Source organism: Streptomyces sp. NRRL WC-3626 (genome assembly GCF_000718785.1).
In the GTDB taxonomy this organism is placed as follows: Bacteria; Actinomycetota; Actinomycetes; order Streptomycetales; family Streptomycetaceae; genus Streptomyces; species Streptomyces edwardsiae.
In genome coordinates, this window is sequence record NZ_JOCA01000024.1 from 1 (window position 1) to 55,381 (window position 55,381).

Below are 55,381 nucleotides of genomic sequence, written 5' to 3' on the forward strand. Positions count from 1 at the left end.
CCCGCCACCGCCCCCACCCCCGCCGGCCGCCCGTCCCGCGCCGCCCGCCCCGCCCGCGCCGACGCCCACCCCGCCGCCGCGCCCCCGACCCGTGCCGCCCCCGCCGCCGGCCCCGAAACCGTCGGCCACCCCGAAGCCGCGTCCGTCCGTGACGCCGGTGCACTACCCGCGCTACCGCGCGGCTCCGGTCCGGCACCCTTCCGGCGGCGCCACGAAACCGCTCACCTTCGTCCTGCTCATCACGATGCCCGCGGTGGTCGCGATCGCCGCGCTGCGGCCGCGCTGACGCCCGTACCGACCCGACCCTTCTGGAGGCACCTCTTGCCGGAATGGCTTGTTCTCACCCTCGCGATGCTCGCCGCCTGTGTCGTGGTGGTGGTCATCACCCTCGTACGGCACCGCAGGGCGGCCGACGACGAGGATCCCAGCGAGACCCCGGACGTCATCGAGTACATGACGATGTGGATCGGCGTGGTGTACGCCATCGTCCTGGGCCTCGCCATCGCGGGCGTCTGGGAGGGACGCAGCGCCGCCCAGGAGACCGTCCAGGCGGAGGCGGTGGCACTGCACGAGGTCTCGGAACGGGTCCGTGTGTACCCCGTCGAGGTCCGTGACCGTATCCGGGACGATGTCAACGCCTATGTCGGACACGTCGTCACCACCGAGTGGCGGGCCATGGCCGACGACGGGCAGGTCACCGAACGCGGCACCGAACTCCTCGACCGCGTCCGCCGGGACGTCACCGACTACGAGCCGCGTACGGACTTCGAGGCGCAGGCCTACCAGCCGCTCGTGGACCAGGTGGCCGCCGCCGACCAGGCGCGCAGCGCCCGCGCCGAGTCGACCGGGGAGACCATGCCGGGCGTGGTCTGGTTCGGGCTGCTCTCCGGGGCCGTCATCACCATCGGGATGATCTTCGCGCTGCAGATCCGGCGTACAGCCCGCGAGATGGTCCTGGCCGGGATGTTCTCCGCGCTGATCGCCTTCCTGCTCTTCCTCATCTGGGACTTCGACGCCCCCTACAGCCGGGGTCTCGCCGCCTCCGCGGACCCGTTCTTGCGGCTCTTCCCACACATCGGGGGCTGAGCGCCGTCCGCCGCGGGCAGAGCCGCGCCCCGGATCCCGGGGGATCCGGGGCGAGCGGCTCACGAACGGGTGCGGAACGGCGGCCCGGAGGGGACAGCGCTTCAGATCCGCTTCTCGGCGCGGCGGCGCATCCAGAAGACGCCGCTGCCGACGACCGCGGCGGTCACCAGCGCCCCGCCGATGGCCATGTCGGTCGGGGTCGCCCCGCTGGTGCTGCTGCCGCCGATACCGCCGCGCACCCCGCCGATGACGGTGAAGGCGGCCGGCCGGGTCAGGCTCCGGCCGGAGCAGTGGACCGTGATGTCGTAGGGACCGGGACGGGCCTCCGCGTCGATGGTCGCGGTGCCCTTCGAGGTGTCGTTGGCGCCGCTGATCGGCGTCAGGTTCGTCCGGGGGAAGGCGTTGGAAGTGGCGGTGCCACCGTTGGGGCAGCCGTCGACCGTGATGGTCAGTTGGCCGCCGCGGGCGATGACGCTGGGCAGGGCGACGATGTTGGACGGGTTGGGAACCCGGCCGCCGTCCGCGACCGCCACCGGGGCGGCGATCCCGAGGACGGCGACCGCGGCGCCGGCGGCCGCCAGGGCACGTGACTTGCGCATGTGATCCTCCGCGGAAGACGCCCCGGGTCCCGTTCCCGGTAGATCGGCGAGAAAGCGCCTCCCGGAAAGACCCTCAGATGCCGTGCCCGGGCCCGCATTTCGGCAATGGTCCGTACCGGTGAGCGGCGCGCCGTGCGGAAAACCGTGCGAAGGGATATCGCCGCAGGTCACGGACCGTCAGAAAATCTTCGTCCGGTCGCGCCCCGGATGGCGCACCCGCGGGCCGGGGGCCACCCGTTCGCCGCCGCCCCGTCGCCGGTTGCGCGAGGGGCCTTTAGCGTTTTCGTCATGCGCGAGTGGTACGGCGACGGCCGTGTCGAGAGGGGAAGGCGAATGTCTGCTTTCGAGCCGGACGAAGCCGAATGGGAGGCACGGCGGAAAAAGCGCGCCCCCTGGGGCGTGATAGCGCTGGTCATGCTCACCGGCCTCGCGCTCCTCCGCAACGGCTCGGGCGAATTCGACGAGGGCCCGCCGCAGCCGGCCGGCGCGGCCGCCGCCGACACCCGGGTGCCCGGTGGCGGTGTCACGGCCGACGCGGTGCGGCCGCTGCCGTACGCGGTCCCGGACCGGGTGACGATCCCGGCGATCCAGGTGGACGCGCCCGTCATCCCGGTGGGCCTGGACGCGGACGGCTGGGTCGCCGCGCCGCCGCCGCAGGACCCCAACCTGGCCGGCTGGTTCACCGGCGCCGTCTCACCGGGCGAGAAGGGCACGTCGGTCGTCGTCGGCCATGTCGACAACGCGCAGGGACCGGCCGTGTTCTACGGGCTCGGGGCACTCAAGAAGGGCAACCGCGTCGAGATCCTCCGCAAGGACGGCAGGACCGCCGTGTTCGAGGTCTACGGCATCGAGGTCTTCGCGAAGAACGACTTCCCCGGCGACCGGGTCTACGCCTCCAAGGGGACCGCGGAACTGCGGGTCATCACCTGCGGCGGCGGCTTCTCCCAGCAAAACGGCTACGACGGCAACGTGGTCGCCTTCGCCCGCCTGGCCGAGGTCCGCTGAGCGGACCCGCGCCCGGGCGGGCGGAAGGACAGCTCACACGTACTGCCGGCGGGGCACGGTGACGTGATAGCCGGAGTCCAGCAGTTCGGGCAGATAGGAGCGCAGGGCCCGCACGCTCTGCGAGCGGTTGCCCCCGGCGTCGTGGGAGAGCACCACCACGCCGGGGGCGGCGCCCTCCGCCACCCGGTCGACGATCGTGCGGGTGCCGGGGGTGGTCCAGTCGAGGGTGTCGACCGTCCAGGCCATGGGCTCCATGCCCAGTTCGGCGCCGAGCTGGAAGGCGGCGCGGTTCCATGCGCCGTAGGGTGCGCGGAACCATTCGGGGCGTTCGCCGTAGGCCCGCTCGACGACGTCGCTGGTGCGTTCCATCTCGGAGCGGATCCGGGAGCGCCGCAGCCGGGTGAGCAGCGGGTGGCTCCAGGTGTGGTTGCCGACCACATGCCCCTCGTCGGCCATCCGGGCCAGCAGGTCCCGGTTGTAGGCCGCCATCTCCCCGCACACGAAGAACATCGCCCGCACCTCGTAGCGGGCCAGGGTGTCGAGGATCTGCGGGGTGTAGCGGGGGTCGGGGCCGTCGTCGAAGGTCAGCACCATGGTGCGGCCGTGCGCCGGCACCCGCAGCAGCGGTTCGTGCCGTACGGGCGTCCCGCCGCGCGGGGCGTGCGGCGGCGGGCCGTAGCCGGTCAGGGGCCGCAGGCGGTACTCGGAGGGCCTGAGCGGGCGGCGGGCCGCCCGGGCGCCGGCGGCCGGCGGGGGCGGGGCCGGCGCGGCACGGTTCCCGGCGCCCGGCGCGAACGCCGCGGCCACCCCGGCCGCGCCCAGGGAGACGGCCCCGGCGAGGAGCGCCCGGCGCCGGGTGAGGAAGAGATCCTTCTGCATGACTCATCAGTCGCCCGACGAGGGGCCGACGCACCTCAGCGGCACCGGTGCGGCGGCACGGTTTCATTCGATCGGCGCAGTGCGGGCGCCGGACCGCCGCGGGTGGGTGAAAGCCGGACCCCCGTACTCCGATAACCTCACTGCCGTGACGGAACAGCAGTCCCACCGGTTCGAACGGGGCACGGACGGCCCGAAGGTGATCGTGGCCGGCGTGGACGGCTCCGACTCCTCGATGCGCGCGGCCGCGTACGCCGCCGGCTTGGCCCGCCGCCAGGGGGCGCTGCTCGCCCTCGTGTACGTGCAGCCGGTGCTGGCCGCGGGAGCGGCGCTCGGCGCGCCGGTCGCCGATACCACCGAGGAGATAGCCGAGGACCTGGTGGCGCAGGTCAGGGACGCGATGGAGCGGATCAAGGGCGTCTTCGACTTCCGCTGGGAGTTTCACACCTTCCGTGGTGACCCCTACAACGGCCTGGTGAAGGCGGCCGACGACCTCAAGGCGGACGCGGTCGTCGTGGGCGTCTCCGAGCAGGCGGGCCACCGCTTCATCGGCTCGGTGGCGGTCCGCCTGGTGAAGGCGGGCCGCTGGCCGGTCACGGTGGTGCCGTAGGCCTGTCCGGCCGAGCCCTGCCGGCTTGGCCGGGCGTGACCGGGACGCGCGGATCCACTGCACCGATGGCGGTCGGGGGACCGGGGGAGCGGCTCGTACCTGCGCTTCAGGTTGCCCGGGACGCCATGAGCGCCCGCGAAGCGGCCGTCGGGCGGGTCGGGGAGCCGCCGCGCGGGCACGGCTTCGGGCAGGACCGCCGGCCCGGCGTCCGGCGGCTCACCGCTCCAGCAGCATCCGCTGCAGTTCGCGGGCCGCGCGAGGCGGGGCCACGTCGCTGCGGTGGGCCAGGGCGATGGCGCGGTGCAGACCCGGACGGGACAGCGGGGTGACGCGCAGTCCGTGGGCGGAGCGGGCGGCCACCATCCGCGGCACCACCGCCACCCCGAGCCCGGCCCGTACGAAACCCAGCACCGCGTCCATCTCGCCGCCCTCCACCGCGAATTCGGGCTCGAAGCCCTCCGCCCGGCACGCCGCCACCGTCAGCTCGCGCAGGTCGTAGCCGTGCCGGAACATCACCAGGCGTTCGCCCTCCAGATCGGCGATGCGCACGGTGCGCCGGCCCCGCCCGGGCGTGGGGGCGTCCGGGGACGACACCACCACCAGGTCCTCGCGCAGCAGCTCCACCGTGGTGAGCGCCGGGGACGGCGTCGGCAGCGGCAGCACCACCAGCGCCAGATCCAGCGCCCCGCGCGCCAGCTCCCGCACCAGATCGTGCGAGCCGCCCTCCTCGATCAGCAGCCGGACACCCGGATACCGGTCGTGGAAGGCGCGCAGCACATCCGGCAGCAGACCGGTGCACAGGCTCGGCGTGGCGCCCAGCCGCACCCGCCCGCCGCGCAACTGGACGACCTCCTGCACCTCGTGCCGCGCGGTGTCCGCGTCGGCCAGGATCCGCCGGGCCAGCGGCAGCAGCGCCTCACCCGCGTCGGTCAGTGTGATGTTCCCGCGCGCCCGCCGGAACAGATCGGCCCCCAGGTCCCGCTCCAGCGCCTTGATCTGCTGCGACAGCGACGGCTGGGCGACATGGACGAGTTCCGCGGCGTGGGTGAAGTGCCGGGTCTCGGCGACCGCCACGAAGTACTGGAGCTGCTGGAACTGCATGAAGCCATCATAGGCAGGCCCTATCGAATCGAGCCGCACCATGTCTTGGACCGATGGGGCCCTTCGGCCCTAGCGTCTGGTGACATGGCTCTGGCAACGCGGACGGGCCGACGGCCGTCCATGGCACGCACCGTGTGGGACTCGACCGTCGGCAAGAAGACAGTGATGGCGGTCAGCGGCATCGTCATGCTGCTGTACCTGGTCGTCCACATGATCGGGAACCTGAAGATCTTCTTCGGGGCGGGCGAGTTCAACCACTACGCGCACTGGCTGCGTACCGTCGGCGAGCCGTTCATGCACTACGAGTGGACGCTGTGGATCATCCGGGTCGTCCTGGTCGCCGCAGTGATCGCCCACGCCGTCTCCGCGTACCAGCTCAGCCGCCGCGACATCAGGGCGCGCCCGGACAAGTACGTGCACAAGAAGGCGCGGGCGAGCTACGCCACGCGCACCATGCGCTGGGGCGGCATCATCCTCGCCCTGTTCATCGTGTGGCACCTCCTCGACCTGACCACCGGCACCGTGCACTCCGGCGGCTTCGAGAGCGGCAAGCCCTACCAGAACGTCGTGGACACCTTCTCCACCTGGTACGGCAACACCATCTACATCGTCGCGATGCTCGCCGTCGGACTGCACATCCGGCACGGCTTCTGGAGCGCCGCCCAGACCCTCGGCGTCGGCAGCCGCACCCGCGACCGCGCCCTCAAGACGACCGCCAATGCCCTCGCGCTGCTGCTCACGGCCGGCTTCCTCGCCGTACCCGTGGGCGTCATGACCGGAGTGGTGAGCTGACCATGACTTCCTACACCGACTACACGGCCGGCGAACCGGTCGCCGACACCAAGGCCCCCGCCGGCCCCGTCAACGAGCGCTGGGACACGCGCCGTTTCGAGGCCAAGCTGGTCAACCCCGCCAACCGGCGCGGCAAGACCGTCATCGTCGTCGGCACCGGCCTCGCGGGCGGCTCCGCCGGCGCCACGCTCGCCGAACAGGGCTACCGCGTCGTCCAGTTCTGCTACCAGGACTCCCCACGCCGCGCCCACTCCATCGCCGCGCAGGGCGGCATCAACGCGGCGAAGAACTACCGCAACGACGGCGACTCCGTCCACCGGCTGTTCTACGACACCGTCAAGGGCGGCGACTTCCGCTCGCGCGAGTCCAATGTGCACCGCCTCGCGCAGATCTCCGTCGAGATCATCGACCAGTGCGTGGCGCAGGGCGTGCCCTTCGCCCGCGAGTACGGCGGACTGCTCGACACCCGCTCCTTCGGCGGCGTCCAGGTCTCCCGCACCTTCTACGCGCGCGGCCAGACCGGCCAGCAGCTCCTTTTGGGCGCCTATCAGGCGCTCAGCCGGCAGATCGCGGCCGGCAACATCGAGATGCACGCGCGCACCGAGATGCTCGACCTGATCGTCGTCGACGGGCGGGCCCGCGGCATCGTCGCCCGGGACCTGATCACCGGGAAGACCGACACCTACTTCGCGGACGCCGTCGTCCTCGCCAGCGGCGGCTACGGCAACGTCTTCTATCTGTCGACGAACGCCATGAACTCCAACGCCACCGCGATCTGGCGGGCACACCGGCGCGGCGCCTACTTCGCCAACCCGTGCTTCACCCAGATCCACCCCACCTGCATCCCGCGTACCGGCGACCACCAGTCCAAGCTGACGCTGATGAGCGAGTCGCTGCGCAACGACGGGCGGATCTGGGTCCCGAAGGCCAAGGGCGACGACCGGCCGGCGAGCAGCATCCCCGAGGACGAGCGCGACTACTACCTGGAACGCATCTATCCCTCCTTCGGCAACCTGGTGCCCCGCGACATCGCCTCCCGCGCCGCCAAGAACGTCTGCGACGAGGGCAGGGGGGTGGGCCCCGGCGGCCAGGGCGTCTACCTCGACTTCGCCGACGCCATCGAGCGCATGGGGCGCAAGGCCGTCGAGGCCAGGTACGGCAACCTCTTCGACATGTACCAGCGGATCACCGACGAGGATCCGTACCGGGTGCCGATGCGGATCTACCCCGCCGTGCACTACACGATGGGCGGCCTGTGGGTCGACTACGACCTCCAGACCACGATCCCCGGCCTGTTCGCCATCGGCGAGGCCAACTTCTCCGACCACGGAGCCAACCGGCTCGGCGCCTCCGCCCTGATGCAGGGCCTCGCCGACGGCTACTTCGTCCTCCCGGCGACCGTCAACGACTACCTGGCCCGCAACCCGCACCAGGACGAGATCACCGACGAACACCCGGTGGTGCAGGAGGTGCTGGCCGAGACCCAGGACCGGCTCAACCTGCTGCTGGCCGTCGACGGCGACCGCACCCCCGACTCCTTCCACCGCGAAGTCGGCGAACTCATGTGGGAGTTCTGCGGCATGGCCCGCACCGACACCGGACTGCGCAAGGCCCTGAGCCGCATCCCGCAGATCCGCGAGGAGTTCTGGCGGCGCATCAAGGTCCCCGGCACCGGCGAGGAGTTCAACCAGTCCCTGGAGAAGGCCAACCGCGTCGTCGACTACCTGGAACTCGCCGAGCTCATGTGCCTCGACGCACTGCACCGCGCCGAGTCCTGCGGCGGCCACTTCCGCGAGGAGTCCCAGACCCCCGACGGCGAGGCCGAGCGACGTGACGAGGAGTTCTCCTACGCCGCCGCCTGGGAGTTCACCGGCACCGGCGAGGCGCCGTCCCTGCACAGGGAAGACCTGGTCTTCGAGTACGTCCACCCCACCCAGCGGAGCTACGCATGAAGCTCAACCTGCGCGTCTGGCGGCAGAAGAACGCCGGCGCCGACGGTGCCATGTCCACGTACCAGGTGGACGGCATCTCGCCCGACATGTCCTTCCTGGAGATGCTCGACACCCTCAACGAGGAGCTCATCCTCAAGGGCGAGGACCCGGTCGCCTTCGACCACGACTGCCGCGAGGGCATCTGCGGCGCCTGCTCGCTCGTCATCAACGGCGACGCCCACGGCCCCGAACGCACCACCACCTGCCAGCTGCACATGCGGTCCTTCGAGGACGGCGACACCATCGACGTCGAACCGTGGCGGGCGTCCGCCTTCCCGGTGGTGAAGGACCTGGTGGTCGACCGGTCCGCCTTCGACCGCATCATCCAGGCCGGCGGGTACATCACGGCGCCGACCGGCTCCGCGCCGGAGGCGCACGCGGCGCCGGTGCCGAAGCCGGACGCGGATCTGGCGTTCGAGCACGCGGAGTGCATCGGGTGCGGGGCGTGTGTGGCGGCGTGCCCCAACGGGGCGGCGATGCTGTTCACCTCCGCGAAGGTCAACCACCTCAATGTGCTGCCTCAGGGGGCGCCCGAGCGCGAGACCAGGGTGCTGGACATGGTGGCGCAGATGGATGAGGAGGGGTTCGGAGGGTGCACGCTCGCCGGCGAGTGTGCGACCGCCTGCCCGAAGGGCATTCCCCTGACTTCCATCACCGGGATGAACAAGGAGTGGTTGCGGGCCACCCGCAAGGTGAGCAAGCGGTAGTCGCCCCTGGAGGGGCGCTTCAGTGAACGTTCGCCGTCACGTGCGGACGGGCGGGGTCGGGGTGGTGCTCCCCCGGCCCCGTTTCGCTCGCGTTCCCGGGGTTCAGCTGCTCCACATCCCTGCTCCCGGCGCCGGTCACGTACACGCCAACCCCGGCCGGGAGAACAGGGGTGTCCCCACCCGCTCCGGCGCGTGATCAGGAGAGAGCCATGACCGGCGTGCTGACCGCAGACCACCCCCCGAAGCCCACCGCACCCTCCCGCTACACCGTCACCCTCGCCCGCGACGAGGAGGACGTACGGGCCGCGCAGCGGCTGCGGTACGACGTCTTCGCGGGGGAGATGGGCGCCCTGCTGTCCACCCCGCAGCCGGGGCTCGACGCCGACCCCTTCGACGCCTACTGCGACCACCTGCTCGTACGGGAGGAGACGAGCGGGCAGGTCGTCGGCACCTACCGGCTGCTGCCGCCCGAGCGCGCCGGCATCGCCGGACGGCTGTACGCGGAGGGGGAGTTCGACCTCTCCGGGCTGGACGCGATACGGCCCTCCCTCGTCGAGGTCGGCCGCAGCTGTGTGCACCCCGGCCACCGGGACGGGGCGGTCATCGGGCTCATCTGGGCCGGCATCGCCCGCTACATGACCGACCGCGGCCACGCCTGGCTGGCGGGCTGCTGCTCCATCCCGCTCGCCGACGGCGGCACGCTCGCCTCCGCCACCTGGGACCGGGTGAGGGCGAAGCACCTCGCGCCCGAGGAGTACCGGGTACGGCCGCTGCTGCCCTGGCAGCCGAAGGCCTCCGGCCCCGCCGCCGCCCCCGCGGATCTGCCCGCCCTGCTGCGCGGCTACCTCAGGCTCGGCGCCTGGGTGTGCGGGGAGCCCGCGCACGACGCCGACTTCGGCGTCGCCGACCTCTATGTGCTGCTGCCGATGAACCGGGTCGACCCCCGCTATCTGCGGCACTTCCTCTCCCTCGTCCCCGCCTGATGAGCGTCTGGCTGCCGGGGGCGCCCTGCACCCCGCGCGGCTGCGTGGAACCGACGGAGCGCGCGGCCGCCGTACCGCTGGCGGTGCTGCGGCTGTCGGCCGTCGGGCTGCTGATGCTCGCCGGGATCGCGCTGCTCCCGCTCGGGCGGCGCGTCCCGGCGGGCGTGGTGCGCCGGTGGTGCCGGTGGATCGTGCGGGCCGCCGGGGTCAGGGTCCGGATCGCCGGGGCCGCGCCGCCCACGGGCGGACTGCTGCTCGTCGCCAACCACATCTCCTGGCTGGACGTTCCGCTGCTGGCGGCCGTCCGCCCGGCCCGGATGCTGGCCAAGGCCGAGGTGCGGCGCTGGCCCGTGGCGGGGGCGCTGGCCGCGCGCGGCGGTGTGCTGTTCATCGACCGTGACCGGCTGCGTGCCCTGCCGGAGACGGTCGCCGCGCTCACCACGGTCCTGCGCGACGGCGCGGCGGTCGCGGCGTTCCCGGAGGGCAGCACCTGGTGCGGAAGGGCCCGGGGACACTTCCGCCGGGCGGTGTTCCAGGCGGCGCTGGACGCCGGGGTCCCGGTGCAGCCGGTCCGGATCCGCTACCGCGGTGTGCGCGGCACCCCGGCCACCACGCCGGCCTTCGTCGGCGACGACACGCTGCTCGCCTCGCTGTGGCGCGTGGCGTCGGCGCGGGGTGTGACCGCCGAGGTCGAGGTGCGGGAGCCCATTCCGGCGGGGCGTCACGACGACCGCCGCGCCCTGGCGCGCGCGGCGCAGCCGGAGGTGCCGGCGGGGCACGCGTGACGGTGGCCACGGGTGAGCGCTGTGGAAAATTAAGTACTTTTTGTCGCTTTCATGCCGTTTTCGGCAGAGTTTCCGGAGAACCCGTCAGAGGCGACCTTCGAAAGGAGGGTGATGGAAGATGATCACCCGCGAAGACATCTCGATCCTGCTGGACCACCCGGTGTACGACGGGGACGGGAACAAGGTCGGCGACGCGAAGCACGTCTTCCTCGACGACGCCAGTGGACGCCCCGAGTGGGTGACCGTCAAGACAGGCATGTTCGGCTCGAGCGAGTCGTTCGTCCCCATCCGTGACGCCGCCCTGGTGCAGGATCACCTCGAGGTTCCCTATCCCAAGGAAAAGATCAAGGGCGCGCCCAGTGTCGACATCGACGCGGGCGGTCATCTGTCGATGGACGAGGAGCATCGTCTGTACGAGTACTACGGCATCGACTGGGGCTCCGTGCTGAAGGATCCGGACGATGGCGGCCGGTCGCCCGGTGCGGGCACGGGCACGACCACCGGCACGGGTACGGGTGGTACGGGTACGGCGGGTGCCGCCGGGGCCGCGGGTGCGGCCGGTGTGGCTGGTGCCGCAGGCGCGGCGGGCATCGCCGGCCGTCGTGGCGACACCGCCTCCCGGACGGGGGCGCCGGGGACGACGGCGGGCGCCGCGGGTTCCGCCGGTGCCGCCGGCTCCGCGGGCACGGCCGGCCGACGGAGCGAAGCCAGGGCCGCGAAGCGCGGTGGCGAGGCCATGACGCGCTCCGAGGAGCATCTGCGCGTCGGCGTCGAGCGGCACGAGACCGGACGGGCCAGGCTGCGGAAGTACGTGGTCACGGAGGAGGTCCAGCAGACCGTGCCGGTGCGCCACGAGGAAGTCCGCGTGGTGCGTGAGCCGATCACCGACGCGAACCGCGGTGACGCGATGTCGGGCCCGGCCTTCAAGGAGGACGAGCACGAGGTCACGCTGCATGCGGAGCGGCCGGTCGTCGAGACGGAGGCGGTGCCGGTCGAGCGGGTGCGGATGACCACCGAGGAGAAGGTCACGGAGGAGACGGTGCGGGGACGCGTGCGCAAGGAGCGCATCGAGGCGGAGACGGAGATGAACGAGGAGCCCGGCCGCCGCCCCGGCCGCGACATCCCCAAGCGGGGCCGCGAATAGCCCGTCCCCCGCTCACTCGCGCGGCCGGCACCGACGGGGTGCCGGCCGCGCCCACTCGTGCCGCCCTGCGGCACGCCCGCCCGCGGGAACGCGGAGGTGGCGGTTAGGGTCGGGGGATGACGGGAAGTGGGAGTTCGTCGGCTCTGGCTGTTTTCGACGTTGACAACACGCTTGCCGATACCGCGCATCGGCAGCATTTTCTGGAGCGCCGGCCACGGGACTGGGACGGCTTCTTCGCGGCCGCGCCCCAGGATCCCCCGCTCGCGGAAGGCATCGCACTCGTCCACGAAAGTGCGAAGGAGTGCGAGATCGTCTATCTCACCGGCCGCCCCGAACGCTGCCGCCGCGACACCCTCGACTGGCTCGCAGCCCGGCAACTGCCCGCAGGCGACCTGTACATGCGCGGTAACGCGGACCGCCGCCCCGCCCGTCACACCAAACTCGCGGTGCTGCGCCGCCTCGCCCGCACCCGCGACATCCGCGTCCTCGTGGACGACGACGAACTGGTCTGCCAGGACGCCCGAAAGGCGGGCTTCACCGTCGTCCACGCCCGTTGGGCCGCCCCCAGTGGCGACCTGAAGGACGCGCAGGAGCGCGAGGGCCGGACCTGATCAGTCCGACTCGTCCAGGCGGAAGCCCACCTTCAGCCCCACCTGCCAGTGCGCGACCTGCCCGTCCTCGATCTGCCCGCGCACCTGGGTCACCTCGAACCAGTCGAGATTGCGCAGCGTCTGCGAGGCGCGCGCGATGCCGTTGCGTACGGCCTCGTCGACGCCGTCCGGCGAGGTACCGACGATCTCCGTGACCCGGTAGGTGTGATTCGACATAGGACTGCTCCTCTCATGTCACTCCACCGTGCCCCACGCCACGGCCGGGCGCGAGGCGTCGGCCCCGTTCGCCTGACCGCTTGACCTACTCATTGGTCCATACCAAGATACGGAGCACCCGCCCGAGCCCCGCTCGCCCCCCACGTCGGGCCCACCCTGTCCGTCAGACAGAAACAGGACCCCTCGTGAGACGCCCCCTGCTTGCCCTCGTCTGTGTGTCCGCCTCGCTGCTCAGCGGCTGTGGCCTGATGCCCGGCGACGCGGAACGGAGCACGGTCACCGTGTGGCTGATGCAGCACAGCGCGTCACAGGAGTATCTGGACCGCTTCACCGAGGAGTTCGAGCGCGAGCACCCCGACCTCGACCTCGACCTCCGCATCCAGGAGTGGACCGGCATCGGCGAGAAGGTGCAGGGGGCCCTGGAATCGAACGACGCGGACGGCCCCGACGTCATCGAGGTCGGCAACACCCAGGTCGCCACGTACGCGGAGGGCGACGGACTGCTCGACCTCACCCTGGAGTCCATGCGGGACTGGGGCCGCGACGACTGGCTGCCCGGCCTCGCCGAACCCGGCCAGTGGGGCTCCCAGCAGTACGGCATCCCCTGGTACGCGGCCAACCGGGTCGTCATCTACCGCAAGGACCTCTTCCGCGAGGCCGGCATCACCGCCCCGCCGAAGACCCGCGACGAGTGGCTCACCCTCACCGAGGAGCTCGACACCGGCGGCAACCAGGGCATCTACCTCGCCGGCCAGGACTGGTACACCCTCGCCGGCTTCATCTGGGAGGAGGGCGGTGAACTCGCCAAGGAACATGACGGCGTCTGGCGCGGGGCGCTCGACAGCCCGGCGGCCCTGAGCGGCATGGACTTCTACCGGCGGCTCCAGGCGCTCGGCGACGGACCGGCCGACGCCGACGAGGAACACCCCCCGCAGGCGGGCGTGTTCGCCGACGGCAAGGTCGCGCAGGTCGTCGCCGTACCGGGACTGGCGAGCGCCATCCTCAAGCAGAACCCGGACCTGAAAGGCGAGTTGGGCTACTTCCCGGTGCCCGGCAGGACCGCCGACAAGCCGGGCGCCGTCTTCACCGGAGGCTCCGACCTCGTCATCCCCGCCAAGACCGACGCCCGGGAGGGCGCCGTCGAGGTCGTCGCCGCCCTGACCGGCGCCCAGTGGAACACCGAGCTGGCCCGCACCATGAACTACGTCCCCAACAAGGCCGGGCTCGCCGAGTCGGTGGCGGGGGAGGAGGGGGTCGCGGCCATGGCGGCCGGAGCCGCACAGGGCCGGGCGACCCCCATCACACCCCAGTGGAGCGAGGTCGAGGCGGACAACCCGATCAAGGAGTACATGACCAAGGTGCTCACCGGCTCCGACCCGGCCACCGAGGCCGAACGCGCCGCACGGCGCATCACCGAAGCCCTGGCCTTCGACTAGGGCGATGCGCCGCTCCCGTCAGCGGGCGACGCTCAGCGACAGTGCGAACCGCCCCTCCCCGTCCGTCCACCACCGGGTCAGCTCCAGTTCCGCGGCCGACAGTTCCCCGCGCACTCCCTCCTTGCGGAACTTCGCCGACACCTCGGTGCGCAGATCCTCGCCCGCCGCGAAGTCCACGGCGAGTCCCAGGGCGGGGATCTTCACCGTCTGCGCGGTACGCGAGCGCAGCCGCATCTCGATCCACTCGTTCTCGGCGTCCCACACCGCCACATGACGGAACGCGTCCGGATCGAAGTCGGCGCCCAGCTCCCGGTTGACGACGGTCAGCACGTTCTTGTTGAACGCGGCCGTCACCCCGGCCGCGTCGTCGTACGCCCGGACCAGAACCTCCTCGTCCTTCACCAGGTCGGTGCCGAGCAGCAGGGCGTCGCCCGGGGCGAGCAGGGTGCGGACGGCGGCGAGGAACGCGGCACGTTCGGCGGGGAGGAGATTGCCGATGGTGCCGCCGAGGAACGCCACCAGCCGCGGTCCCGGCGTCCGAGGCAGCGTCATTCGGGCGGTGAAGTCGGCGATCAGCGCGTGCACTTCCAGCCCGGGCCGCTCGGCGACGAGCGCCTCCCCGGCCAGGGTGAGGGCGCTCTCGCTGACGTCGACCGGGACATAGGTGTGCAGCCCGGTCAGCGCGTCGATGAGATGGCGGGTCTTCTCCGAGGAGCCGGAGCCCAGTTCGACCAGGGTGCGGGCGCCGGACGCGTCGGCGATCTCCTCCGAGCGGGCGCGCAGGATCTCGCGCTCCGCACGGGTCGGGTAGTACTCGGGCAGCGCGGTGATCTCCTCGAACAGCTCGCTGCCGCGCGCGTCGTAGAACCACTTCGGCGGCAGCGTCTTCGGGCTGCCGGTCAGGCCCTCCTGGACGTCGCAGCGCAGGGCGGCGTCCGTGGTGTCCTCGGGCAGGGTGCGGGTGAGATGGAACGGACTCACGTGAGGGGCTCCTTGAGCGGGGTCAGCAGGACGTCCGTGGGGTTCGCCGCGAGGAGGGTGCGGTCGGGGACCTGCTGCCAGTGGGGGTCGTCGTCGTAGGGCTCGGAGGCCACGACGGTGCCGCCGCCGGCCCGGGTGAGGTACCACAGGGTGTCGCCCCACGCGGTCGCGGTGATGGTGTCGCCGTTGGTGAGCAGCAGGTTGAGCCGGGCGGCCGGGGCCGCGGCGGCGACCTCCAGGACGGTGTCGGCCATGGCCTGTCCCTCCGTGTCACCCGCCCGCAGCCGGGCCAGGACCAGGGCCCACACGAACGCGGAGTCGTTGCGCGCCTCGAGCGACAGCACGTCCGCGGCGGACAGGGACGACACCAGCGGCGCGAGCGACCCCGGCCAGCCGGGGACCGCCCCGTTGTGGCTGAACAGCCAGGTCCCCGCGGCGAAGGGTGCTGCCGCGGCTTCAGCGTCGGCGCCGGAGAGCGTGGCGTCCCGTACGGCGGCCAGCAGCGCCCGGGTGCGTACGACGCGGGCGAGGTCGGCGAAGGACAGGTCCGCCCAGATGGGCCCGGAGCGCCGGTAGCGGCCCGGCACCGGATCGCCGTCCGCGTACCAGCCGATGCCGAAGCCGTCCGCGTTGACCGTGCCGTAGCGCTGGTGACGGGGCGCCCAGGACTGCCGGTACAGACCGTGTGCGGGCTTCACCAGCAGCTCGCCCAGCGTCTCCTTGGGTCCCACGTACGCGATATGGCGGCACATCAGACGTTCTCCGAGCGGGCGGTGCGGAATCCGGAGAAGATCTGGCGGCGGATGGGCAGGTCCCAGTTGCGGAACGTGCCCCGGCAGGCGACCGCGTCCACGGCGAACGAGCCACCGCGCAGCACTTTGTGCTCGGGCCCGAAGAATACTTCCGAGTACTCCTTGTACGGGAAGGCTTTGAAGCCGGGGTAGGGGGTGAAGTCGCTGGACGTCCATTCCCACACGTCGCCGATCAGCTGCCGTACGCCGAGCGGTGACTCACCGGCCGGGTAGCTGCCGGCGGGTGCGGGGCGCAGATGGCGCTGGCCGAGGTTGGCGTGTTCGGGGGTGGGGTCGGCGTCGCCCCAGGGGTAGCGCATGGTGCGGTCGCCGGCCGGGTCGTGGCGGGCGGCCTTCTCCCATTCCGTCTCGGTCGGCAGCCGCCGCCCGGCCCAGCGGGCGTAGGCGTCGGCCTCGTACCAGCACACGTGCAGGACCGGTTCGTGCGGCGGCACCACCTCGGTCACCCCGAAGCGGCGCCGCAGCCACTGCCGGCCGTCCCGGCGCCAGAACAGCGGAGCGGTGAGCTGGTTGCGGCGGACATGAGCCCAGCCGTCCGGCGTCCACCAGCGCGGATCGTCGTAGCCGCCGTCCTCGATGAAGGCCTGGTACGCGCCGTTCGTCACCGGCGTGGTGTCGATGTGGAAGGAGGCCACCTCGCGCCGGTGCGCGGGCCGTTCGTTGTCGAGTGCCCACGGCTCGCTGGAGGTGCCCATGGTGAACGGGCCGCCCGGAACCAGGACTTCGGCCGGGCCGGTGAACAGCGGCACCGGCTCCGGGTCCGGTGCGGTCAGCACCCGCGGGCCCTTGCGGAGCTGGTGGGTGATGAGCATGGTCTCGTCGTGCTGCTGCTCGTGCTGGGCGATCATCCCGAAGGCGAAACCCGCCTCCGTCAGCCGCGTCCCGCCGAACGCGGTCCCCTCCAGCACGTCCAGCGCCCGGCCGCGCACATCGGCCGCGTACCGGCGGGCCTCCCGCGGCGGCAGCAGCGGCAGACTCGGACGTTCCGCACGCGGATGCTCGAAGGCGTCGTACAGGGTGTCGATCTCGGGCCGTATCGCCTCCTGCCCGGCCACGGCCCGCAGCAGCCACTGCTCCTCCTGATTGCCGATATGGGCGAGGTCCCACACCAGCGGAGACATCAACGGCGAGTGCTGCGCGGTCAGATCGGGCCCCTCCACGCAGTCGGTCAACAGCGTGGTGCGCTCCCGCGCGGTGATCAGCGAGGCGACCGCGCGCTCGCGCAGGACTTCGGCGTCGAGGGCGGGGTCGGTCATGAGGGGGTGTCCTTCCCGTGCGGGTGCGTGGTGCGGGCGGCGGCGGCCGTGGCGCGCAGCCGGTCGAGCGTGTCGTCGGCCGGGCAGCGGCCCCGCGCGACATGACGGTCCCGGTAGGCGGCGACCGCCCCGGTCACCCCGTCGTCGGCGCCCAGCCGTGGCAGGGCGTCCAGTGCCGCCGCGAAGCAGACGGCGGCCACCTCGCGCAGCTCCGGATCGGCGAGGCCGACGCGGGCCGCGTCCTCGTACAGGGGATTGTGCGGCGCGGGGCGGCCGTGCGCCCGCTCGGCCAGCGGCTTCACCGCCCGGTAGGCGGTCTCGGCGGCCTGCGGATCGTCGAACAGCGCCGCGACCACGGCCAGCGGCACGATCCAGCCGTCGTCACCCGGCTGCGCGTCGATCATGCGCAGCTCCAGATGACCGCGCGGCCGGACCGGCGGGAACAGGGTCGTCGCGTGATAGTCGAAGTCGTCCCGGGTCGGCGGCCTCGGCGCCCCGGACCTGATCCACTCCCGGAAGGTGAGCCCGTCCGGCACCTGCCAGGGCCCGGCGTCCTGCCGTACGCACATCACGGGCGAGTCCAGGACGTGCCGCGCCCAGGCGCCGCGCGGGTCGGCGTCCAGCACCGGGCCGCCGGCCCGGCCGGGGCCGATCTGCGTCCAGCGCAGCTGCCGGGTGGACAGCCAGCCGGTCGGCCGGCCACCGGCGACGGGGGAGTTGGCGAACACGGCGACCAGGACCGCGCCCAGGTGGTGCGCCAGCCACCAGCGCCGTACATGGCCGAGCGGGCCGGGCTCCTCGTACCCGGCGTCCACGCACACCTGCACGGAGGCGGAGGCGCGCATCATGGCCCGGCCGGCGGGGCCGGTGCGGTCGAGACAGGCCTCCATGGCGTCGTAGCGCGGCTGTCTCAAGAACCGGCGGGGGGTGTGCCAGGGGTCGTGGCCGAGGCCGGCGAGGACCAGCCCGTCCTCGCGCAGGACCGCGCGGACGGCGTCCAGATCGGCGGAGACGGTACGGACGCATTCCATCAGGGAGGCGGCGGGCGGCGAGCTCAGCTCCAGCTGGCCGCCGGGCTCGACGGTGAGCGCCGACCTCAGGGTCACGGTCCGCAGTGCGGCGTAGGCCGCTTCGAGACGTTCGGGTGATACGGGGAGCCGCGGATCCCGCAGCTCGTGGACGAGCCATTCCACCTCGACGCCGAGGCGGCGCGGCGGTCCGGTCTTGAAGCAGATACCCCGTGCCAGGGCCTCCACCTCGGCTTCTGTGACAGCGGTACGCGGCTCGATACAGCCGCCTGCCGAATCGGACATAGTCGGGATCCTCCTGAGATTCCACCATGTCGCCGGCCCGGAGCCACCTCGGCCCGGCCCGGCACCAACTCGTCCAGCCAAAACCTTCGCGTCGCCCTGCACAAGGGCGCCTGGCGGGGCGTTCCGGGTCGGTAATCCCTTCGTCCGGCCTGTTCCCGGCGGTTTTCCGCCCGTTTCCCGGGCCTTCCCCGGAGGCGGAAACTCCGTTGCGCCGCGTCACCAGCATCGCTCAGGATGCGTGCATGAGCACGACGAGGGAGATCACGGGGCGTGTGCTCACGGCGGCCACGGGGGTGTCGCCCTGAGCGCGCGCCCGCGTGGTGTCGCCCGGGAGACCGAGCGGATCGTGGCGGCGGGCACCCGCCGTGCACCCGGCGGTCACGAGGTGTCCGTCGCGTCCCGGACCGGCACCCGTTCTCCACGGACCGGGTGATCCACTCACCCGCCGTGCCGGTCCTCCGACGGCCTGCCCGCGGGGATCAGTTCCAGCCGTACCGCTCCCGCAGCCGCTGACGCACGAGGTTGAACCGCATCCGGTCCAGCGCGCACGCCTCCCGGCGCATGCCCTCGTCGTGCAGCCGCAGCACCCGGTCCACGGCGACCCACGAGTCGCGGCCCGACCGGTCCCACGGCCCGCTGCCGATCGGCACCCACTCCCGGTCCCCGTTGTGCGCCTTGCTGGACAGCATCACGGCGAGAACCGTGCCGCCCGCCTCCCGCGCGACCACGAGCACGGGACGGTCCTTGCCCCGGCCGTCGTTCTCCTCATAGGGGACCCAGGTCCAGACGATCTCTCCCGGATCGGGGTCGCCGTCGTGCGCCGGCGCGTACTCGGTGCGCACCCGGCCCACCTCGCGGGGCGCGGCCTCGACGGTGGCGGAAGGACCGTACCGGCCCGGGGCGTTGTCAGTGTCGAAAGCGGTCACCCGCGTACCGTACGGCACGCGGGCGACCACATGTTCGAGACCCTTCCGGCCCCGGCCGGCTACGGGCGGATCCTCACCGGGCGGCTGTTGTACGCCGCCGCCTCCAGCACCGGACGGCCCGATCCGAGCGACCGCCGCGGCCAGGACACGGTGACCGTCCGCGACTCCCCGGGCAGCAGCCACAGGTAGTTGTCGCTGTACAGCGTCGGCAGCACCCGCTCACCGTCGTCGTCCAGCAGGGACAGCCGGACCATGGCCGCCACGGCCGTACCGCGGTTGCGGACGGTCGCCGTCAGCTCGTGCCGGTCGCCCTCGCGGGACAGCCGCCGCACCGACCCGGTCACCCGCACCTGCTCGGCCCTGCCCAGCGCCCGCATGGCGGACGGGTCCCGGTAGCGCCAGTAGGTGTTGCGGGAGAGCTCCCCGCCGTCGGAGTCCTCCAGCGTCAGCCGCAGCAGATGCAGGTCCGGCAGGCCGTCGCGCCAGTCCGCCGTGAACGCCTCCGCGGTGGCGGCGGGCGCCAGATCGACCCGGGCGCTTCGGCTGCCGCCGAGCCGGCGGCCCGACAGGTCGTACAGCCCGGCGGTGACGGTGGCGTTCCGCAGCCGCTTCGGTGTGTGGTTGACCGCGAGGACCCGCCAGTTCACCGGGTCGGCCTGTACATGGAGGGGTTCGCAGGCGGCGCGGACGCCGTAGTACATGCCGTTGACGTCGAAGTCGTAGTCGTACGTCTGCCAGACCGTGCTGTGCCAGGCCGGGTGGGACATCCACAGCATCAGACCGGTGGCGTTGTCCCACAGGTTGGCGTTCCACGCCTCGAACATGGCGCGGCCGTTCTCGTAGTTGACGAACTGCGCCTTGCGGGCGAAGTCGTCCAGACCGTCGGCCTCACCCAGCCGGGCCTCGATCGCCTTGCGGTAGTTCTGCGGCGACTGATTCCCGCGCTCGCTCCAGTCGTGGTAGTACCAGGCCCCCTCGATCGGCCACTCCGGCTCGTCACCCGTCAGACTGCGGATGCTCGCCGCGGTGGAGACGACCGGCATGCCGATCTCGGTGTGGAAGCCGAAGTCCTTGCTGCCGTACGACGACGGGTCGAAGTACCGTTCCGGCTCCACCCAGCCGTAGGGGCCGCCGCCGGTGACGATGCCACCGGCCGAGTTGTTCTGGTACAGAATGCCAGGCGCCTGCCGCTCGACCGCCTCGCGCATGCCCTTGTCGATCTCGGCCGGCGGATCGCCCTCGTTGGCGCCGCACCACACCACGACGCTCGGGTGGATGCGGTAGCGCAGTACGGTGTCCCGCGCGGTGGAGACGAAGGCGTCACGGTCCGGCGGGTCCATGGCCCAGGCGTTGGGGAAGTCGTTCCACACCAGGATGCCGTGCTCGTCGCAGGCGGCGAAGAACTCCTCCCGGTCGCTGCTGCCGACCCAGTTGCGGATCATGGTGAAGTTCATGTCCCGGTGCATCCGCACCGCCGCGTCCATCCGCTCCCGCGGCATCCGGCGCAGCAGCTCGTCCCAGCCCCAGTTGCCGCCGCGGGCCAGCACCCGGACACCGTTGACGCTGATCCTCAGCGGCTCGGGGGTGTTGTCGACGGAGGCCACGTCCGTCCACTTCTCGCCGTCGTCGGACACCTGGACGACGTAGGTCTTCGGGTACGCGCTCTCCCACACCACGGCCACCCGGTCGAACCGCTTCGGTGCGCCCAGGTCGACCCGGATCCACTGCTGGTCCTCGTAGCGTGAGGACCAGCGGGTGCCCGGGTCGCCGTCGGTGGCGTGCGAGGCCGGGTGGTCGGACTCCTGGGTGGAGGCGGTCGCCTCCTTGCGCAGCGCGAGGTCCGTGCCCGGCTCGGCGCTGTCGACGACCCCGAGGGACCACAGCGAGTTGCCCCAGGTGGTGTTGCGTATCCCGCAGGCGAGCCGGACGTAGCGGGCGGTGCGCGCCTCGAAGTCCGTCACCCTGAGGCTCGCGCTGCCGTTGTTGAACGGCAGCGGCACCGCGCCGTTGTCCACCGCCGCCGCGTCGGTCCACTCCGAGCCGTCCGCGGAGACCTGCACCACGAACGACTTGGCGTACGCCTGCTCCCAGACCAGGTCGACCCGGTCGAAGGACCGCTCGGAGCCCAGGTCGACCCGGATCCACTGGTCGTCCTCGAAGGCCGAGGACCAGCGGGTGCCCGGATCGCCGTCGGTCGCGTTCGCGGCGCCGTGGTCGTCGCCGTCCGCGCTGGACGCGTCCGCGTCGGCGTGCAGGGCGAGGTCCGCCGTGGGCCGCGTGCTGTCGAACACGGACAGGGCCCACAGCGAACTGCCCCACGAGGTGGCCCTGGTGAGACACCTGACCCGTATGTGCCGGGCCTGCCGCCGCTCGAAGGTGACCGACTGGGTGTACGCGTCGCCGGAGGCCGTGAACGGCAGCGGCACGTCGTACGCGTAGCCGAACTGGCGGATACCGAAGCGGGTGGTGCGGCGGTCGCTCTCGGAGCCGCCGGCCGTGGCGGTCAGGGTGAGGTCGTGGAGCCGGGCCTCACCGAGCCCGTTGGGCCACCACAGTTCGGGATCGCGCAGCCGCAACCGCCCGAAGGCGTCGGGGGAGAAGACGACGTCGACGCTCCGTCCGGCCGGCACGGTGACGGCCCTGCTCACCCGTACGCCCTCGAACGCCGCGGTGACGGTCGCCTCGTGGTCGGAGTCGTCGGCGTTGCGGACCGGGACGACGATGGTCAGCTCCGCCACCGAGAGGTCCGGGAGCTTCGGCAGCACGGTGTCCACACGCGGGTCGCCGATGACGATCTGCCCGGTCGATCTCAGCCGGACGTGGTTCCAGATCCCGGCCGCCCGGTCACGCACGGCGGGCATCCAGTCCCAGCCGGAAGCGGCGAGATACGTGGGGGAGTTGAGGTTCATCTGTCCGGCGCCCGCGTCCACCCAGGCCTCACCGGCCGGGCCCTTGTCGCCGGGGCTGCCGGGGACGGGCAACGGGGTGATCCTCACCGCGAGGGCGTTCTCCCCGTGGGCCGCGAGCAGCCCGGTCACGTCGTGCGCGGAGCGGGCGAACGGGTGGGTCAGATCGCCCGCCTTCTCGCCGTTCAGCCAGATGTCGGCGCGGTGGTTGACGCCGTCGAACTCCAGCCAGATCCGGCGGCCGGCACCGGTGCGCAGCCCGCGCGGCAGCTCGAAGTCCCGCTTGTACCACCAGGAGTGCCGGGAAAGCGCCTCCGGGATCCGCAGGTTGTTGAGGCCCGACACGGGGTCGGGCAGTTTGCCCTGGTCGACGAGCGAGGCGAGGACCGTGCCGGGCACGGTGGCGGGCAGCCAGCCACTGGTGTCCACGGACGTCCTGGACAGTCCCGGACCGTCGTCCCCGGCCCAGTCGTCCATCGTCAGCCGCCAGCCGGACTCCAGCGGTACCGTGCCGTCCTCGGCCTGCCTCAGCTCGGGCGCGTTGCCGTGGCGGGTGCCCCAGTCCGTCCACCCGGTGGCCGAGGGGCGGTGGCCCCTGGCGGTGCCGTACACCTCGAAACCGTTGACGCCGAGGGGGAGCGGGCCGGAGCGGCGGCGGGACGTCATCCGCACCCAGCGGGCCGCCACCTTGCGGGTGAGCTGGATGTTCACCACGCCCCCGGTTCCGGCGGCGGTGCGGTAGACGTCCGTCCACCGGGTGTGGTCCGTGCTGGTCTCGACGACGAACTCGAGCGAGTAGCTCGACTGGATCTCCTTGCCCGTCGTACCGCTGTGCGGATTGCCGGAGGTGGGCGGGGTGAACACCGGGTCGCCCGCGTCGGCCTCGAAGGTCAGCCGGATCCAGTCGACCTCGCAGACGGCCTGCAGGTCCACCGTGATCCACTGCGGATCGCCGGACCCCGCCCGCCAGCCGCTGCCTCCGACACCGGGCGAGGCCAGCCGGTCGACCGCGAACGAGCCCGGGGTGGGCGCGTAGTCCGTGGAGGACACGGTGACCGGCCGGTGCAGGGCGAGCTCACCGGGGGCGGACGGGTTGGCCGGGGTCTCGGCGACGGCGGCCCGGGCGCTGGACACCGGGAGCAGCGAGCCGAGACCGAAACCGGCCAGCAGCGTGGATCCCGTGGTGACGACAGACCGCCGCGAGGGATGACGCGGCGGGTCCGACTTTTCTTTCATGAGCGTGAAGTCCCATCAGAAAGCAGCGGAACGAGCCCGTGACGGCCTCGCCCGCCCCTGGTGCCGAACGGAATGACAACGTTGCCAAAGGCTGTGGCGCGGGATGCCTTCTGTCAAGAGCTGTGGCGGTGGTGGCCGGTGGGTCGCGGTTGGCGGGCGACGTCACGGGTGTACGCGTGGGCAAACATGTCTGATTCGCCTTTGCGGGTGGAACCCGTTGGACATGGGCAGGACCGCGCTGATCGTCATCGACATGATCAACACCTACGACCATGTGGACGCCGGCCGTCTCATCCCGTCCGCCGAGACGGTCGTCCCCGTCGTCTCCGCCCTGCTGGAGCGTGCGCGGCGGCAGGACGTCCCGGTGATCTACGTCAACGACAACTTCGGCGAGTGGCGCTCCCACCACGGCGAGCTGCTCGAGAAGGCCCTGGCGGGGCCGTACGCGCACCTGGTGGAACCGCTGCTGCCGGACGACTCCTCGCTCTTCGTCGTCAAGGCCCGGCACTCCGTCTTCTTCGAGACGCCGCTCGGCTATCTGCTCAACCAGCAGGGCATCGACCGGCTCGTGCTGTGCGGCCAGGTCACGGAGCAGTGCGTCCTCTACTCGTCGCTGGACGCGCACATCCGCCACCTCGACGTGGTCGTCCCGCGTGACGGCGTGGCCCACATCCATGCCGATCTGGCGGATGCGGCCTTGCGGATGATGGAACGCAACATGGGCGCGCATGTGTGCGACAGCGACGAGCTGTGGAGCTGAGGCGCGGTGAGGCGTCCACGTGGGGGCGACACTGGTGTCATGAGCAGCACTGCCGGTCTGCCCCGTGAGGTTCGCGCCTATGCGGAGGAGTTGGTGCGGCGTACGCGCGCGGTCTGCGGGCCGCGGCTCGTGAGCGTGTTCGCCGTCGGGTCCCTCGCCCTCGGCGACTACCGGCACGGGCGCAGCGACATCGACGTCACCGTGGTGGTGGACCGGTCGCTTCCCGGGCGGGCGCTGTCCGAACTGGCCGGGGCGCTGGCCCATCCCGGGCTCGCCTGTCCCGCCGCCGGGCTGGAACTGGTCGTGTATCCCGCCGACGCCGTCGGGCGTCCGTCGGGGCGGGCGGGGTACCTCATGGATCTCAACACCGGGCCGTCGCTGCCCGAGCGGGTGAGCTACGACGCCGAGGAGGCGTCCGCCTTCTGGTACGTCCTCGACCGGTCGGTCGCCCGGCAGGCCGGCCTTCCGCTGTTCGGTGCGCCGGTGCGGGACGTCGTCGCGGCGCCGGGGCGGGGCGACGTGCTCGCCGCGCTCCGGGCCTCGGTGCGGGAGCATGCCGAGGGGGACGGGCATGTGGGGGACAACCGGGTGCTCAACGGGTGCCGGTCCGTGGTGTGGTGCCGTACCGGGCGGTGGGTCGCCAAGCGTCGGGCGGGTGAGGCCGTCGCTGCTTCGGAGGCTCGGTTCCGGCCGCTGATCCGGAGTGCGTCGCGCAGCTTCGAGCTGCCCCGTGAGAGCGCGCCCGCGCTGCCGGTGGGGGACGTGCGGGAGTTCTTGGCGTGGGTCGCCGGGAGGGTCGACGAGGCCGCCGGGCCTTGTCAGGGGGTGCCGGGGACGGGTTAGGCTCTGCTGCGCGGCATCGCGTGTCGGTCACCGGCTGGGTGAGGCATGGAGGCGCCGCGAATGCCCGTGGAGGCATTGCACCGTGTCAGTCGAGTTCAACCACACCATTGTTCTCTCCCGTGACCGGGAGAAGTCCGCCCGTTTCCTCGCCGAGATCCTGGGGCTCGAGGTCGGAGAGCCGGCCGGGATGTTCCTGCCGGTGACGACCGCCAACGGGGTCACCCTGGATTTCGCCACCGTCGACATCGACTTTCCGATGCAGCACTACGCGTTTCTCGTGTCCGAGGAAGAGTTCGACGGAATCCTCGGGCGGCTCGTGGCCGCCCGGGTTCCCCTTCAGGCGGATCCGCAGGGGCGGCAGCGTCGGTGTATCAACCGTAATGACGGAGGGCGGGGGGTGTACTTCCTGGATCCGGGCGGGCATGGGCTCGAAGTGATCACCGTCGCGTACGGGGCGGATCCCGCGTCGCCGTTGAACGGGGTGTTCGAGGAGGTTCCCGGGGCTGTGTAGCGGGGAGTGGGGGGTGGGTCCCTTGAGGGCTCACCCCCTTCCCGTTCCCGACCCCGGGGTCTGCCCCCGGACCCCCGGACGCCGGAGGGGCTGAGGGGTGCGGAGGGGGTGCACACCGTTCAGCTGTCGACCGTGATCGCGCACGACCAGCCGTACGGCCCCGGGCGTATGCGCAGGTCCTCCCACGCCACGTCCGTCGGGGGGCTCGCGGTGAGGCGTACGTCCGTGACGGTGGCCAGGGCCAGCCGGATGTCCAGACCGTCCTCCGTCTCGTTCGCCTCCATGTCGACCGGGACCTGGCCGTCCTCCTCCAGCCGGCAGAGGACCTCGTCCAGGAGCGCGGCCAGCAGGTCCTCGTCACTCGGCTCGGCCAGCCGGACGCGGCCCACACAGGTCGGCCGTACCCCGGACACGTCGGCGAAGCACTCCACCATCGCCGCCACCGCCTCCGCCAGACAGTTCTCCCGGCTCGTGGCCCACGCCTCGATCCGGAACTCGTCCTCCTGCGCGACCGCCCGGTGCCCGCTCTCGTGCTCGCTCGTGTCACCGACCATGGAACTCGCCTGCCCGACCCTCGTGAACCCATGCTTCGGGGAGCGGACAGCCGGGTACACGGGTGCCATGCGGTTCCGTGACCGCCGGCAGGCCGGCCGTGAACTCGCCGCACGGCTTCGGGAGCGGCAGGACGAGGGCGCCCTGCCCGACCCCGTCGTGCTGGCCCTGCCCCGCGGCGGTGCCGCCGTGGCCTTCGAGGTCGCCCGCGCGCTGGACGCCCCGCTCGACGTACTCGTCGTACGGAAGATCGGCGCCCCCTTCCACGAGGAGTTCGGTGTCGGCGCGATGGCCGGCGACGGAATTCCGCTGTACGACGAGGACGCCCTGCTGCGGCTGGGGCTGAGCGAGGCCGACCTCGCGCCCGTCGTGGCCCGCGAGCGCGCCGAACTGCGCCGCCGCGAGGAGCGCTACCGTCAGGGCCGGCCCCCGCCCGAACTGGCCGGACGGACCGTGATCGTCGTCGACGACGGACTGGCGACCGGCTCCACCGCCCGCGCCGCACTGCGCGCGCTGCGGGCCCGGGACCCCGGGCATCTCGTCCTGGCCGTGCCGGTCGGCGCGGCGGAGGGGGTCACGCTGATGCGCTCCGAGGCCGACGAGGTGCTGTGCCTGCACGAACCAGCCGCGTTCATGGCCGTCGGCCAGTGGTACGAGGAGTTCGACCAGCTGACCGACGAGGACGTACTGGACGCGCTGCGGAGGGTCTAGGGCCTGTCCGGCGGATCATGCCGGAGACGCGGGGTCTGGCACGCCCATCTGCGGCGTTGTCGTCGGTTGCCAGGGCTCCGCCCTGTCGCCCTCCTCCGCCTTGCAGCCGCACGCACCAGACCCCGCTCACCTGGGCTGCAAAAGCACCGCCGGCTTCCTCCGACGTGATCCGCCGGACAGGCCCTAGCCGGCGCCCGACGGGGTGGTGCACGGTCCGGTCACTGACCGGCCGGGCTGCACGGAACGTCCGCGGGCCTGCTGCGGGAGACGATGCGGGCGCCGCGGTCGTCGACGGCACGGACCTGGAGGGAGCCGCAGCCGCAGCGGGTCCACACCGTGCTGCCGGTCGCGGTGCCGTGCCGGGAGACCATCTGGAACGGCTCGGCGTCGTCCGGCCACCCGCAGTACGGGCAGACGGTGCCGGTCGTGCTGATCATGGTGACTCCTCGGGATCCTCGATCACATGGGTGCACTGACGATTGTCGCGACACGGCAAGGGTGCTCCGTCCCCTCCGTTCACGTCCAGGTTGACTTTGTGCACGCCATCGTTAAGCGTGGGCTTCATGATTGATCTGCGCCGGCTGCACGTCCTCAGGGCGGTCGCCCACTACGGCACGGTCACCGCGGCCGCCCGCGCGCTGCACTTCACCCCGTCCGCCGCCTCCCAGCAGATCCGTCAGCTCGCCCGCGATCTGGACGTCGACCTGCTGGAACCGCAGGGGCGCGGCGTACGGCTCACCCCCGCCGCCGAGAGTCTGCTGGCACACGCCGACGCGATCCAGGCGCGCTGGGACCAGGCCGAGCGGGATCTGCGGGCCGACCACGGCGCGCCGGCCGGGGTGTTGCGAGTCACAGGGTTCCCGGTGGCCATCTCGGTGCTGCTGGCACCCATGGCCGCCCGGCTGAGGAAGCGTCATCCGCGGTTGTCGGTGCGGATCGCCGAGGCGGAGGTGACGCGGAGCTTCGACCTGCTCTTCGAAGGGGCCGTCGATCTGGCCGTCGTCGAGTCCACCCCGGCCAATCCGCCGCTGAGCGACACCCGGTTCGATCAACAGCCGTTGCTGGAGGACCCGTTCGACCTGGTGGTCCCGGCGGGGCACCCGCTGGCCGGGTTCGAGCGGATCGACCTCGCCGAGGCGGCGCGCGAGCCGTGGATCGTGCCGGTGCCCGACAGTCCCTGCCGGCCGCATGTGCTGGCCGCGTGCGGCGCGGCCGGCTTCTCCCCGGACGTCGTCCACCACGCCTGCGACTGGAACGTCACCGCCCAGCTCGTCGCCCACGGCCTCGGCGTCGCCCTGATCCCGCGTCTCGCCCGCCTCACCACGGACCTGCCGATCACCCGCGTGCGCTGCGCCGGCAACCCGCGCCGCACCCTGCTGACCTGCACCCGCGGCGTCGGCCGCACCCGCCCGGCGGTGACGGCGGCCCTGCGCGAACTGCGCGACCTGGCCGCGACGGCGGTCGCCTGAGCCCACGGGGCGCCATACGGCCGCGCGGCTGGGGGGCGCCGTCCGGATCAGGCCGGCTCCAGGCCACTGCGCCCCGTTGCCACCCCGCGACCCCGGCAGGATCCGGACGACACCCCTCAGTGCCCCGGTGCCCCCATGCGCAGGCCGTCCATGATCAGGTCCAGTAGCCGGGTGGCGCGGGGCTGCCAGTCGTCGGCCGGGTCGAGCTGCCAGAGGCCGCCGATCGCGAGGACGAGGTCGTCCGCCGTCACGCCGGGGCGGATGGATCCGGCCTTTTCGCAACTGCGCAGCAGCAGTTCCGCCGCCTCGGTGACCGGGCTGTGCCCCGGCTTCGCCGGGCTCCCCGGTGCGCTGGTGGCCTGCCGGATGGCGTCCGCCAGGCCGGCCTTGGTCATGGCGAACCGGGCCAGCCCGTCCATCCACTCGCGCAGCGCGCAGACGGGCTCCCGCCCGCTCAGCAACTGCGCCGCGCTGTCCGCCACCTGCTGCATCTCGTGCCGGTAGATCTCCAGGACGAGGGCCTCACGGCTGGGGAAGTTCCGGTAGAGGGTGCCCTGTCCGACGCCCGCCTTCTTGGCGATCACGCTCAGCGGGGTGTCCGCCGAGCGCGTGAGTTCGACGAGGGCCACCTCCAGGATGCGCTCGCGGTTGCGCTGCGCGTCCGAGCGCAGGGGCGGCGCCGTGCCCAGGGGTGTTCGCCCTGTCCGCGGGCAGGGCGGTACGTCCTTCTCGTGCCCCACTGGTCCTCCTCCCGGGTCATGACCGAAACCCGTCCTTGCTAACCGGACAGCTGTCCACTACGTTTTCGAGGGAACGGACAGCTGTCCGCTTCGGGTCCATCGTATCGGCGGACACGGACGCGCGGGACGGCCGGTGGCGCATGCCCGTCATGACCGGCGTTTCCCGGCCCGTCCCCCTCCGCCACATGGTCCCGAACACCCCCCGATCCGTACAGCCCACCCCCGCGTCATCGACTCGTCCGCCTTCCAGATCCGTGAAAGAAGGCTGCTCATGGCCCCCTCGACGTCCAGCAGCGTCACCCTGAACATCAACGGCGAGAAGCACACGCTGTCCGTCGACCACCGCACCACCCTGCTCGACGCCCTGCGCGAGCGCCTCGATCTGACCGGCACCAAGAAGGGCTGCGACCACGGACAGTGCGGCGCCTGCACGGTCCTGGTCGACGGCCGCCGCACCGTGTCCTGTCTGCAACTCGCCGTCGCGTCCGACGAACGCGAGATCACCACCGTGGAGGGCCTGGCCGACGGGGACCGGCTGCACCCGGTGCAGCAGGCATTCCTCGACCTCGACGGCTTCCAGTGCGGCTACTGCACCCCCGGCCAGATCTGCTCCGCCATCGCCGTCATCGAGGAGCACGCCGCGGGCTGGCCCAGCGCCGTCACCGAGGACGTACGCCCCGAGGCGGGACCGCCTCCCCTGACCCCCGAGGAGATCAGGGAACGCATGAGCGGCAACCTGTGCCGCTGCAGCGCGTACGTACAGATCGTCCAGGCCGTCGCCCGCGCGGCCGACGAGAACCGCACCGAGACCGAGGAGACCGCGGCATGAGGGAGTTCGACTACCGGCGCGCGGACGACGTCTCCGGCGCGGTGGCGCTGCTCGACGCCGATCCCGACGCCCGCTACCTCGGCGGCGGCACCAACCTCGTCGACCTGATGAAGAACGGCGTCGAACGCCCCGCCCGCCTCGTCGACGTCCGCGGCCTCCCGCTGGACCGGATAGAACCGGCCGACGGCGGCGGACTGCGCATCGGCGCCACCGTCACCAACAGCGACCTCGCCGCGCATCCCGGGATCCGCGGCGACTACCCCGCCCTCGCCCAGGCCGTGCTCGCCGGCGCCTCCGGGCAGCTGCGCAACATGGCCACCGTCGGCGGCAATCTGCTCCAGCGCACCCGCTGCGGCTACTTCACCGATGTGACCAAGCCCTGCAACAAGCGTGCCCCCGGCAGCGGTTGCCCCGCCCTCGAGGGCGAACACCACAACCACGCCATCCTGGGCGCCTCCGACCACTGTGTCGCCGTCCACCCCTCCGACATGGGCGTGGCACTGACCGCCTTCGACGCCGTCGTCGCGTACGAAACCGCCGACGGGCCGGGCGAGTTGCCGCTGGCCGACTTCTACCTGCCGGTGGGCGACACCCCGCACCGGGAGACCGCCCTGCCGCCCGGCGCCCTCATCACCCACGTCACCCTGCCGCCCGCGCCGGTCGCCGCCCGCTCCCGCTACCGCAAGGTCCGCGAACGCGCCTCGTACGCCTTCGCGATCGGCTCCGTCGCCGCCGCCCTCGACATCGGCGGCGGAGTCGTCCGCCAGTCGCGGCTCGCCTTCGGCGCGGTCGCGTCCCGGCCCTGGCGGGCCCACGCCGCCGAACGCGTCCTGAACGGCGCCCCGGCCACCGCCGAGTACTTCGCCGCGGCGGCGGACGCCGAACTCGCGGCCGCCAGGCCGCTGCCCGACAACGGATACAAGGTGACCCTCATGCGCAACCTCGTGGTGGCCGTGCTGTCCGAACTCGCCGAGGAGACCGCCCGATGACCACCGCCACGACCGGCGTCACCCCGATCACGGGAGCCGTCGGCACCGCCCACACCCGCGTCGAGGGCCGCGCCAAGGTGACCGGCGCCGCGCGCTACGCCGGCGAGATCCCCTTCGCCGAACTCGCCCATGGCTGGCTGGCGTTGTCCACCGTGTCCCGCGGCCGGATCCTGTCCGTCGAGACCGGGCCCGTACTCGCGATGCCGGGCGTCCTCACCGTGCTGCACCACGGGAACGCCCCGCGCCTCGACACCGACTACATCGGCATGCTGGGCGTCCCGCCCGACCCCACCGCCGCCGTCTTCCAGAACGACCGTGTCCCGCACGCCGGCTGGCCCGTCGCGCTCGTCGTCGCCGAGACGCCCGAGCAGGCCCGGGAGGCCGCCGAGGCGCTCGTCGTCACCTACGAGCGGGAGCCGCACGACATCGAGCTCACCGCCGGCCGACCGGACGCCCACCCGGTGGACGGTCACATGCCCGGTATGACGGAGAAGGGCGACATCGAGGCCGAACTCGCCGCCTCCGCCCACGTGGTGGACGAGGAGTACACCACCCCCGAAGAGCACCACGCCATGATGGAGCCGCACGCGGCGACCGCCCTGTGGGACGGCGGCCGGCTCGAGGTCGTCGACTCCAACCAGGGCACCACCTGGGTCGCCGACGAACTCACCCGGATGTTCTCCCTGGACCCGTCCGCGGTGAGGGTCCGCTCCGAGCACATCGGCGGCGGCTTCGGCAGCAAGGGCGTACGCGCCCACCAGGTGTCCGCCGTGATGGCCGCGACCGTCCTGCAGCGCCCGGTCCGCGTGGTGCTGACGCGCCGCCAGATGTTCTCCCTCACCGGCTACCGCAGCCCCACCGCCCAGCGGGTCCGGCTCGGCGCCGGCACCGACGGCAGGCTGCGCGCCCTGGACCACCGCTCGGTCAACCAGACCTCCACGGTATGGGAGTTCGTCGAGCCGAGCGCCGGTGTGGCACGGGTGATGTACGACGCCGACGCGCACCGCACCTCGAACGAGGTCGTACGCCTCGACGTGCCCTCGCCGACCTGGATGCGCGGTCCCGGTGAGGCGCCCGGGTCGTTCGCGCTCGAGGCGGCGCTCGACGAACTGGCCGAGCGGTGCGGCATCGATCCGATCGAACTGCGGCTGCGCAACGAGCCCGAGCGCGGCCCCGTCTCCGGGCTGCCCTTCGCCGGACGCAACCTCGCCGCCTGCTTCCGCGAGGGAGCCCGGCGCTTCGGCTGGGCCGGCCGCGATCCGCGTCCCGGCACACGCCGCGAAGGCCGCTGGCTGCTCGGCACCGGCACGGCCGCGGCCTCCTTCCCCGCCGGCGCCCTCCCGTCGACGGCCTCGGTCACCGCGGAGGCGGACGGCACCCACACCGTGCGGATCGCCGCCGCCGACATCGGCACCGGGGCCCGTACGGCACTCACCCTGGTCGCCGCCGACGCCCTCGGGGTGGCCACGGACCGGGTCCGGGTGCGGATCGGCGACAGCGACTTCGGTCCGGCGGGGATAGCCGGCGGCTCCATGGGCACGCGCTCCTGGGCCTGGGCGATCACGGCCGCCGCACGGGAACTGCGCGACCGGCTCGTCCCGGGAGGCACCATTCCGCCGGAGGGCGTCACGGTGCGCTCCGACACCACCGCCGCCCTCGGCGCCCTCGCCCAGAAGGAACGGCACTCCTTCGGTGCGCAGTTCGCCGAGGTCGCCGTGGACGTCACCACCGGCGAGGTACGGGTGCGCCGCATGCTCGGCATCTTCGCGGCGGGCCGGATCGTCAACCCGCTCACCGCGCGCGGCCAGCTCGTGGGCGGCATGACCTGGGGCATCTCGATGGCCCTGCACGAGGAGGCGGTCCGCGACCGCGCCTCCGGCGGCCTCTACGGGCCCGACCTCGCGGGCTACCACGTCGCCGGTCACGCCGACGTACCCGAGATCGAGGCCGACTGGGTCGACGACCCCGATCCCGAGGACCCGGTCGGCATCAAGGGCATCGGCGAGGTCGGCATCGTGGGCGCCGCCGCGGCCGTCGCCAACGCGGTCTGGCACGCGACCGGCGTGCGCCACCGGAACCTGCCCATCCGGCCCGACCGGGTGCTGCGGGCGCAAGGAGGCGCACGTGTTTGACATCGCCGGCGAACTGCACCGCTGGCTGACCGAGGGCAGGGAGTTCGCCGTCGCCACGGTGGTGTCCGTGGGCGGCAGTGCCCCGCGCGACCCCGGCGCCGCCCTGGCCGTCGACCATGACGGCACGGCGATCGGCTCGGTCTCCGGCGGCTGCGTGGAGGGCGCGGTGTACGAACTGTGCGCCCAGGCCCTCGAGGACGGCGAGACCCGTGTCGAGCGGTTCGGCTACAGCGACGAGGACGCCTTCGCCGTCGGCCTGACCTGCGGAGGGATCATCGACATCATGGTGACCCCGGTCGGCCGCCGGGCGCCCGTGTGGCAGGTGCTGTCGTCCGCGCTGTCGGCGGTCCTGCGGGGCGCGCCGGGCGCGCTGGCCCGGGTCGTCGAGGGCCCGCCGGAACTCCTCGGCGGCGCGCTCCTCGTCCACCCGGACGGCTCGTACGAGGGTGGCCTCGGCGGCGCCGTCGAGCTGGACCGGACGGCGGCGGCGGCGGCCGGGGCACTGCTGGACGCGGGCCGCACCGGTTCCGTCGCCGTCGCGGCGAGCGAAGCGGGAGGGGGGTCCCCCCGGACGGAGTCCGGGGGAGGCTCGTACTGTCCCGGCGGGCTGACCCTGTTCGTGGAGACCTCGGTGCCGCCGCCGCGGATGATCGTCTTCGGTGCGATCGACTTCGCCGCGGCGCTGGTGCGGGTGGGGAAGTTCCTCGGCTACCACGTCACCGTGTGCGACGCGCGGCCCGTGTTCGCGACCGCGGCGCGCTTCGCGGAGGCCGACGAGATCGTCGTCGACTGGCCGCACCGGTATCTGCGGAGCACGGAGACGGACGCGCGGACCGTGCTGTGCGTTCTCACGCACGACGCGAAGTTCGACGTGCCGTTGCTGAAGGTGGCGCTGGGGCTGCCGGTGGCGTTCGTCGGGGCGATGGGGTCCCGGAGGACCCATGCGGATCGGGAGCGGCGGTTGCGGGAGGCGGGGGTGGGGGAGGCCGAGCTGGGGCGGCTGCGGTCGCCGATCGGTCTCGACCTCGGGGCACGGACGCCGGAGGAGACGGCGGTGTCGATCGCGGCGGAGATCGTCGCCGGGCGGCGGGGTGGTACGGGGGTGCCTCTGACGGACGTCGGGACGCCGATCCACCGGGCCGCGTGAGGGGGTTTGTTTCGCCCTCGCCGCCCCTTCCCCCTGGGGCACTGCCCCCGGACCCTCGCTCCTCGAACGCCGGAGGGGCTGATTCAGCCCCTCCGGCTCCTCACGCTTGCGTCAGGCCGCCTGCTCGCCCGCCACGCCACGGAGGCGGTCGATGACCTCCGTCAGTTGCTCGGCGACCTCGCCGTCGTCCGAGGGGTGCGTCTGAGCGAACCGCGTCACGGACCCCGGAATCGACAGCTTGATGTCCTCGATCACCTTGCCCCCCGCGATCCCCACCGACTTGCGCGCGTCGTCGTGCGCCCACACCCCGCCGTACTGCCCGAACGCGGTACCGATCACGACGACCGGCATACCGCTGATCGCCCCGGCACCGTAGGGCCGCGACAGCCAGTCGATCGCGTTCTTCAGCACGGCCGGCATCGTGCCGTTGTACTCGGGCGTGAAGAGCAGCAGCGCGTCCGCGCCCGCGGCCGCCTCGCGCAGCTTGGCCGCGGCGGCCGGGACGCCGCCCTCGACGTCGATGTCCTCGTTGTAGAAGGGGATCTCCGAGAGCCCCTCGTAGAGCGCGACATCGGCGCCCTCGGGAGCGAGCTTCACCGCGGCCTCGGCGAGCTGACGGTTGTGCGAGCCGGCGCGAAGGCTGCCGACGAGGGCGAGGATGCGAACAGACATGACGAATCTCCATGGGGGGCTGAAATACTGCCGAAACAATCCGGACCGGGGTCCGCTTCTCGGTTGTAGCACTTCAACCGGACCGCGGTCCAGTTTCTTCCCGATGCTTTACGCTGGGTTCATGTCCGCCGCGCCGCCGCCCGCACCGGCACCCCAGGACCCCGTACAGCCGCTGGAGTTGCCGCAGCTCGGTACGGACCCCGACGAGCCCTGTCTGCGCGCCGACGCCGCCCGCAACCGGGCCAGGCTGCTGGAGGCCGCCGCACTGCTCGTGGCCGAGCGCGGGCCGGACGGCGTCACCATGGAGGAGGTCGCGGCGGCCGCCCGCGTCGGCAAGGGGACGGTGTTCCGCCGCTTCGGCGACCGCACCGGCCTGCTGACGGCCCTGCTCGACCACTCCGAGAAGAAGTTCCAGGCCGCCTTCCTCTCCGGCCCCCCGCCGCTCGGCCCGGGAGCGCCTCCGGCCGAGCGGCTGCGCGCCTTCGGCCTCGCGATGCTCCGCCGCACCGCCGACGAGCTGGAACTGCAGCTGGCGGCCGAACCGGAAGCAGGCCGCCGCTTCACCAGCCCGCCCCGCCGCGTCCTGCGCCACCATGTGACCCTGCTGCTGCGCGAGGCGGTCCCGGACGCGGACTGCGAGGTCCTCGCCCACCCGCTGATGGCCCAGCTCGACCCCGCCCTGATCCACCACCTGATACGTCAGTGCGGTATGCCCCTGGAGCGGCTGGAGGCCGCCTGGCTGGATTTGGTGGACCGGGTGACGGCCCCGGCGCCCGTCCGCTGACGGGGTATCAACTCCCCCGCCTGAACGTCCCGTTACGGCTTCTGCAAGGATGCCGTACGTCATGGTGCAGATACCGAACACGCCCGCGCCCGCGTCCCCCGCACCGACGCGCTCCGTACCCACGAGCGCCGATGTGGCCCGCCTGGCCGGCGTCTCGCGCGCGACCGTCTCCTACGTCCTGAACAACGCCGGTGCCGTCCGGATCAGCGAGCCCACCCGTCGCCGGGTCCGCGAGGCCGCGAGGGAACTCGGCTATGTGCCGCACGCGGCCGCCCGCAGCCTGCGCGCGGGGCACAGCCGTACGGTCCTGATGCCCGCGCCCGCCTTCCCCGTCGGACCGCTCTACAGCCAGTTCATCAACGATCTCCAGAGCTCCCTCGCCCGCCTCGACTACACGGTCGTGCAGTACGGCACCGTCCGCCTGCACGACGACGAGGCGGCCCTCGCCTGGGCGGAGCTGCGGCCCGTCGCGGTCCTGGTCCCCGGGTCCGGACTCGGCCCGCGCGGTGTCGAGGTGCTCAAACGCTCCGGGGCGCGGGCCGTCGTCACCCTCGGCCCCGAGCCCGTCGAGGGCGCGCACGCCCTGCTCATGGACCACGACGTCGTCGGCCACAGCGCGGGCGCCCACCTCTTCGACCGGGGCAGCCGCCGGATCGGCGTGATCGTCCCCCGGGAACCCGGCCTCGAGGCGTTCTCCGCGCCCCGCCTGGCCGGGGTGCGCGCCGCCCTGCGCGGCACGGACGCCACCGTCACCGAACTGCCCCTCGCCCACGACGAGGGCGCCGCCGCCCGGCTGGCCGCCCGCTGGCCCGATCTCGGCCTCGACGCCGTGTTCACCTACAACGACGAGTACGCGATGCTGCTGATGCGCGCGCTCCAGGACGCGGGCATCCGCATCCCCGAGGACACCGCCGTGATCGGCGCCGACAACCTCATGCTGGGCCGCCTCCTGCGCCCCCGCCTGACCACGGTCCACCTGGAACTGCCGCCCGGCCGAGAACTCGCCGAACTGGTGGACCGAGCGGTACGCGACCCGGCAGCGGCCCCCGAGGCCCACAAGGTACTGGGCGCGTCGGTGGTCCGACGCGAGTCGAGCTGACCGAAGGGCGCTCGCGCGGGCGCGGGGAACCGCGCGAAGGGGGTCCGGGGGGCGGAGCCCCCGGGTCCGGGACGGGGACGGGAAAGGCATGGCGGGGGCGAACCCACCCCCCCCGCGCCGCCGAGGCCGTCTCAGGCGCCCGGCGCCTCCCCCTGCTGCACCTGCTGCTCGGCGATCTGCTTGCGGACATCGTCCATGTCCAGCTTCCGCGCCTGCCCGATGACATCCGTCAACGCGGCAGCGGGCAGCGCACCCGGCTGGGCGAACACGGCAACCTGATCCCGCACGATCATCAGCGTGGGAATCGACTGGATACCGAACGCCGCCGCCAGCTCCGGCTGCGCCTCGGTGTCCACCTTGCCGAAGACCAGATCCGGGTTCTCCTCAGCCGCCTTCTCGTACACCGGCGCGAACTGACGGCACGGACCGCACCAGGCCGCCCAGAAGTCGATCAGTACGAACTCGTTGTCCGTGACCGTCTGGTCGAAGTTCTCCTTGGTGAGCTCCACGGTGCTGCTCATCGCGTGTTCCCTCTTCCTGGTGTCGGGTCGGGCCGTCGGCACAACACGGCCGGCCGGTCACGTATTCCGCGCCCCTACCCATGTGGCCACAGAGCACACCACCCACCAGACTGACGCCATGACGGAAACGCGATCTACGCAACTGGAATCAACCGCCTACGACGTCGTGGTGCTCGGCGCCGGGCCCGTGGGCGAGAACGTCGCGGACCGCACCCGCGCCGCCGGGCTCACCACCGCGGTCGTGGAGAGCGAGCTGGTCGGCGGCGAGTGCTCGTACTGGGCGTGCATGCCCAGCAAGGCCCTGCTGCGCCCTGTCCTCGCCCAGGCCGACGCCCGGCGTCTCCCCGGCCTGAGCGAGTCCGTCCAGGGCCCCCTGGACGCCGCCGCCGTCCTCGCCCGCCGGAACTCCTTCACCTCCGACTGGAAGGACGACGGCCAGGTCCAGTGGCTGGAGGGCACCGGAGCCGACCTGTACCGCGGTCACGGACGGCTCACCGGCCCGCGTACGGTCACGGTCACGGACGCCGACGGGGGCAGCCGGGTCCTCACCGCCCGGCACGCCGTCGCCATCTGCACCGGCAGTGACGCCCGGCTGCCCGACCTGCCCGGACTGGCCGACGTCCGGCCCTGGACCAGCAGGGAGGCCACCAGCGCCCAGAACGTGCCCGGCCGGCTGGTCGTGGTCGGCGGCGGTGTCGTCGCCACGGAGATGGCCTGCGCCTGGCAGGCGCTCGGCTCACAGGTCACCGTCCTCGTCCGCGGCAAGAGCCTCCTCAACCGCATGGAGCCGTTCGCCGGGGAACTGGTATCCGAGGCCCTCACCGAGGCCGGCGCACAGATCCGCACCGGCACCTCCGTGTCGTCCGTGACCAGGGAGAACGGCACCTTGCTCGTCGTCACCGACGGCGGTGAGCGGATCGAGGCGGACGAGATCCTGTTCGCCACCGGCCGGGTCCCGCGCACCGCCGGCATCGGCCTGGAGACGATCGGCCTGGAGCCCGGCTCCTGGCTCTCCGTGGACGACAGCCTCCGGGTCACCGGTCAGGACTGGCTGTACGCCGTCGGCGACGTCAATCACCGTGCGCTCCTCACCCACCAGGGCAAGTACCAGGCCCGTATCGCGGGCGCCGCCATCGTCACCCGGGCCGCCGGGGGGTCCGTACAAACGGAGGACTGGGGCGCGCACGCCGCCACCGCCGACCACGCCGCCGTCCCCCAGGTCGTCTTCACCGACCCGGAGGCGGCCTCCGTCGGCCTCTCCCTGGCCGAGGCGGAACAGGCGGGCCACCGGGTCCGCGCGGTGGACGTCGACCTGTCCTCGGTGGCGGGCGCGTCCCTGTACGCCGACGGCTACAAGGGCCACGCGCGCATGGTCGTCGACCTGGAGAACGAGACGATCCGCGGCCTCACTCTCGTAGGCCCCGGCGTCGGCGAACTCATCCACGCCGCGACGATCGCCGTCACCGCCCAGGTCCCGATCTCCCGCCTGTGGCACGCGGTCCCGTCCTACCCGACGATCGGCGAAGTCTGGCTGCGCCTGCTGGAGGCATACAGGGACGCATGATCAGCCTCTCCGGCGCCTGAGAGGGCGGGGGTCCGGGGGCAGCGCCCCCGGGAACGGGAAGGGGCGGCGGGGGCGAGAGATCCTTGGGGTCACCCCCGCCGCGGCCCCCTCACGGCAACGAGAACCCCAGCCCCCGCGCCGCTTCCTCCGCCGTAGCCTGCCCCCACCGCTCCACCACCGCCGCGTTGGACGACAACGACCGGACCTCCGCCCGGTCGAGATACAACGTCCCGTCCAGATGATCGACCTCGTGCTGCACGATCCGCGCCGGCCACCCCCCGAACACCTCGTCCACCGCCCGCCCGCCCTCGTCCCGCCCCGTCACCCGCACCGACACGGCCCGAGCCACCACCGCCTGATACCCCGGCACACTCAGACACCCCTCGAAGAACCCCGCCCGCGCCGCCCCCACCGCCTCGTACGCCGGATTGACCAGCACCCGGAACGGCTGCGGCACCCGCCCCCGCGCGAGACGGACCTCCTCCGGCACCGGCGCCGGGTCCTCGATCACCGCGATCCGCAGCCCGATCCCCACCTGAGGCGCGGCCAGCCCGACCCCCGGCGCCGCCCGCATGGTGACCCGCAGCGCCGCGACGAACCGGGCCAGCAGCTCGGGCCCCAACTGCCCGTCGTACGGCTCGGTTCCCGCGCGCAGCACCGGATCCCCGGCCGCGACGATGGGCAACGGCCCCTCCACGGCGAGCAGTTGCTCGACCCGCTCGGCCAAGGGCGCGCGATCGTCAGGAGTTCCCATGCCGTCAGGATCGCACGCCGTTCACATGTGGCGCAGGTCACGCACACCTCCCGGGAACTCGGCCGCCCGCCACCCCGACTACTGCACCACCACCCCGCCCCCATACGTCCCCGGGAGAACCCCTCCGATGACCACCGCTCCCTCGACCAGCACGGACGAGGCCCCGCAACCCCCCGACCCCGCACCCGCGAAGAGCGTCCGGGCCGGCCTGCGCCCCCTCGTCCTGCGTCTGCACTTCTACGCGGGAGTGCTGGTCGCGCCGTTCCTCCTCGTCGCCGCCCTCACCGGACTGCTGTACGCCGCCTCCTTCCAGGCCGAGAAGATCGTCTACGACCATGAGCTGACCGTCCCCGTCGGCGACCGCAAGCTGCCGATCTCCGAGCAGGTGGCGGCCGCCCGCGAGGCCCATCCCGAGGGCACCATCGCCGCCGTACGTCCCTCACCCGGGGCGGACGCCACCACGAGGGTGATGCTGTCCGGCACACCGGGTGTGGACCCCGGCCACACCCTGGCCGTGTTCGTCGACCCGTACACCGCGAAGGTGCGCGGCGAGCTGGAACAGTACGGCTCCTCGGGCGCGCTGCCCCTGCGCACCTGGATCGACGAGTTCCACCGCGATCTGCACCTCGGTGAAACGGGCCGTCTCTACAGCGAGTTCGCGGCCAGCTGGCTGTGGGTGATCGCCGGCGGCGGACTGGTGCTGTGGTTCTCCCGCCGCCGGGCCCTGCGCAGGATACGCGGCACCAGCGGCCGGCGCCGCACCCTGGCGCTGCACGGCGGTGTGGGCGTCTGGGCGGCTGCCGGTTTCATCTTCCTCTCGGCGACCGGTCTGACCTGGTCCACCTACGCCGGCGCGAACATCGGCGAACTGCGCACCTCCCTGGGCCAGGAGACCCCCTCGGTGTCCGCCGCGGCCGGCGAACACGCGGGCCACGACGCGGCCGGCGGCACGACGGGTGACGCGGCGCACGGGGTGGGTCTGGACAAGGTGCTCGCGGCGGCGCGCGCCGAGGGCCTGGACGACCCGGTGGAGATCGTGCCGCCCGCCGACGAGAAGTCCGCGTACGTCGTGCAGCAGATCCAGCGCAGCTGGCCCACGAAGCAGGACTCGGTCGCCGTCGACCCGGCCTCCGGCGAGGTCACCGACGTCCTGCGGTTCGACGACCATCCGGTGCTGGCGAAACTCACCCGCTGGGGCATCGACCTGCACACCGGCAATCTGTTCGGCCTGGTGAACCAGATCGCCCTGATGGCCCTGGCGTTCACCCTGATCCTGCTGATCCTGTGGGGCTACCGCATGTGGTGGCAGCGGGGCCGCGGCTCCGCCTTCGGCCGGCCGATCCCGCGCGGGGCCTGGCAGCAGGTACCGCCGTACGTTCTCGTCCCGCTGCTGGCGGTGATCGCCGTGCTCGGCTACTTCGTGCCGCTGCTCGGCATCCCCCTCGCGGCGTTCCTCGCCGTCGACATCGTGCTCGGCGAGGTGGCCCACCGCCGGGGACGGCGCACGTACGGCGGCGACCCGGCCGCGCGCTGACGCACGGTGCCCGGCTCCCGTCACGGGGAACCGGGCACCGGCCCGTCGTCAGTCCTCGTCGGGCCCGAACTCGCCGCCGAGCGCGGCGGCGAGCCGCAGATGCGGCCGGGCCTCGTCGTCCCGCCCCTGCCGCTGCAGGGTGCGCCCCAGCATCAGCCGCGCGTAGTGCTCCACCGGGTCACGCTCCACGATGACCCTCAACTCCGCCTCCGCGCGCCGCAGTTGCGCCGAGTGGTAGTAGGAGCGCGCCAGCAGCAGCCGCGGCCCCGTCTGCTCCGGCACCTCCTCGACCAGCCCACCGAGAACGCGCGCGGCGGCGGCGTAGTCCTTGGCGTCGAAGAACATGCCGGCGCGCTCCCAGCGCTCGGCCGGCGTTCCGTGGTCGTAGTACATGGTCTCCACCGGTGACCTCCTTCGCGCCCGACAACGGCTCCGGACGGTCCGGTATTCCACACGCCCGCCGGGGTCAGGTGGCCAGGCCCTGCCGGTAGGCGTAGACGACCGCCTGGACGCGGTCGCGCAGCCCGAGTTTGGTCAGGATGCGGGAGACGAAGGTCTTCACGGTCTCCTGGCTGATCAGGAGAGTCGCGGCGATCTCGCTGTTGGACCGGCCGTCCGCGATGAGCCGCAGCACCTCCAGCTCGCGGGGGGTCAGCGGGATGTCCCGAGGTGCCCCGCGGTCGGTGGGGCGGATCCGGGCGGCGTACCGGCCCACGAGCTGCCGGGTCACCTCGGGGTCGAGCAGCGCCGCGCCGTTGGCGACCGTCCGGATGCCGTGCAGCAGCCGGTCCGGCGGCGCGTCCTTGAGCAGGAATCCGCTGGCGCCCGCGCGCAGCGCCTCGTAGACGTACTCGTCCAGATTGAACGTCGTGACCACGAGCACCTTCACCGGATGCGGCACCCCGGCGCCGGCCAGCAGCCGGGTGGCCTCGATGCCGTCGAGCACCGGCATGCGTACGTCCATCACCACGACGTCGGGGCGGAGCCGGCCGGCGAGGTCGACGGCGGACTGCCCGTCGCCGCACTCGCCGGCCACCTCCAGGTCGGGCTGGGCGCCGATGATGGTCACCAGCCCGGTGCGGATCAGCATCTGGTCGTCGCAGACCAGGACCCGGATCGGCGCGGTCATGCCGTGCTCCCGGTCGGTATGCGGGCCCGTACGACGAAGCCGCCGTCCGGTTGTGGGCCCGCGCTGAAGTCCCCGCCCAGCACGTCGACCCGCTCCCGCAGCCCGGCCAGGCCCCGGCCGCTCCCGCCGGGGGAGGAGGTCACCGGTGTGCCGGAGCCGTCGGTGCCGACCTCCACGGTGATCTGCCGTTCGCTGTGCCGTACGTCGACCCGGGTGGCGCCGCCGTGCGCGTACTTGAGGGCGTTGGTCAGCGCCTCCTGCACGACCCGGTAGGCGACGAGGTCGGCGCTGCCGGTCGACGGCGCCGGTGTGCCCTCCTCGGTGAACTTCACCGGCTGCCCGGCCCGCCGGGTCTGCTCCACGAGCGGGAGGAGCCGGCCGACGGGCGGTGTCCTCGCCTCGGGACCGTGGTCCGGCTGCAGCAGGTCCAGCAGATGCCGCAGATCGGTGATGGCCCGCCGGCCGGTGTCGGTCACTGCGGTCAGCGTCTGGTCAAGCCGGTCGGGCGCGGCGGTCAGATAGCGGGCCGCCTCGGCCTGTACCACCATCGCCGTCACATGATGCGTCACCACATCGTGCAACTCCCGTGCGATACGAGCGCGTTCGGTGGTGCGGGTCTCCTCGGCGACCCGGTGCCTGCGCTCGGCCTCGGCGACCCGGGTGGAGCGCAGCCACGCCCCGATGCCCCACGCCAGCGCCACCGCCAGATAGAACGTCACGAACTCGCTGGCCGGCTCACCCGGGCCGAGCCGGTGGAAGCCGACGATCAGCGCCAGGTAGGCGACGGTGCAGACGGCGATGGTGGTGCGCCGGTAGTGCTCCAGATAGGCGCCGACGCTGAGCAGCGCGACCGGCAGCGCGGTGCCCGCGGGGGAGTGGTAGCCACGCAGCTGGTCGAGGGCGAACCCGGCAGTCACCAGGGCGAGACAGACGAGCGGCCAGCGCCGGCGCACGGCGAGCGGCAGTGCCTGAAGGGCCACCGCGACGACGGCGAGCGTGTCGAAGGGCCTCAGGGGGACGCCACCGACAAGCGTTCCGTGGTTCTGGAAGGCCGGCGGCAGCGACACCGACAGGACGAACAGCCCGAGCGGCAGGTCCCTGACGGACACGTCCAACCGGTGCCACAGTTCCCGGACCCGGTGAGGAACGATCACCGGGGCAGTGTAGCGGTGGTGCCGGAGCGACGGCGGCGGGGCACCAGGTTGCCGCGACGGTGGGCCAGCCAGAGGAACGCCAGCGTCAGCAGCACACCGAACAGCACCGAGTACACGCTTCCCTCGGGCCCGAAGTCGCCGCCGGTGAGCCACTCGTTGCCCGAGGTCGTGGAGTCCAGCAGCCCCTGCTGGGTGTCGTTGCCGGAGACGACGGTGCTGAAGATGCCGCCCGCGGCGAAGTTCCAGCCGAAGTGCACACCGATCGGCACCCACAGATTACGGGTGGCGACATACGCGGCGGCGAGCATGCCGCCGGCCTCGACCGCGATGGCGAAGGCACCCCACACCGTGGCGTCCGGGTTGGGCAGATGCGCCGCGCCGAACAGCAGCGCGGTCAGGGCGAGCGCGATCCAGGTGCCCAGGTACTCCTCGACCAGCCGGAACAGGACACCACGGAACAGCAGTTCCTCGGTGACGGCGGCGGCCGCCATGAACCCGAGCAGCCCGACGGCCCCGGTCGGCGAACCCAGGCCGTGCACCTCGTACTCGCCGGACGTGGCGAGATTGGTGACCACCATGCCGAACATCACCACGCCGATCAGCGTCCCCCGGCCCAGCGCCGGCACGGCACCCTTCGGGTCCAGCTCGGTGACCGGCCGGTGCTCGGTGCGCGCCACCACCCACCGGTAGACCAGCACCGCCAGCACGGTGGTCAGCGCCCCGAGGACGAGCGACAGCCACGGCTTGTCCTGTACCGCCTGTACGCTCCGTCCGCCTATGGCGGAGATCGCCACCACGGCAAGGATCTGCCAGACCACTCTCATCGGGACTCCTTCGTCGCATCCGCGGCCGGTCGCCGCGTGTCGCACCGGACGCTACGGATCCGGCGGCCGGGAATCGTCACCGCCCGGTGGACACTTGCCCGTAGCTCGCTCGGGGGACAACTCCCGGCCCACGGCTCACCCCGCCAACTTCGCCCGGCCGCAAGCGTGTTCCGGGTCACACGCCGGGGAATGAGTTGCCTGTGCGGGAGGAGCCGTATCCACGGGTGACCGCTTGGGGCCCGGATGCGACGATGAGGGGCCATGACTGCTGGGTGGGTTGCTCGCACGGGACGGGCCGCGGTGTTCGCGGCCGTCTGCGTGGTGCTCGCGGCTCTCGGGCACGTCATGATGTCCGGCGACCATGTCCCCCTCTGGACCCTGGCCGCGGGCTGGGCCGCCGTCGGCGCCGCCGGCTGGACCCTCGCGGGGCGTGAGCGCGGACTCCCGCTGATCACCACCGTGGCCGTGGTCGCCCAGACGGTGCTGCACACGGCCTTCTCCCTCGCGAGCCCCGCCGCCCACGACATGGACATGAGCGCGATGCCGCACGGCACGCACACCATGCCCCTGCACACGGGCGCGGACACGCACATGGCGTCCGCCGGCCACTCCTCCCTCGGCATGCTCGCCGCCCACCTGCTGGCCGCGATGCTGTGCGGTCTGTGGCTCGGGTACGGGGAGCGGGCCGTGTTCCGGGTCCTCCGGGCCGTCGGCGGCCGGCTCGCCGCCTCCCTGCGGAGGCTGTTCCTCGCGCCGGTACCGCAGGCCCGCCCGTCCGTCCGCGTCCGCCGGCGCCGCCGCTCGGACCGGGCGCCGCGGCTGCTCCTCCTCGTCCACGCGATCACCTCTCGCGGCCCGCCAGCCGGGGCCGCTGCCGTCTGACGGCAGCCGGTGACACCCCGGGCCCGCCCCTGCGCGACCCGGGCTCCGGTCGTGCGCCGGTACCCCTGACCTCCTCGTACCGCCCGCGGCCGTAACCCCGACGACGGGACCGCGTATGCCCGCGGACCCCGGTACCCCGCGAAGGACATCAGGTGATCACTCCTGCCCCGCCCGCCCCTGCCGCGAGACCCGAGGACGACCCGGCGACCGCCTGGGCGCTCGCCGCGCGCGGCGGCGACTCCGACGCCGTCGACCACTTCGTCCGCGCCCTGCACCGTGACGTCATCCGCTACGTCGCCCGTCTGTGCGGCGACCCGCAGGCGGTGGACGACCTCGCCCAGGACACGTTCCTGCGGGCCCTCGGCAGCCTGCACCGGTTCGAGGGCCGCTCCTCGGCCCGCACCTGGCTGCTCGCCATAGCCCGCCGCGCGGTCGCCGACAGCCACCGGTACACGTCCGTACGGCCCCGTACGGCCGACGTGTCCGACTGGCAGCTGACCGTGGAGCGGGCACAGCCGCGCGGGCTGCCCGGATTCGACGACGGGATCGCGCTGCTGGACCTGCTGGACCGGCTGCCCGAGGAGCGGCGCGAGGCGTTCGTCCGTACGCAGCTGCTCGGACTGCCGTACACGGAGGCGGCGGCCCTCGGCGACTGCCCGATCGGTACGGTCCGCTCCCGCGTGGCCCGCGCGCGGACGACGCTCGCCGCCCTCATCGCCGACGCGGAGGAGGCGAGTACGGCCGTACATCCGAATCTGGACTGACAGTCCAGAGCTGGACGTGTAGTCTGATGACAGGAGGTGTGGTCATGGAGGAGCGGGACGCCGAACGGGAGGCGATCCTCGCCGCGCTGACGCCGGTCGTCGACGGGATCGCGGCGACGTTCGGGCCGGTCTGCGAGGTGGTGCTGCACGACTACCGGCGCCCGGAGGGATCGGTGGTCGCCGTGGCCGGCTCCGTGACCGGGCGGACGGTGGGCGGGGCGATGAGCGAGATCGGCATGCGGGTGCTGGCCCGCGGCGACGAGGCCGCCGACGAGCTCAACTACCTCACCCGCACCGGCACCGGCGCCCTCGTGAAGTCGTCCACGATGGTGCTGCGGGATTCCACGGGAGCGGTGTTCGGCGCCCTGTGTGTCAACGTCGACGCCACCGCCGTGGAGCAGGCACACACCCTGCTCGGCGCGCTGGCGGGCCTCGGCGGCGGCCCGGCCGAACCGCCGGTGACCACCTTCGGCAACGACATCGACGCCGTGGTCGAGGCCATCCTCGACGACCACCGTTCGCTGCGGCACCGGGGCTGGGGCCGGCTCGACCGGGAGGAACGGCTGCGGCTGTTCCGGGACCTGGACGCCCGCGGTGTCTTCGCCGTACGGCGCGCGGTCGAGCAGGTCGCCGGCCGGCTCGGCATCTCCCGCGCCTCCGCGTACAGCTACCTCTCCCAGTCCCGGACGCCGGCCGACCCGACCCCCGCTGGAGGCACCACGTGACGACCACCACCCCGCCGGTCACCCTCGACGACGTCCGCTCCGCCGCCGAGCGCCTCAAGGGCGTCGCACACCGCACGCCCGTGCTGCGCTCCCGCACCCTGGACGCGCTCGTCGGCGCCGAGGTCCACCTGAAGTGCGAGAACTTCCAGCGCGTGGGCGCCTTCAAGTTCCGCGGCGCCTACAACGCGGCCGCCCGGCTCACCCCCGGCCGGCTGTCCCGGGGCATCGCCGCCTACTCCTCCGGCAACCACGCCCAGGCCGTCGCCCTCGCCGCCCGCGAACTTGGCACCACCGCCGTCATCGTCATGCCCGAGGACGCCCCGCCCTCCAAGCGGGCGGCCACCGAGGCGTACGGCGCGGAGATCGTCACCTACGACCGCTACACCGGCGACCGGGTCGCCCTCGCCGAAGCCCTCGCCGCCGAGCGGGGCCTCACCCTCGTCCCGCCCTACGAGCACCCGCACGTCATCGCCGGACAGGGCACGGCCGCACTCGAACTCGTCGAGGAGACGGGGGAGCTGGACCTGCTGCTCGCGCCGGTCGGCGGCGGCGGACTGATCGCCGGAAGCGCCACCGCCGTCAAGGGCACGCACCCCGCGACCCGGGTGATCGGTGTCGAACCCGAGGCCGGCGACGACACCAAGCGGTCCCTGGAGGCGGGCCGGCGCGTCAGTATCCCCGTCCCGCGCACCATCGCCGACGGCCAGGCGCTGCACACCCCCGGCGAGCTCACCTTCTCCCTCAACCGACGGCTCCTGGACGGCATCGTGCTGGTCGGGGACGACGAGATCAGGGACGCGATGCGGTTCGCCTTCGAACGGCTGAAGATCGTCCTCGAACCGAGCGGGGCGACCCCGCTCGCCGCGCTGCTCACCGGCCGGACGGGCCCCCTCCCGCCCCGCGTCGGCCTGATCCTCTCCGGCGGCAACATCGACACCGAACGGTTCGCGCGCCTCTGCGGCCCCGACGCCTGACAGGCCCTCCCTCACCCGAATGGCGCCCCCGAGTGGACAGGCGGACGATGAAGTGACGGGGCCCGGCCCCCGGCCGGTGCCGTTCCGGACCGACCGGAAGGGAGAAGGGGCATGTTCGAGGTCAAGATGCTGGACAAGCCCGACGAGCGACGTGACTTCCCCAGGGGCCATGTCGAAGCCGTCCACATGACGGGACTGGACTTCGCCGTGGCCACCTTCGAACCCGGATGGCGCTGGACGGAGTCCGTCGGCCCGATCGCGGGTACGGAGAGCTGCCGGATCCACCACAACGGCTACGTGGTCCAGGGCCGTATGCACATCCGCATGGACGACGGCGCCGAGGGCGAGATCGGCCCCGGCGACGTCTTCGTCTGCTCACCGGGACACGACGCGTGGGTCGTCGGGGACGACCAGGTGATCCTCTACGACTTCGCGGGCGGCATGGCCCAGGAATACGCGAAGGCCGACTAGCCGGCCCGGCCGCCCGGGCCGGAGCCCGGATCCAGGCCGGCAGATACCCGCAGCCATCAAGTGGGGACCGCTCCCCGATTGCGTGCTAGCGTCGTCGGGTGAAACGGGGATCGGTCCCCGTTCCGGTGGAGGGGGCGGTGTGTCCGAGACGGCACTGGTGCTGGGCGGAGGCGGGCTGACCGCGTACGCGTGGGAGATCGGCATGCTCGCGGGGCTGGCGGACGCGGGTCTGGACCTGAGCGGCGCCGAGGTGCTGGCCGGCACCTCGGCCGGCTCGCTGCTCGCACTGGACCTGGCCCAGGGAGCATCACCCGGGGAGCTGTTCGAGGAGCAGGTCCACCGGAAGCGGCCCATGATGGACGTGGACTTCACCCTCGGCATGACGGTCAAGTACCTCTGGGCCGCGCTCGGTTCCCGTGACCCGGAGACCGTCGTCAAACGGCTGGGCAGACTGGCGCTGAGCGTGCGGCACATGTCGGAGGCCCAGGTGTTCGACGCGATCCGGCCCCAGCTGCCGGTCCAGGACTGGCCCGAGCGGCCGGTCCGGCTCTTCGCCACCGACGCGCTCACCGGCCGGACCACCGGCTTCGGCGCCGACAGCGGGATCGAGCTGCTGCGGGCCATGGCGGCCACCTGCGCGCTGCCGCCCCTGTTCCCGCCGATCACCGTGGGGGAGGGCCGCTGGATGGACGGAGGCGTCCGGTCCACCACCAACGTCGACCTGATGGGCGACTGCCGGCGGGTCGTCGCCCTGGCCCCGGTCCCCAAGGGCCCGGGCGCCAGTCCCGGCGCGGTCGGCCAGGGGGCCGTACTGACGGCGGGCGGGGCCCGCGCCGCCGTACTGGTACCGGACCGGGAGGCCCGGCGCGCCTTCGGCCGGAACCCGTTGGACGCCTCCCGCATCCCGGGCGCGGTCCGCGCGGGGCGGCGTCAGGCGGCGGGGCACGTCGAGCAGATCGGAGCCGTCTGGCACGGCTGAGGGGCGCCCGCCGCGGCGGACGCCCCGAGGACCGGGCCGGAGCTCAGGCGACCTGGACCACCGCCAGCACCGCCGGAGTACGCAGCACCCGCCGGGCCGTGAACAGGCTCGTCCCGAGGGTCACCGCGGCCGCCACCGCCGCCATGGCGAGCCAGGTGCCCAGGAACTGGTCCGGGATCACCCCGTCCGTGCGGACCACCGTGAACGGCACGACCCCGGCCAGCCCGGCCAGCGTGCCGAAGAACACCCCCGCGACCGTGAGGATCGCGCCCTCGGCGCCCACCACGCCGAGCACCTGCCCCGGAGTGGCCCCCGCCAGGCGCTGCTGCCCGAACTCCCGGGAGCGGTACGTCGTCGCCGCGTACAGGGAGTTGACCAGCATGACGCAGACGAAGACGGTGACGATGCCGACGACCGTGAGGTTGAGCGTCTCCAGGTTCTTCGCGTCGACCGACTTCACCAGACCCGAGGCCGCGACGGCGTCGCTCTCCACCGCCTGCATGGTGATCGTCGCCGTGGAAACGGCCGTGAACATGATCAGCGACACCAGGATCCCGGCGAGCTCCGCGGCCCGCTGCCGCAGGTTCCGCACGGCCAGCCACCCGCTCGCCCCGCTCAGCGCCAGCCGGTCCAGCAGACCCTTCAGCAGCCGCGGCGACAGCAGGGCGAACCCCACCGAGAGCATGATCGTCCCCTGGGCGGCCGGCGCCATCAGCATCTCGTCCGTCGCGGAGAACAAGAAGGTGGAGCAGACCCCGGCGGCACCGGCGGCCAGTGCCCCGTAGGCCAGGAACCGCCGGGCCCCGGCGCGCTCCCTGCGGCGTCGCGTCACCCGCCGTACGGCGAGGAACGCGGCGCCCGCCGCCGCGAGGAGCGTGATGCTCACGCCGGACGCCAGGGCGATCGGGCCGAAGGAGTACTCGACCGACCGCGCGACCTGGCCGCCGTCCTGGAACATCTCCAGCAGCACCCGCCCTCCCAGCATCGCCGGGCCGATCGCCAGCGCCGCGCCCACCAGGGCCACGGCCACCGCCTCACCCACGACCATCCGCTTGATCTGCGCCGGCGTCGCCCCCGAGCAGCGCAGCAGCTCCAGCTCGGCCGCCCGCTGCCGCACGTTCACCGTCAGGGTCGAGGCGACGGCGAAGAACACCAGCAGCGTGCCGTAGCCGCCGACCACACCGGCCGACGTGGCCAGGGTGTCGGAGCTCACCGCGTCCACGCCCGGCTGCCCGGCCGTGTCGTGCATCGAGTTGAACGTCATGATGATCGCCGTACCGAGGAAGGCGGACAGCAGCGTCGCGAGGAACCGTCCGGGCCGTTGCCGGATCGACCGCAGAGCCAGTACGAACACGGCTCACACCCCCGCCGTCATGTCGTCGCCCAGGTGCGCCAGCCGCTCGGCCACCGCGTCCGCCGTCGGCGCGTCCATCCGTCCGGCCAGCCGGCCGTCGGCGAGGAACAGCACACTGTCGGCGTAGGAGGCCGCGACCGGGTCGTGCGTCACCATCACCACGGTCCGCCCGTGCACCCGCACCGTCTGCTGGAGCAGCGTCAGCACCTCCCGCGCGCTGCGCGTGTCCAGGGCGCCCGTCGGCTCGTCCGCGAAGATCACCCGCGGTTCGGTGACCAGCGCACGGGCGATCGCCACCCGCTGGCGCTGACCGCCGGAGAGCTGGCCGGGCCGGTGCCGGAGCCGGTCGCCCAGACCGACGGCGGTGAGGACCTCCCGCGCCCGCCGGCGGTCCACGCGCCGGCCGGCCAGCTTCAGCGGCAGCACCGTGTTCTGCGCGACGGTCAGCGTCTCGAGCAGGTTGTACTGCTGGAAGACGAACCCGATCCGCCCGCGCCGGAACTTCGTCAGCTCCGCCTCGCCGCCACCGGTCAGCTCCTTGCCGTCCACCCGGACGATCCCGCTGTCCGGCCGGTCCAGCCCCGCCGCGCACTGCAGCAGCGTCGACTTGCCCGAGCCGGACGGCCCCATCACCGCCGTGAACGTGCCCCTGGCCAGGCCCAGCGTCACCCCGTCGAGCGCCGTCACGGCGCTGTCCGCCGTACCGTAGGACTTGGTGACCTTCACCAGGCGCAGTGCCTCGGGGGCGGGGCCCGAGTCGTGGTCACGCCGTGCGCCGCTGCGAAACATCGTCATCTCCTCCGTCCGGCACGCCCTGTGCCATGCCCAAGACGCTACGGAGAAGACGGCGGCACCACATTGGGCGCAGAACCCGTTTCCAGGGGTGTACCCAGCGACACCCCTCGCAGGGGCTCACTCCACCAGCACGACCTCCAGCGTGCGCGGCCCGTGCACGCCCTCCACCCGGTCGAGTTCGATGTCGCTGGTCGCCGACGGACCGGAGATCCAGGTCAACGGGCGGACCGGATCGAGGCGTTCGAGCGCCTGCGGGACGGAGGAGACGACCTGGCCGGGGACGCGGACGACGCAGATGTGATGGTCGGGGACGAGGGTGATACGGCGGCGGCCCTGGTCGGGGGAGCCGTCCAGGACGATCGTCCCGGTCTCGGCGACCGCCACCGCGCAGGCGGTCAGCACACTGTCGACCCGGTCCAGTTCCGCCGGGGTGCTCTCCGCCCGGTCCGGCACCCGTGTCACCTCCGTCGCCGCGAGCCAGCCCTCGTCGAGACCGGGCGGCACGAGCACCGACGAGGCACCGCGCGCCGCGAGCAGCCCGGCGACGACACCGGGCAGTCCGGCCGCGTCCGTACGGTGCACGATCGCCCGGTAGTCGGCCAGGTTCTCCGCCAGAAGGTCCACCGTCTCCCCGACGGTGCGTTCACCGTGCTCGCGCAGATAGCCGCGGGAGACCGCCCGCTCGTACGGGGTGTCGTCGCCCGGTACGTCGGCGAGGGCGCGCCGCACCCGGCCCAGGATCCGTTCCCTGCTGCTCACTTCGCCGCTCCCTTCCCGCCCTGCGTACGCTGCCACCAGTCCCGGAACGGCTCCGCCGGCACCGGCGGAAGATCCCGGGTGCCGCTCCACGCCCGGCCGGGGCCCGGCAGGGTGCGCGGATGCAGACGACGGGTGCGCGAGGCGAGCCGCTGGCCGGTGCGCAGGGCACCGGGGCGCGCGAACGCCCAGCGGGCGGCACGCATCGCGGCACGCTCGGCGGCATGCCCCTTGGCCGGCTTGAGCACCACCCTGTTGCCGCCCCGGGTCACCTCCCCGCCCTGCGCCACCCGCTCGCGCAGATGCACCAGCACCTCGGGGATGTCGATGGCGACCGGACACACCTCGTAGCAGGCCCCGCACAGCGAGGACGCGTACGGCAGCGAGGCGTCGATCTCGCTGGCGGTGCCCCGCAGTTGAGGGCTGAGAATGGCGCCGATCGGGCCCGGGTAGACCGAGCCGTAGGCGTGGCCGCCGGCCCGCTCGTACACCGGGCACACGTTCAGGCAGGCCGAGCAGCGGATGCAGCGCAGCGCCTGCCGGCCCACCTCGTCGGCGAGCGTGTCGGTGCGGCCGTTGTCCAGCAGCACCAGATGGAAGGTGCGCGGACCGTCCCCGTCGGTGGTGCCGGTCCACGTCGAGGTGTACGGGTTCATCCGCTCGGCGGTCGACGAGCGGGGCAGGGTCTGCAGGAACACCTCCAGGTCCTGCCAGGTCGGCACGATCTTCTCGATGCCGACCACCGAGATCAGCGTCTCGGGCAGGGTCAGGCACATCCGCCCGTTGCCCTCGGACTCCACCACCACCAGGGTGCCGGTCTCCGCCACCATGAAGTTGGCTCCGGAGATGCCGACCTTGGCGCGCAGGAACTTCTCCCGCAGATGCAGCCGGGCCGCCTCCGCGAGTTCGGCGGGCGTGTCCGTCAGGCCCTCGGGGGCGGGGCGGCCCCACTCGCCCATCTCGCGGCTGAAGATCTCCCGGATCTCCCCGCGGTTGCGGTGGATCGCCGGCACCAGGATGTGCGAGGGCCGGTCCTTGCCCAACTGCACGATCAGTTCGGCGAGATCGGTCTCGTAGGCGGCGATGCCCCGCGCCTCCAGGGCCTCGTTGAGGGCGATCTCCTGAGTGGCCATCGACTTGACCTTGACGACCTCCGGCTCACCGGTCTCCTTCACCAGGCGGGTGACGATCCGGTTGGCCTCGTCGGCGTCGGCGGCCCAGTGCACGGTGCCGCCCGCCGCCGTCACCGACTCCTCCAACTGCTTGAGATACCGGTCCAGATGACGGAGCGTGTGATCCTTGATCCGCTTGCCGGCCTCGCGCAGTTCGGCCCAGTCGGAGACCTCCGCGACGGCCTTGGCACGCTTGGCCCGGATGGTGTGCGTGGCGTGCCGCAGATTGCCGCGCAGCGTGGTGTCGCGCACGGCGTCCCGCGCCGCCTCCGGAAACGCCGGCATCCCGACGAACGTCCCGCTCATACGGCCGGCTCCTCCTCCGTGCTCGCCAGGATCTCCGCGATGTGCACCGGCCGCATACCGGTGCGCAGCCTGCTCATCGTTCCGCCGATGTGCATCAGACACGAGTTGTCCGCCGCGCACAGCACCTCGGCGCCCGTCGACTCGGCGTTGCGCACCTTGTCGGTGCCCATCGCCGCCGAGACGTCGGAGTTCTTCAGCGCGAACGTGCCGCCGAAGCCACAGCACTCCTCCGCCCCGGGCAGCTCGGCCAGCTCCAGCCCCTTCACCGCCCGCAGCAGCCGCAGCGGCCGCTCACCGAGCCCGAGACCGCGCAGCCCGTGACAGGTGGGGTGATAGGTCACCCTGTGCGGGTAGTACGCCCCGACGTCCGTCACCCCCAGCACGTCCACCAGGAACTCCGTGAGCTCGTACGTCTTGGGCACCACCGGCGCCAGCGTCGCCGCGAGCGTGTCCCCGCGCCCCTCCGCCCGGGCCCGCTCGCCCATCCGCGGATACAGCTCCCGCACCATCGCCCCGCACGACCCGGACGGGGTCACGATCGCCTCGTAACCACCGAAGACATCGGAGAAGTGCCGGGCGAGCGGCTCGGCCTCATGGCGATAGCCCGTGTTGTAGTGCGCCTGGCCGCAACAGGTCTGTGCCATCGGGAAATCGACGTCGACGCCCAGTCTGGTCAGGAGTTTCACCACGGCGCGCCCGGTGTCCGGATAGAGCGTGTCGTTGACACAGGTCAGGAACAGGGCGACTCGCATCGCGGCTCCTTGCACATTGATCATCGGTTGTATGAAGAGTAGACCGGTGAGCGCGTCACGGGGAGACCCCGGTCAGTCCCGGGCGAGCCGGGCCTGCGCCGCCTGCCATCGCCGCGTACCGCCGCGCGGTTCGTACCGGGTCAGCGGCTGCGTACGGGTGAGCAGCCGCCGCATCCCGGCCAGATCGCCGGCCAGTCCGTGCGCACGGGCCTGCACCAGCACATTGCCCAGCGCAGCCGCCTCCGTCGGTCCGGACACCACCGGCAGCCCGCAGGCGTCGGCGGTCAGCTGGCACAGCAGGGCGTTGCGGGTGCCCCCGCCCACGATGTGCACCACGTCGACCGGCTGGCCGGCCAGCCGCTGGGCGTCCTCGACGGCCTTGCGGTGGGCGAGGGCGAGCGAGTCGAGGATGCAGCGCGTGATCTCCGCACGGGTGGCCGGCACGGGCTGCCCCGAGTCCCGGCACGCCTCGGCGATGCGCTCCGGCATCCGCCCGGGCGCCAGGAACGCCGCGTCCCCGGCGTCCACCACCGACCGCAGCGCCGGCACCTTGCCGGCCTCGAGCAGCAGCGCGCCCAGATCCGGCTCGCCCCAGGCCCGTACGCACTCCTGGAGCAGCCACAGACCCATGATGTTGCGCAGATAGCGGACCGTACCGTCCAGCCCCAGCTCGTTGGTGAAGTTGGCGGCCCGGCTCTCCTCGGTCAGCACGGGCGCGTCCAGCTCCAGGCCGGCCAGCGACCAGGTGCCGGTGCAGATGTACGCGAACCGTTCACGGCCCGCCGGAACGGCGGCCACCGCGGACGCGGTGTCGTGCGATCCGACCGCCGTCACCGGGACCGGCCCGGTCAGCCCGGTCTCCTCCAGCACCTCGGGCCGCAGCATCCCGGCCGCGTCGCCCGGCCTGCGCAGCGGCGCGAACAGCGACAGGTCGACACCGAGCCGCTCTGCCACCCCGTACGCCCAGTCCCGGGTGCCCGGGTCGATCAGCTGGGTGGTCGAGGCATTGGTCAGCTCCGTGCCCTGCCGGCCGGTGAGCCAGTACGTCAGCAGATCCGGAATCAGCAACAGGCGTTTGGCCGCCGCGAGCTGGGCGGAGCCGCGGGCCGCCGTCAACTGGTACAGCGTGTTGAACGGCGCGTACTGCAGACCGGTCGCCGCGTACAGCTCCCCGGCCGGGAGCGTCGCCCACACCTTCTCCGCGATCCCGTCGGTACGCCGGTCGCGGTAGTGCACGGGGTTGCCGAGCAGCGCCCCGTCCGCGTCCAGCAGCCCGTAGTCCACGGCCCAGCTGTCGATACCGACGGAATCCACCGGGCCGGCCGCCCTCAGCCCGTCCAGGACACCGGCGTACAGCCCGA

Annotated in this window: 56 protein-coding genes and 1 pseudogene (1 of these 57 cut by a window edge); 31 read left to right on the forward strand and 26 right to left on the reverse strand. The window is 72.7% G+C overall.

Annotated features, from left to right (window positions below; genetic code table 11):
* Both IF28_RS40020 and IF28_RS0129295 read left to right on the forward strand, forming a co-directional pair.
* A pseudogene (locus IF28_RS40020) lies at positions 1 to 286 on the forward strand (hypothetical protein); the annotation flags it as partial.
* A 35-nt stretch (positions 287 to 321) separates the two neighbouring features.
* Positions 322 to 1,086, forward strand: a complete 765-nt coding sequence (locus tag IF28_RS0129295) for a DUF4239 domain-containing protein (RefSeq protein WP_078621518.1) — start codon at positions 322 to 324, stop codon at positions 1,084 to 1,086.
* A gap of 101 nt (positions 1,087 to 1,187) precedes the next feature.
* Here IF28_RS0129295 and IF28_RS0129300 read toward each other — a convergent pair whose 3' ends face one another.
* Entirely contained in the window at positions 1,188 to 1,685 is a 498-nt protein-coding gene (locus IF28_RS0129300) for a hypothetical protein (protein WP_030226400.1), read from the reverse strand.
* A 333-nt stretch (positions 1,686 to 2,018) separates the two neighbouring features.
* Here IF28_RS0129300 and IF28_RS0129305 point away from each other — a divergent pair, with 333 nt between their 5' ends.
* The gene (locus IF28_RS0129305) at positions 2,019 to 2,690 is read left to right on the forward strand and encodes a class F sortase (protein WP_030226402.1); all 672 of its coding nucleotides are present in this window, start codon (positions 2,019 to 2,021) and stop codon (positions 2,688 to 2,690) included.
* A 33-nt stretch (positions 2,691 to 2,723) separates the two neighbouring features.
* Here IF28_RS0129305 and IF28_RS0129310 read toward each other — a convergent pair whose 3' ends face one another.
* Entirely contained in the window at positions 2,724 to 3,569 is an 846-nt protein-coding gene (locus tag IF28_RS0129310) for a polysaccharide deacetylase family protein (RefSeq protein ID WP_030226403.1), read from the reverse strand.
* Between the two features lie 145 nt (positions 3,570 to 3,714).
* Here IF28_RS0129310 and IF28_RS0129315 point away from each other — a divergent pair, with 145 nt between their 5' ends.
* Positions 3,715 to 4,176, forward strand: coding sequence for a universal stress protein (locus IF28_RS0129315; RefSeq protein ID WP_030226404.1), 462 nt, complete (start codon positions 3,715 to 3,717; stop codon positions 4,174 to 4,176).
* Positions 4,177 to 4,392: 216 nt separating this feature from the next.
* Here IF28_RS0129315 and IF28_RS0129320 read toward each other — a convergent pair whose 3' ends face one another.
* A complete protein-coding gene (locus IF28_RS0129320; RefSeq protein ID WP_030226405.1) occupies positions 4,393 to 5,277 on the reverse strand; it encodes a LysR family transcriptional regulator in 885 nt (294 codons plus the stop codon).
* A 120-nt stretch (positions 5,278 to 5,397) separates the two neighbouring features.
* On the opposite strand from IF28_RS0129320, the gene IF28_RS0129325 reads away from it, so the two are divergent.
* From IF28_RS0129325 to IF28_RS0129355, 7 genes are all read left to right on the forward strand, one after another.
* Positions 5,398 to 6,069 (forward strand): succinate dehydrogenase, encoded by a 672-nt coding sequence (locus tag IF28_RS0129325; RefSeq protein WP_030226407.1) that lies wholly within the window; start codon positions 5,398 to 5,400, stop codon positions 6,067 to 6,069.
* 2 nt (positions 6,070 to 6,071) lie between these two features.
* Complete coding sequence (locus tag IF28_RS0129330) at positions 6,072 to 8,021, forward strand: fumarate reductase/succinate dehydrogenase flavoprotein subunit (RefSeq protein ID WP_030226408.1); 1,950 nt, start codon at positions 6,072 to 6,074, stop codon at positions 8,019 to 8,021.
* Positions 8,018 to 8,767 (forward strand): succinate dehydrogenase/fumarate reductase iron-sulfur subunit, encoded by a 750-nt coding sequence (locus IF28_RS0129335; protein WP_030226410.1) that lies wholly within the window; start codon positions 8,018 to 8,020, stop codon positions 8,765 to 8,767. Before IF28_RS0129330 ends, IF28_RS0129335 begins: the two co-directional genes overlap by 4 nt.
* 209 nt (positions 8,768 to 8,976) lie before the next feature.
* Positions 8,977 to 9,750: a GNAT family N-acetyltransferase gene (locus IF28_RS0129340; RefSeq protein WP_030226411.1), complete on the forward strand. Its 774-nt coding sequence runs from the start codon at positions 8,977 to 8,979 to the stop codon at positions 9,748 to 9,750.
* Complete coding sequence (locus IF28_RS0129345) at positions 9,750 to 10,535, forward strand: lysophospholipid acyltransferase family protein (protein WP_030226412.1); 786 nt, start codon at positions 9,750 to 9,752, stop codon at positions 10,533 to 10,535. Before IF28_RS0129340 ends, IF28_RS0129345 begins: the two co-directional genes overlap by 1 nt.
* Before the next feature lie 118 nt (positions 10,536 to 10,653).
* Positions 10,654 to 11,679: a DUF2382 domain-containing protein gene (locus tag IF28_RS0129350; protein WP_030226413.1), complete on the forward strand. Its 1,026-nt coding sequence runs from the start codon at positions 10,654 to 10,656 to the stop codon at positions 11,677 to 11,679.
* 116 nt (positions 11,680 to 11,795) lie between these two features.
* Complete coding sequence (locus IF28_RS0129355) at positions 11,796 to 12,290, forward strand: nucleotidase (protein ID WP_030226414.1); 495 nt, start codon at positions 11,796 to 11,798, stop codon at positions 12,288 to 12,290.
* Here IF28_RS0129355 and IF28_RS0129360 read toward each other — a convergent pair whose 3' ends face one another.
* Entirely contained in the window at positions 12,291 to 12,506 is a 216-nt protein-coding gene (locus IF28_RS0129360; protein WP_030226415.1) for a dodecin, read from the reverse strand.
* A gap of 185 nt (positions 12,507 to 12,691) precedes the next feature.
* Between IF28_RS0129360 and IF28_RS0129365 the strand changes: the two genes are divergently transcribed.
* Complete coding sequence (locus IF28_RS0129365; RefSeq protein ID WP_030226417.1) at positions 12,692 to 13,942, forward strand: extracellular solute-binding protein; 1,251 nt, start codon at positions 12,692 to 12,694, stop codon at positions 13,940 to 13,942.
* An 18-nt stretch (positions 13,943 to 13,960) separates the two neighbouring features.
* Here IF28_RS0129365 and egtD read toward each other — a convergent pair whose 3' ends face one another.
* From egtD to IF28_RS0129405, 6 genes are all read right to left on the reverse strand, one after another.
* Positions 13,961 to 14,923: an L-histidine N(alpha)-methyltransferase gene (egtD, locus tag IF28_RS0129370; protein ID WP_030226419.1), complete on the reverse strand. Its 963-nt coding sequence runs from the start codon at positions 14,921 to 14,923 to the stop codon at positions 13,961 to 13,963.
* Complete coding sequence (gene egtC / locus IF28_RS0129375) at positions 14,920 to 15,675, reverse strand: ergothioneine biosynthesis protein EgtC (RefSeq protein WP_030226421.1); 756 nt, start codon at positions 15,673 to 15,675, stop codon at positions 14,920 to 14,922. Before egtC ends, egtD begins: the two co-directional genes overlap by 4 nt.
* The gene (egtB, locus tag IF28_RS0129380) at positions 15,675 to 16,991 is read right to left on the reverse strand and encodes an ergothioneine biosynthesis protein EgtB (RefSeq protein WP_030226423.1); all 1,317 of its coding nucleotides are present in this window, start codon (positions 16,989 to 16,991) and stop codon (positions 15,675 to 15,677) included. Before egtB ends, egtC begins: the two co-directional genes overlap by 1 nt.
* On the reverse strand, positions 16,988 to 18,304 hold the full coding sequence (gene egtA, locus IF28_RS0129385; protein ID WP_030226425.1) for an ergothioneine biosynthesis glutamate--cysteine ligase EgtA: 1,317 nt from the start codon (positions 18,302 to 18,304) through the stop codon (positions 16,988 to 16,990). The genes egtB and egtA overlap by 4 nt, the downstream gene beginning before the upstream one ends.
* Positions 18,305 to 18,783: 479 nt before the next feature.
* Complete coding sequence (locus IF28_RS0129400; RefSeq protein ID WP_030226427.1) at positions 18,784 to 19,230, reverse strand: type II toxin-antitoxin system PemK/MazF family toxin; 447 nt, start codon at positions 19,228 to 19,230, stop codon at positions 18,784 to 18,786.
* Between the two features lie 59 nt (positions 19,231 to 19,289).
* Positions 19,290 to 23,372: a discoidin domain-containing protein gene (locus IF28_RS0129405; RefSeq protein WP_030226429.1), complete on the reverse strand. Its 4,083-nt coding sequence runs from the start codon at positions 23,370 to 23,372 to the stop codon at positions 19,290 to 19,292.
* Positions 23,373 to 23,595: 223 nt separating this feature from the next.
* On the opposite strand from IF28_RS0129405, the gene IF28_RS0129410 reads away from it, so the two are divergent.
* From IF28_RS0129410 to IF28_RS0129420, 3 genes are all read left to right on the forward strand, one after another.
* Complete coding sequence (locus IF28_RS0129410; protein ID WP_030226431.1) at positions 23,596 to 24,132, forward strand: cysteine hydrolase family protein; 537 nt, start codon at positions 23,596 to 23,598, stop codon at positions 24,130 to 24,132.
* A gap of 39 nt (positions 24,133 to 24,171) precedes the next feature.
* Entirely contained in the window at positions 24,172 to 24,975 is an 804-nt protein-coding gene (locus tag IF28_RS0129415) for a nucleotidyltransferase domain-containing protein (protein ID WP_030226433.1), read from the forward strand.
* Between the two features lie 82 nt (positions 24,976 to 25,057).
* Positions 25,058 to 25,486 (forward strand): VOC family protein, encoded by a 429-nt coding sequence (locus IF28_RS0129420; protein WP_030226435.1) that lies wholly within the window; start codon positions 25,058 to 25,060, stop codon positions 25,484 to 25,486.
* 119 nt (positions 25,487 to 25,605) lie between these two features.
* Here the strand turns inward: IF28_RS0129420 and IF28_RS0129425 are convergent, their stop codons facing one another.
* A complete protein-coding gene (locus IF28_RS0129425; RefSeq protein ID WP_030226437.1) occupies positions 25,606 to 26,040 on the reverse strand; it encodes an archease in 435 nt (144 codons plus the stop codon).
* Positions 26,041 to 26,107: 67 nt separating this feature from the next.
* Here IF28_RS0129425 and IF28_RS0129430 point away from each other — a divergent pair, with 67 nt between their 5' ends.
* A complete protein-coding gene (locus IF28_RS0129430; RefSeq protein ID WP_030226440.1) occupies positions 26,108 to 26,749 on the forward strand; it encodes a phosphoribosyltransferase in 642 nt (213 codons plus the stop codon).
* 218 nt (positions 26,750 to 26,967) lie between these two features.
* Here the strand turns inward: IF28_RS0129430 and IF28_RS0129435 are convergent, their stop codons facing one another.
* Positions 26,968 to 27,186 carry a hypothetical protein gene (locus IF28_RS0129435; protein ID WP_030226443.1) on the reverse strand — a complete coding sequence of 73 codons (219 nt, stop codon included), beginning with the start codon at positions 27,184 to 27,186 and terminating at the stop codon, positions 26,968 to 26,970.
* 126 nt (positions 27,187 to 27,312) lie between these two features.
* On the opposite strand from IF28_RS0129435, the gene IF28_RS0129440 reads away from it, so the two are divergent.
* Positions 27,313 to 28,218 carry a LysR family transcriptional regulator gene (locus IF28_RS0129440; RefSeq protein WP_030226446.1) on the forward strand — a complete coding sequence of 302 codons (906 nt, stop codon included), beginning with the start codon at positions 27,313 to 27,315 and terminating at the stop codon, positions 28,216 to 28,218.
* Positions 28,219 to 28,334: 116 nt separating this feature from the next.
* On the opposite strand, the gene IF28_RS0129445 is transcribed toward IF28_RS0129440, so the two are convergent.
* Positions 28,335 to 28,907, reverse strand: coding sequence for a TetR/AcrR family transcriptional regulator (locus tag IF28_RS0129445; protein ID WP_030226449.1), 573 nt, complete (start codon positions 28,905 to 28,907; stop codon positions 28,335 to 28,337).
* A gap of 322 nt (positions 28,908 to 29,229) precedes the next feature.
* Here IF28_RS0129445 and IF28_RS0129450 point away from each other — a divergent pair, with 322 nt between their 5' ends.
* From IF28_RS0129450 to IF28_RS0129465, 4 genes are read left to right on the forward strand one after another with little or no spacing between them, the layout of a single operon-like run.
* Positions 29,230 to 29,787, forward strand: coding sequence for a (2Fe-2S)-binding protein (locus IF28_RS0129450; protein WP_030226453.1), 558 nt, complete (start codon positions 29,230 to 29,232; stop codon positions 29,785 to 29,787).
* Positions 29,784 to 30,776: an FAD binding domain-containing protein gene (locus tag IF28_RS0129455; RefSeq protein ID WP_030226456.1), complete on the forward strand. Its 993-nt coding sequence runs from the start codon at positions 29,784 to 29,786 to the stop codon at positions 30,774 to 30,776. Before IF28_RS0129450 ends, IF28_RS0129455 begins: the two co-directional genes overlap by 4 nt.
* Complete coding sequence (locus IF28_RS0129460; RefSeq protein WP_030226459.1) at positions 30,773 to 32,908, forward strand: xanthine dehydrogenase family protein molybdopterin-binding subunit; 2,136 nt, start codon at positions 30,773 to 30,775, stop codon at positions 32,906 to 32,908. Before IF28_RS0129455 ends, IF28_RS0129460 begins: the two co-directional genes overlap by 4 nt.
* Positions 32,901 to 34,055: an XdhC family protein gene (locus tag IF28_RS0129465; protein WP_030226464.1), complete on the forward strand. Its 1,155-nt coding sequence runs from the start codon at positions 32,901 to 32,903 to the stop codon at positions 34,053 to 34,055. Before IF28_RS0129460 ends, IF28_RS0129465 begins: the two co-directional genes overlap by 8 nt.
* A gap of 111 nt (positions 34,056 to 34,166) precedes the next feature.
* Here IF28_RS0129465 and IF28_RS0129470 read toward each other — a convergent pair whose 3' ends face one another.
* Positions 34,167 to 34,727, reverse strand: coding sequence for an NAD(P)H-dependent oxidoreductase (locus IF28_RS0129470; RefSeq protein WP_030226471.1), 561 nt, complete (start codon positions 34,725 to 34,727; stop codon positions 34,167 to 34,169).
* A gap of 121 nt (positions 34,728 to 34,848) precedes the next feature.
* Between IF28_RS0129470 and IF28_RS0129475 the strand changes: the two genes are divergently transcribed.
* Both IF28_RS0129475 and IF28_RS0129480 read left to right on the forward strand, forming a co-directional pair.
* Positions 34,849 to 35,511 carry a TetR/AcrR family transcriptional regulator gene (locus IF28_RS0129475; RefSeq protein ID WP_037894264.1) on the forward strand — a complete coding sequence of 221 codons (663 nt, stop codon included), beginning with the start codon at positions 34,849 to 34,851 and terminating at the stop codon, positions 35,509 to 35,511.
* Between the two features lie 61 nt (positions 35,512 to 35,572).
* Complete coding sequence (locus tag IF28_RS0129480; RefSeq protein ID WP_030226478.1) at positions 35,573 to 36,610, forward strand: LacI family DNA-binding transcriptional regulator; 1,038 nt, start codon at positions 35,573 to 35,575, stop codon at positions 36,608 to 36,610.
* A 131-nt stretch (positions 36,611 to 36,741) separates the two neighbouring features.
* On the opposite strand, the gene trxA is transcribed toward IF28_RS0129480, so the two are convergent.
* A complete protein-coding gene (gene trxA / locus IF28_RS0129485; protein ID WP_030226480.1) occupies positions 36,742 to 37,131 on the reverse strand; it encodes a thioredoxin in 390 nt (129 codons plus the stop codon).
* Positions 37,132 to 37,249: 118 nt separating this feature from the next.
* Between trxA and IF28_RS0129490 the strand changes: the two genes are divergently transcribed.
* Complete coding sequence (locus tag IF28_RS0129490) at positions 37,250 to 38,695, forward strand: dihydrolipoyl dehydrogenase family protein (RefSeq protein ID WP_030226482.1); 1,446 nt, start codon at positions 37,250 to 37,252, stop codon at positions 38,693 to 38,695.
* Between the two features lie 109 nt (positions 38,696 to 38,804).
* Here IF28_RS0129490 and IF28_RS0129495 read toward each other — a convergent pair whose 3' ends face one another.
* Entirely contained in the window at positions 38,805 to 39,449 is a 645-nt protein-coding gene (locus IF28_RS0129495) for a peptide deformylase (protein WP_030226485.1), read from the reverse strand.
* A gap of 127 nt (positions 39,450 to 39,576) precedes the next feature.
* Here IF28_RS0129495 and IF28_RS0129500 point away from each other — a divergent pair, with 127 nt between their 5' ends.
* Positions 39,577 to 40,983 carry a PepSY-associated TM helix domain-containing protein gene (locus IF28_RS0129500; protein ID WP_030226487.1) on the forward strand — a complete coding sequence of 469 codons (1,407 nt, stop codon included), beginning with the start codon at positions 39,577 to 39,579 and terminating at the stop codon, positions 40,981 to 40,983.
* A 48-nt stretch (positions 40,984 to 41,031) separates the two neighbouring features.
* Here the strand turns inward: IF28_RS0129500 and IF28_RS0129505 are convergent, their stop codons facing one another.
* From IF28_RS0129505 to IF28_RS0129520, 4 genes are all read right to left on the reverse strand, one after another.
* Positions 41,032 to 41,385, reverse strand: coding sequence for a tetratricopeptide repeat protein (locus tag IF28_RS0129505; protein ID WP_030226489.1), 354 nt, complete (start codon positions 41,383 to 41,385; stop codon positions 41,032 to 41,034).
* A gap of 64 nt (positions 41,386 to 41,449) precedes the next feature.
* Positions 41,450 to 42,112, reverse strand: coding sequence for a response regulator (locus IF28_RS0129510; protein WP_030226493.1), 663 nt, complete (start codon positions 42,110 to 42,112; stop codon positions 41,450 to 41,452).
* Positions 42,109 to 43,266, reverse strand: coding sequence for a sensor histidine kinase (locus IF28_RS0129515; protein ID WP_030226495.1), 1,158 nt, complete (start codon positions 43,264 to 43,266; stop codon positions 42,109 to 42,111). Before IF28_RS0129515 ends, IF28_RS0129510 begins: the two co-directional genes overlap by 4 nt.
* A complete protein-coding gene (locus IF28_RS0129520; RefSeq protein WP_030226499.1) occupies positions 43,263 to 44,090 on the reverse strand; it encodes a CPBP family intramembrane glutamic endopeptidase in 828 nt (275 codons plus the stop codon). Before IF28_RS0129520 ends, IF28_RS0129515 begins: the two co-directional genes overlap by 4 nt.
* A gap of 261 nt (positions 44,091 to 44,351) precedes the next feature.
* Between IF28_RS0129520 and IF28_RS0129525 the strand changes: the two genes are divergently transcribed.
* From IF28_RS0129525 to IF28_RS0129550, 6 genes are all read left to right on the forward strand, one after another.
* Positions 44,352 to 44,972: a hypothetical protein gene (locus IF28_RS0129525; RefSeq protein ID WP_078621520.1), complete on the forward strand. Its 621-nt coding sequence runs from the start codon at positions 44,352 to 44,354 to the stop codon at positions 44,970 to 44,972.
* Positions 44,973 to 45,124: 152 nt separating this feature from the next.
* The gene (locus IF28_RS0129530; protein WP_030226505.1) at positions 45,125 to 45,736 is read left to right on the forward strand and encodes a sigma-70 family RNA polymerase sigma factor; all 612 of its coding nucleotides are present in this window, start codon (positions 45,125 to 45,127) and stop codon (positions 45,734 to 45,736) included.
* 44 nt (positions 45,737 to 45,780) lie between these two features.
* Entirely contained in the window at positions 45,781 to 46,461 is a 681-nt protein-coding gene (locus tag IF28_RS0129535) for a helix-turn-helix transcriptional regulator (protein WP_037894267.1), read from the forward strand.
* On the forward strand, positions 46,458 to 47,435 hold the full coding sequence (locus tag IF28_RS0129540; RefSeq protein ID WP_030226509.1) for a pyridoxal-phosphate dependent enzyme: 978 nt from the start codon (positions 46,458 to 46,460) through the stop codon (positions 47,433 to 47,435). The genes IF28_RS0129535 and IF28_RS0129540 overlap by 4 nt, the downstream gene beginning before the upstream one ends.
* Before the next feature lie 111 nt (positions 47,436 to 47,546).
* A complete protein-coding gene (locus IF28_RS0129545; protein WP_030226516.1) occupies positions 47,547 to 47,906 on the forward strand; it encodes a cupin domain-containing protein in 360 nt (119 codons plus the stop codon).
* A 139-nt stretch (positions 47,907 to 48,045) separates the two neighbouring features.
* Entirely contained in the window at positions 48,046 to 48,885 is an 840-nt protein-coding gene (locus IF28_RS0129550; RefSeq protein WP_037894270.1) for a patatin-like phospholipase family protein, read from the forward strand.
* A gap of 43 nt (positions 48,886 to 48,928) precedes the next feature.
* Here the strand turns inward: IF28_RS0129550 and IF28_RS0129555 are convergent, their stop codons facing one another.
* The 6 genes from IF28_RS0129555 to IF28_RS0129580 all read right to left on the reverse strand — a co-directional run.
* Positions 48,929 to 50,239, reverse strand: a complete 1,311-nt coding sequence (locus tag IF28_RS0129555; protein ID WP_030226518.1) for an FtsX-like permease family protein — start codon at positions 50,237 to 50,239, stop codon at positions 48,929 to 48,931.
* Between the two features lie 3 nt (positions 50,240 to 50,242).
* Positions 50,243 to 51,034: an ABC transporter ATP-binding protein gene (locus IF28_RS0129560; RefSeq protein ID WP_037894272.1), complete on the reverse strand. Its 792-nt coding sequence runs from the start codon at positions 51,032 to 51,034 to the stop codon at positions 50,243 to 50,245.
* A 117-nt stretch (positions 51,035 to 51,151) separates the two neighbouring features.
* Positions 51,152 to 51,793 (reverse strand): LutC/YkgG family protein, encoded by a 642-nt coding sequence (locus tag IF28_RS0129565; RefSeq protein WP_030226522.1) that lies wholly within the window; start codon positions 51,791 to 51,793, stop codon positions 51,152 to 51,154.
* Positions 51,790 to 53,268, reverse strand: coding sequence for a LutB/LldF family L-lactate oxidation iron-sulfur protein (locus tag IF28_RS0129570; RefSeq protein ID WP_030226524.1), 1,479 nt, complete (start codon positions 53,266 to 53,268; stop codon positions 51,790 to 51,792). Before IF28_RS0129570 ends, IF28_RS0129565 begins: the two co-directional genes overlap by 4 nt.
* Positions 53,265 to 54,020: a (Fe-S)-binding protein gene (locus IF28_RS0129575; RefSeq protein WP_030226526.1), complete on the reverse strand. Its 756-nt coding sequence runs from the start codon at positions 54,018 to 54,020 to the stop codon at positions 53,265 to 53,267. The genes IF28_RS0129570 and IF28_RS0129575 overlap by 4 nt, the downstream gene beginning before the upstream one ends.
* A gap of 72 nt (positions 54,021 to 54,092) precedes the next feature.
* A protein-coding gene (locus IF28_RS0129580; RefSeq protein ID WP_030226529.1) for a rhamnulokinase crosses the window boundary here: on the reverse strand, positions 54,093 to 55,381 show its 3' portion. It continues 160 nt past the right edge of the window; 1,289 of the gene's 1,449 nt are visible here — the last part of the coding sequence; its start codon lies off the right edge, out of view; its stop codon occupies positions 54,093 to 54,095.

Coding starts and splice junctions, on each gene's coding strand:
- IF28_RS0129300 (WP_030226400.1), bottom strand. CDS start 1,685: ATGCGCAAGTCACGTGCCCTGGCGGCCGCCGGCGCCGCGGTCGCCGTC.
- IF28_RS0129305 (WP_030226402.1), top strand. CDS start 2,019: ATGTCTGCTTTCGAGCCGGACGAAGCCGAATGGGAGGCACGGCGGAAA.
- IF28_RS0129310 (WP_030226403.1), bottom strand. CDS start 3,569: ATGCAGAAGGATCTCTTCCTCACCCGGCGCCGGGCGCTCCTCGCCGGG.
- IF28_RS0129320 (WP_030226405.1), bottom strand. CDS start 5,277: ATGCAGTTCCAGCAGCTCCAGTACTTCGTGGCGGTCGCCGAGACCCGG.
- IF28_RS0129325 (WP_030226407.1), top strand. CDS start 5,398: ATGGCACGCACCGTGTGGGACTCGACCGTCGGCAAGAAGACAGTGATG.
- IF28_RS0129330 (WP_030226408.1), top strand. CDS start 6,072: ATGACTTCCTACACCGACTACACGGCCGGCGAACCGGTCGCCGACACC.
- IF28_RS0129335 (WP_030226410.1), top strand. CDS start 8,018: ATGAAGCTCAACCTGCGCGTCTGGCGGCAGAAGAACGCCGGCGCCGAC.
- IF28_RS0129340 (WP_030226411.1), top strand. CDS start 8,977: ATGACCGGCGTGCTGACCGCAGACCACCCCCCGAAGCCCACCGCACCC.
- IF28_RS0129345 (WP_030226412.1), top strand. CDS start 9,750: ATGAGCGTCTGGCTGCCGGGGGCGCCCTGCACCCCGCGCGGCTGCGTG.
- IF28_RS0129350 (WP_030226413.1), top strand. CDS start 10,654: ATGATCACCCGCGAAGACATCTCGATCCTGCTGGACCACCCGGTGTAC.
- IF28_RS0129355 (WP_030226414.1), top strand. CDS start 11,796: ATGACGGGAAGTGGGAGTTCGTCGGCTCTGGCTGTTTTCGACGTTGAC.
- IF28_RS0129360 (WP_030226415.1), bottom strand. CDS start 12,506: ATGTCGAATCACACCTACCGGGTCACGGAGATCGTCGGTACCTCGCCG.
- egtC (WP_030226421.1), bottom strand. CDS start 15,675: ATGTGCCGCCATATCGCGTACGTGGGACCCAAGGAGACGCTGGGCGAG.
- egtB (WP_030226423.1), bottom strand. CDS start 16,991: ATGACCGACCCCGCCCTCGACGCCGAAGTCCTGCGCGAGCGCGCGGTC.
- egtA (WP_030226425.1), bottom strand. CDS start 18,304: ATGTCCGATTCGGCAGGCGGCTGTATCGAGCCGCGTACCGCTGTCACA.
- IF28_RS0129405 (WP_030226429.1), bottom strand. CDS start 23,372: ATGAAAGAAAAGTCGGACCCGCCGCGTCATCCCTCGCGGCGGTCTGTC.
- IF28_RS0129410 (WP_030226431.1), top strand. CDS start 23,596: ATGGGCAGGACCGCGCTGATCGTCATCGACATGATCAACACCTACGAC.
- IF28_RS0129415 (WP_030226433.1), top strand. CDS start 24,172: ATGAGCAGCACTGCCGGTCTGCCCCGTGAGGTTCGCGCCTATGCGGAG.
- IF28_RS0129425 (WP_030226437.1), bottom strand. CDS start 26,040: ATGGTCGGTGACACGAGCGAGCACGAGAGCGGGCACCGGGCGGTCGCG.
- IF28_RS0129430 (WP_030226440.1), top strand. CDS start 26,108: ATGCGGTTCCGTGACCGCCGGCAGGCCGGCCGTGAACTCGCCGCACGG.
- IF28_RS0129435 (WP_030226443.1), bottom strand. CDS start 27,186: ATGATCAGCACGACCGGCACCGTCTGCCCGTACTGCGGGTGGCCGGAC.
- IF28_RS0129440 (WP_030226446.1), top strand. CDS start 27,313: ATGATTGATCTGCGCCGGCTGCACGTCCTCAGGGCGGTCGCCCACTAC.
- IF28_RS0129450 (WP_030226453.1), top strand. CDS start 29,230: ATGGCCCCCTCGACGTCCAGCAGCGTCACCCTGAACATCAACGGCGAG.
- IF28_RS0129455 (WP_030226456.1), top strand. CDS start 29,784: ATGAGGGAGTTCGACTACCGGCGCGCGGACGACGTCTCCGGCGCGGTG.
- IF28_RS0129460 (WP_030226459.1), top strand. CDS start 30,773: ATGACCACCGCCACGACCGGCGTCACCCCGATCACGGGAGCCGTCGGC.
- IF28_RS0129470 (WP_030226471.1), bottom strand. CDS start 34,727: ATGTCTGTTCGCATCCTCGCCCTCGTCGGCAGCCTTCGCGCCGGCTCG.
- IF28_RS0129475 (WP_037894264.1), top strand. CDS start 34,849: ATGTCCGCCGCGCCGCCGCCCGCACCGGCACCCCAGGACCCCGTACAG.
- IF28_RS0129480 (WP_030226478.1), top strand. CDS start 35,573: ATGGTGCAGATACCGAACACGCCCGCGCCCGCGTCCCCCGCACCGACG.
- trxA (WP_030226480.1), bottom strand. CDS start 37,131: ATGAGCAGCACCGTGGAGCTCACCAAGGAGAACTTCGACCAGACGGTC.
- IF28_RS0129490 (WP_030226482.1), top strand. CDS start 37,250: ATGACGGAAACGCGATCTACGCAACTGGAATCAACCGCCTACGACGTC.
- IF28_RS0129495 (WP_030226485.1), bottom strand. CDS start 39,449: ATGGGAACTCCTGACGATCGCGCGCCCTTGGCCGAGCGGGTCGAGCAA.
- IF28_RS0129500 (WP_030226487.1), top strand. CDS start 39,577: ATGACCACCGCTCCCTCGACCAGCACGGACGAGGCCCCGCAACCCCCC.
- IF28_RS0129510 (WP_030226493.1), bottom strand. CDS start 42,112: ATGACCGCGCCGATCCGGGTCCTGGTCTGCGACGACCAGATGCTGATC.
- IF28_RS0129520 (WP_030226499.1), bottom strand. CDS start 44,090: ATGAGAGTGGTCTGGCAGATCCTTGCCGTGGTGGCGATCTCCGCCATA.
- IF28_RS0129525 (WP_078621520.1), top strand. CDS start 44,352: ATGACTGCTGGGTGGGTTGCTCGCACGGGACGGGCCGCGGTGTTCGCG.
- IF28_RS0129535 (WP_037894267.1), top strand. CDS start 45,781: ATGGAGGAGCGGGACGCCGAACGGGAGGCGATCCTCGCCGCGCTGACG.
- IF28_RS0129545 (WP_030226516.1), top strand. CDS start 47,547: ATGTTCGAGGTCAAGATGCTGGACAAGCCCGACGAGCGACGTGACTTC.
- IF28_RS0129560 (WP_037894272.1), bottom strand. CDS start 51,034: ATGACGATGTTTCGCAGCGGCGCACGGCGTGACCACGACTCGGGCCCC.
- IF28_RS0129570 (WP_030226524.1), bottom strand. CDS start 53,268: ATGAGCGGGACGTTCGTCGGGATGCCGGCGTTTCCGGAGGCGGCGCGG.
- IF28_RS0129575 (WP_030226526.1), bottom strand. CDS start 54,020: ATGCGAGTCGCCCTGTTCCTGACCTGTGTCAACGACACGCTCTATCCG.